The following is a 56,887-nucleotide window of genomic DNA, read 5'->3' on the forward strand; positions in this document are numbered from 1 at the left end:
TAATCGCCGGCCAGCGCCACGATCAGCGCCGCGACAGGTTCCGCCAGACGGTGGCCGTAAAGCGGGGCTTCGGCGACCAGCACCTTGGCGACGCCGTCGGCGTGATGGCCGGCAGCGCCTTTACACCATCGGTGATGACGCAGCTTGCCGCGTGGTGGCCGATCTTCATCGTGCTGCTGGTGTTCTTCCTTGCGGTTTCGGCGATCGGCTATCTGTTCTTTCGCCGGCAAGGATTTGATCGCCCCACGGCTTTTCTGTCGGCAAGCCCGGGTGGGCTGGGCGAAATGGCTTTGCTGGGCCAGCAATTCTCGGCGGATGTGCGCAAGTTGGTGCTGGTGCATTCGGTCCGCATCGTGCTGGTCGTCACGTTTGTGCCCTTCATGCTGCGCCAGATGCTGGGTCTGGGGCAGGGTGCGATCTCGGGCCCGCCGGGTCACGGTGCGGGCGGGCCGCTGGATTGGCTGGCCCTGTCGGCCTGTGTGGTGCTGGGATACGTTTTGGGCAACAGGCTGCGCAGTTATGGCGGGCTGATGCTGGTCCCTATGTTTCTGAGCGCGGGGCTGCATGGCAGCGGCGTCACCTCGGCCGAAATCCCCTATGCCATCGTGGCGGCAATGCAGGTGGTCATCGGCTGCATCACCGGCGCGCGGTTTGCTGGCATCCGCTTCAACGAAGTCTGGCGCACGCTGCTGATCGGGCTGGTCTGGACGCTGGTGTTGATCGCCATGTCAGTCGCGCTGGCCCTGATCCTTGGGAAGATCGTGGACATCCCTGCCGCCGCGCTATTTCTGGCGCTGGCCCCCGGAGGCTTTGCTGAGATGAGCGTGATCGCCTATGCTGCCGAGGTCGAAGTGGCTTTCGTGGTGACATGCCACGCATTTCGCACGATCTATATCATGCTTGTTTCGCCGATCCTCTGCCGTCGGCTTTTACGGTGACAAAGGACGATGCTGAAACGATGACACATCATGACAAGCACGCGGGGAAATCCGAACCTGCCGAGCCGTCAGGAACGCTTGCCGAACGGCTGTTCGAGCAATTGACCGAGGCGATCCTGCAAGGCGAGATCCCGCTTGGCTCAAAGCTCAGCGAACCGCTGCTGGCGCGGAAGTACAACGTCAGTCGCGGGCCCTTGCGCGAGGCGTTGCACCGCCTTCAGGAACGGCGTCTGATCACCCGTTCTGCCAATCAGGGCGCGCGCGTGATCGAAGCCACGCCAGAACGCCTGAGCGAGCTTTTCGAGGTGCGCGAGATGCTGGAGGGGCTTGCGGCCCGATCTGCGGCCGTCAACATGTCGGACGAAGACCGCGATGCGCTGCGCCAGATCATCGAAAATCACGAAGCCCAGTTGGAGGGACTGAAGCCCGAGGTTCATTCGGCGCTTGGCACGACCGACCGGGATTTCCATTTCCGCATCGCACAGGCCAGTCGCAACCCCTTGCTGATCGGTCTGCTTTGCGCCGAACTTTATCCGTTGCTGCGGCTGTATCGCAGTCGGAATGATAATCCTGCACTGCGCAGGCGAAGTGCGGTTGAACATCGCCGCATCTACGACGCGATCATCGATCACGACGCAGAAATGGCCGAGCTGATGATGCGCCGCCACATTGCCAGCGCACGGGTGCGCCGGATCGAGGCGCTGCTTTAGCCGCCCGCATGCCGTCATGTCACCGCTCGGCTTGGAACGCATCCAGAATGGAACGGATATTGCTGGCCACGCTGTCCATTTCCGCAAGCCCGTCGACCGAATGCAGATTGCCAAGCGCGTGATAATAACCCAGCAACGGCGAGGTCTTTTTGTAATATTCCAGCAGTCTCGTGTTTAGGCTGTTGGGATTGTCGTCCGGGCGCCGCCGCAGATCGGCGGTGTTGCACAGATCGCAGGTATCTTGCAGCTTCGGTGGCTTGGTCTGATCGTGATACACCTCGCCGCAGGTGCCGCAGGTCATCCTGCCGGATATTCTGGATACCAATGCCTGATCATCGACGCACAATTCGATGACCGCGTCGATCTGCGTCCCGCTGGTCGCAACAAGCTGCTGAAGCGCATCGGCCTGCGCCAAGGTGCGGGGAAACCCGTCGAAGATGAACCCCTTGCCGCCTTGCGCGAATTTTTCACCGATCAACTCGATGACGATGTCATCGGTGACCAATTCGCCGCGATCCATCACGTCAGACACGCGCCTGCCCATATCCGTGTCGGACCGGCGCGCTTCGCGAAGCATGTCCCCGGTCGATAGCTGGACCAGTCCGCGTTCCTCGATCAGGCGCCGTGCCTGCGTTCCCTTTCCCGCCCCAGGTGCGCCAAGAAGGATGATATTGATGGTCATGTCATGGTCCTTGTCGCTGGTGAGGCTGGGTGTTGAAAGCGGCGTGTCGTCCCGCCGCTTTCGAAAGGTTTTCGCTCAGTCGTAAAGCCCGCCGAACTGATCGCGCAGCAGGTTCTTCTGGACCTTTCCCATGGTGTTGCGGGGCAGGACGTCCATGAACAGCACGCGCTTGGGCAGCTTGAATTTCGCCAGCCGCCCTTCAAGTGCGGACAGAACCTCGGCCTCGGACGGGGGGGCGGGGCCGACGATCACCGCGGTCACGCCTTCGCCGAAATCACGATGCGGCAGGCCGATCACTGCGGATTCGGTGACACCGGGCAGGGCGTCGATCTCGGTCTCGATTTCCTTGGGATAGACGTTGTAGCCGCCGGTGATGATCAGATCCTTGCCGCGCCCGACGATGTGCAGATAGCCCACATCGTCGATGCGCCCCAGATCGCCGGTGATGAAGAAGCCGTTTTCGCGCAGCTCGGCGGCGGTCTTTTCGGGCATCTGCCAATAGCCCTTGAAGACGTTCGGGCCGCGCACCTCGATCATGCCGATCTCGCCTTGGGGCAGTTCGGCGCCGGTTTCCGGGTCGGTCACGATGATCTCGACGCCGGGCAGGGGCATGCCCACCGTCCCCGCCACCCGGTCGCCGTGATAGGGGTTCGAGGCGTTCATGTTGGTTTCCGTCATGCCGTAACGCTCAAGGATCGCGTGGCCCGTCCGCGCCCGCCATTCGCGATGCGTATCGGCCAGCAGCGGCGCCGAGCCCGAGATGAACAGCCGCATCCGCGCCGTGGTTTCGGCGTTCAGCATGTCGTCCTGCAAAAGCCGCGTATAGAAGGTCGGCACGCCCATCAGCACGGTCGCGCGGCTCATGTCTTCGAAGATGCGATCCACGTCGAACTTGGGCAGGAAGATCATCGACGCGCCGGAAAACAGCGTGACATTGGTGGCGACGAACAGCCCGTGGGTGTGAAAGATCGGCAACGCGTGGATCAGCACGTCGCGGGCGGTATATTCCCACGCCTGGATCAGCGCGCGGGTGTTCGACACCAGATTGCCATGCGTCAGCATCGCGCCTTTGGAGCGCCCCGTCGTCCCCGAGGTATATAGCAGCGCCGCCAGATCATCCGCGCCGCGCGGCACGGTCGCGAAATCCTGCGGCTGGTCTTTGGCCGCATCGGTCAGGCTGCCCGAGCCATCCGCGCCCAGCGTCAGCAGCCGCGCCGTGCCCGACGCCTCAGCCAGCGCCTCGGCCCGCCTCGGATCGCAGACAAACATCGCCGGGGTGGCGTCGCCGATGAAATAGGCGATCTCGGTGGGCGTATAGCCGGTGTTCAGCGGCAGGAAGACCGCGCCCGCCCGCACCGTCGCCAGATACAGGATGATCGCCTCGACGGATTTTTCCACCTGCACCGCCACGCGGTCACCGGGCTGCACGCCAAGCGCCACCAGCGCATTCGCCATGCGTCCCGTGCGGGCAGTCAGGTCGGCATAGGTGATGCGCTCGGCGGAAAGCGTCTCGATGGCGGTGGCGGCGGGGTCCGTGATGCCGCGCGCAAGGATGTCGAAAAGATTGTCGCTCATCATGGGTCCTTTCAGGTCGTCGGCAGGGCGCGCGCGACGACGGATGCTGCGGCAACGGTGCCGCGTTCGGCGAATGCTTCGTGGTTCACTTCGATCCGGTCGAGGTCGTAGAGATAGTTGACCATCAACCCATGCGCCTGTTTCAGCCCGTTGGCCGAAACATCGCCAAGATGGTTCATGCGTTCAAGCTGTGCGCCATTGCCCAGATGGAACCGCGCTACGGGGTCGGGAACGCGCCCCTTGCCGTCGCGGGCGCGCAGGAAATAGGTGGCGGCAGCGGCCAGCAGGGGCGCGCGCAGGGCCTCGGCTTTGGTTGCGTCCTTGTGCCAGCCGGGTTCGTCCAGCAACGCAAAGGCGATGCGCTGATCGGCGTCGATCAGGTCTGATGCTTCGTCCTTGCGCGCCGCCGCAAGCCATGCGGCAAAGCCCGGCACGGGGGACAGGGTGACGAAGGTGCGGATATTGGGCAGCTCGGCCTTCAGCTCCTCGACCACCTGCTTGATCAGGAAATTGCCGAAGGACACCCCCGCCAGCCCGCGCTGCGTGTTCGAGATCGAATAGAAGACGGCGGTGGTCGCCTCCTCGGCCTCAATCGGTTTGCGCTTGAGGTCCAGCAGACCACCCACCGCATCGGGAATGGCGCGGGTCAGCGCCACCTCGACAAAGATCAGCGGCTCATCGACCATCTGCGGATGGAAGAAACCATAGCAGCGCCGGTCCGTCGGTTGCAGGCGGTTGCGCAGGTCGTCCCAGTTCTGGATGGCGTGGACCGCCTCATAGCGGATGATCTTTTCAAGGATCGCGGCGGGGGTGTTCCAGTCGATATGGCGCAGAACCAGAAAGCCCCGGTTGAACCATGACCCGAACAGATGCGCGAAATCGTCGTCCACGCGGCGCAGCGACGGATCGCTGCGCAGATGGGACAGCAGCTCCTCGCGCATATGGACCAGCGCGGCGGTGCCGCCGGGCGCAAGGTTCAGGCGGCGCAGCAGTTCCTGCCGGCGCGGTTCGGCTGCGGAATGCAGATCCTCCAGCGCGTCAGGGTCGTGTTCGATGGCGGCAAGGGCTGCCTTGACCGCCGCCGGATCAGGGCCGAAACGTTCGGCCAGAACGCGCAGGAAACCCAGCCGCGCGTCCGGTCCGGCGTGATCGAAAGCCGCAAGCAGCCCCCGCGCCAGCGCCACGCCCGAGGCCTCGCCCCGGCGCGACAGCAGCGCCTGGGCCAGTTCGGATAGTTCGGGCGGCTGGGGGGCATCGCCCGCATCGCGACGCCACAGCAGGCGGCGACCGCGTTCGGTCAGGGTCTCGAACAGCTCACCCAGAAATGCGGGGCGGCTTTGGCGCGAGGCTTCGGCTTTTGTCACGACATTCTCCTTTGCATGGGGGAGGCGGCCGGGATCACCCCGGCAGCACGACAAAGATCAGCCACAGAACCACCGGCGCGATCAGCGTGACCAGCGCGCCATAATTCAGCAGCTTGCGGAAGAAGACCTGCTTGTCCACGCCCTGCGCATTTGCCAGAACCAGCGCGCCATTGGTGGAAAACGGGCTGACATCCACGATGGTCGAGGCAACGGCCATTCCGGCGATGAAGCCGATGGCGCCAACACCCGTATCGCCTTGCAGGAAGGGCACGGCCAGCGGGATCAGCGACCCCAGCACCGCGGTCGAGGATGCGAATGCCGACACCACCGCCCCGATAAAGAACAACATCAGCGCTGCCAGCAGGGGCGAGGCCATGCCCGCCACGCTATGGCCCACGAAATCGATGGTGCCCATGGATTCCAGCACGGCGACATAGGTAGAGACGCCGGTGATCAGCATGATTTCCGGCCATGCCACCTGCGCCATGGCGCGTTTCTGCATGGTCGGTGCCCATAGCGCCAGCACCAGACCGATGGTCAGCGCGACAAAGCCGATATCCAGCTTGAAGGCCAGAACCAGCACCGCCAGCAGCGCCAGACCTGCCAATGTCGCGATCTGGTAGGGGTTGCCGTCGGGGTGGTTGCCCTCTTCGACCTCATTGACAAGCTTGTTGGAATGACCGCCGCCTTCGCGTCCGATGCGGGGGCTGATCGCCTCGGCCTCGCTGTCGCCGAAGATCTGCGGGCCGGTGGCGGCGCGGGCGATTTCGACATGCGGCACGGTCACCGGCTCGATGTCCTGACGCATCTGCATCAGCGCACGACCGCCCAGCACCAGAAACAGGATCAGCGCCACGGCGGCGTTGACGGTGAAGCTGGCGGCGAATGTGGTCATCGGGCTAAGCGGCAGGCCCGCCTTTTCCACGACGCCATTGGTGATGCCGCCATAGATGCTGATGGGCGAAAAGCCCCCGGCCTGCGCGCCATGCACCACCATCAGACCCATCAACAAGGGCGAGATATGGTAACGGAACGCGAAACCCAGCGCGATGGGGGCCACGATGGCGACCGCGCCGGGGCTGACCGCACCCACCGCAGTCAGCATCGCGGAAATGCCGAACATGATCCACGGAATCGCCGCGATCCGTCCCTTGACCGCGCGCACGGCCATGCGCACCAGCCAGTCGATGGTGCCGTTGTTCTGCGCGATGGCGAACAGCCATGTGATGCCCACCAGCGTCAGGAACAGCCCGCCCGGAAAGCCGCCAATGATGTCGTTGGTGCTTTGCCCGGCCAGCAGCGTGCCGACCAGAAACGCGCCGACGAAGGCCAGCACGCCCATGTTGATCGGCCAGATCGTTGCAACCACGAACATCGCGACAAGCGCGTATATCGATAGAAAATGCGGGGTCATGCGCGGCTCCTCCTCCTTGCAATCTTCCTTGGAAACGCGGTTGGCCGCGAATCCCCTCCCGCATTTGTTATACGTTTGTCACGCGATGATGTATATAACATAAGATCGGATGGATAAATGCGTTGACGCAGGATACGCTGTGTGCATGAGCATGAGGCCCGCGATGACGAACATCCCGAACACGCTGCGCATCCGTAACGCGCTGGAAAATGCTATCGTGCAAGGCGTCTACGCCCCCGGTGCCCGTCTGGACCCCGAGGCGTTGGAGCGCGAGTTTGACGTCTCGCGCACCCCCATCCGCGAGGCGCTGCACCAGCTGGAAGCGTCGGGGCTAGTCCGGGTCGTACCCAAGCGCGGCACCTTCGTCACGGAATGGAGCCCCGAGGAACTGGCCGAACGCTTTGAGGTCATGGCCGAGATCGAGGCGACCTGCGGGCGTCTGGCCGCGCGCCGCATTCTGGACAGCGAGATGACGGCGCTGGAGGCCGCGCATGACGCCTGCCGCCAACGCGCCGAGGCGGGCGATGTCGAGGGGTATTACACCCGCAACTCGGAATTCCATCATTGCATCTATCGCGCCACGCATAACGCGTTTCTGGAACGCGAGGCATCGCGGCTGCACGCGATGTTGCAGCCTTACCGACGGATGCAGTTGCAGGTCAGGAACCGCATGGGGCGATCCTATGCCGAACATGATGCGGTGGTCATGGCCATCAGCGCGGGTGATGCCGATGCGGCGGCCCGGGCGCTTCGGGATCATGTCATCGTGCAGGGCGACCGCTTCCACGACCTGATCGCCGCGCTGCGTCAGGTTTAACGGCGTCAATTTAAGAACAGCACCGTCGACAATGGTAGCAAGGCTGGCTAGCTAGGCGTTGACGAAACTCAGAACAGCAGTCGATAATTGCATGGTAAAGCAACCAGAAGCTAGCCCTGGACTTACGAGTCCGGAACCCGATCACCGGCTTTATGTGCAGGCGATCGAGCGCAGCATGACGGTCTTGAATGCCTTCAATGGTGGTAGAGAGCAACTGACGCTGTCCGAATTGGCCGAACGGTGTGATATCGGGCGCAGTGCAATCCAGCGTATCGTCTACACTTTGGCTTATCTCGGATACCTCGACCGGGCACAGGATGATCAAAGCTATCGGTTGACGGCTCGAATGTTTCAGTTGTGCGATGCACTTGTGGGCCAGCAAAATGCTGGCCCGCGTATCGCGGCGGCGCTAAAGCGCCTTGCAGAGGAAACCGGTGAATCTGTCGCTTGGGTTGGCCGGGACGGAGATGAGATTGTCATCCTGCAATCCGTGCGCAGCCAGCACTACAGCCATGTCAGCTTGCCGGTCGGGCAGCGGTTCAATGTTCTGACAGCGGCATCCGGTCAGGTTTTTCTGGCACATCTCGATCGACAGGAAGCAGAAACGATCTTTCTGCGGGCTGACGATGCGGCGCGCCGAAGGATGGGCACGTCTGATTTCGAAACCTATGCAGATGTTCTTCAGGACATCCGTGATCAAGGCTATGCGCTGACAGAGAAAAGCGAAGATCTGTACAGCGTGTCGATGTCAGTGCCAGTTTTCAGCACGTCGGGGCCTCCGCTGGGCATGATCAACGTATCGGCACTTCAAAGTCGTCTACCCAAATCGGACGCTGTCGCACGACTGTTGGCACCGATGCGAGAGGCGGCAGAGGCCGTCACGCGGGCAATCGGGTTCTGAGCCTATTCTCTTAACCGAACGCGATCTGGCTGGCTTCTCTGCTTACCTCAACCAGTGCCGGAATTATCCGCTCTCGCGCTTCCTGCGCTGTCATTCGGTCACGCAGGATGGATACATTTATGACCGCGATGACGTTGCCGCGAACGTCCTTAACCGGAGCTGCAGCCGTCAGGCTGCCGTGATCAAGATCCGCTTCGGTGATTGCCCAACCTTGCGCAATTGAGTCTGCACCGAGACCGTCGACTGAGTTTCGAAGAAACAGGCCGGCGCATGAACTGGCCAGCTCGAGCCGTGTCCCGACGGGAAGAATGATGGCCGTTCTATGCGGACTTGGCACTGTTCCGATGACCACAGCCGCATCGCCATCTTTCTCCAGCCAGGACACGGTTTCGCCGATCCGCTCGGCAAGCCGTGACAGAAGATGGAAAGATTGTTCCAAGGCCGAATTGGTCGAAAGAATGCTTCGCACGAACAGGAAGGCACGATTGGAGAGACTGTATTTCAGCGTCTTCGGATCACGCCGCAGATAGCCAAGAATTTCGAGCGTGTGCACGAACCGTTGTGTTGCACTGCGCCCAAGCCCCGTGCGCTCTGCCAGGCGCTGCAGGCCCATCGCCGGTTCGGCAGCATCAAACGCCTCCAGAACCAGCATGGCTTTCATCACCGAACGGATAAACAGGCGCGGATCTGCGCCTTCAGGGTCAGTATCAATGGGGGCAGGCGGTAGTGGTTGCCACGTCATCCGGATCTGTCTCGTAACACGCTTGGACTGAGGTCGATCTTCTATCACCCACCGGTAAAACGTGGGAGCCGTTTTTCCGCAAAGGCTTGAAGACCTTCTTGTCTGTCACGGCTGCGTTCTGCTTCCAGAGATAGCTGCTTTATTTGCGACGCGACCTCCGGCAATGTGCCCGTTCTTGTGGCGTTCAAGGCGATTTTCGCGCCATGGACGGACATCGGCGCACTGTGCACGAATTCCGCAGCAAGATCACGCGCGCGATCAATTGCAACCTCCGCATGAATGGCAAGGCCAGCAGAGGCGGCTTGCTCTGCAGGAACACGACCACCGGAGTAAAGCATATATCGCGCCAGCTGATCTCCCGCAGCTTGTGCGAGTAAGGCACTGCTTTGCGCAGGGTAGACCAAGCCCAAGCGCGCTGGGGGAACCGCGAAATAGGCGTTGCGTCCGGCGATCCTGAAATCTGCCCGCAGCGCCAAGGTGCAGCCGCCGCCGATGCAAGGGCCATCAATGGCCGCGATGACAGGAACGGGCAGGGTGCCGACAGCCTCATAACAGGACATGATCGTGTCCCAATACTCCTGCCGGAGTTGGGGATCATTTCCCACCGCCGCAAAGGCCGAAATGTCATCACCTGCGCAAAACGCACCGGGCACACCGGTAAGAATGACGCTGCGCAAAGAGGACTGACCCGACAAGAATGAGAATATCTCGCCCAAGGCTGCCCAGCCTGATCGGTCCAGAGCGTTCCGCTTTGCCGGTCGATCAATCACGACGGTGGCAATTGCGCCACCGTCGTGATCAAGCCGAACGTAGTCGCACGACCCGCTCATGCTTTGACCGGCTTGCGCGAGACCGTCCGGCCCGTCGCTTCCAGATCCCATGAGGATGATACACTGCGCGACAACTCCTTCTTGCGGATGCGCTGCGTCGGGGTCTTCGGAAACTCGCTGATCTCTTCCACGTATCGCGGAACCTGATAATAGGGCATCCGCGCTTCGCAGAACTCGATCAGCGCCATCGGGTCAAGGCTGGCACCTTCGATCAGCCGAATAACGATCTTCAGGTCGTCCTCTCCCAGTTCGCTGGGAACGCCGATCAGGGCGCATTCGGCGACGGCGGCGTGTTTGTTGACGACCTGCTCGACCTCCCAGGCAGAGATATTGATGCCTCTACGACGCAGCATCTCTTTTTTACGTCCTGCGTAGAAAATAAAGCCGTCCTCGTCTCGCCGTGCCAGGTCTCCGGTCAGAAGCCAGCCATCGCGTTGCGTGTCTCGCGTAGTTTCCTCATTTCGGAAATAGCCAAGAAAGCCGGTCTCCGGTTGCTTCGATTTTGCAACAATCTCTCCGACTTCGCCTGCAGCCACCTCCTGTCCATCATCATCGACAACTTTGAGATCGTAGAGCGACAGCGGCACGCCGCAGGACCCGACCCGACGGTCCAGGTTAAGGGTGACGAATGTGATGAGTTCCGAGAGGCCATAGCCTTCCCGCAGGGTAACGCCAAACCGCTCTTCGACGTCGCGCCAAATTTCGGGCGGACATCCCCCACCCCAGGCGATGCGCACCTTATGGTCGCGGTCCTGATCACTCGGCGGCTGCTTGAGCAAGAGAGGAAGAACGCCGCCGAGATAGTGGATATGCGTGACGCCATAACGCCGGACATCGTTCCAGAAGTTCGACACGCTGAAACGTTCCACCATGGCCAAGGTAACCTTCCCAAGCACGGCCGAGATGATCACAGCAACGCCTGCACCATGATGCAGCGGCTCCCAGAGCAGAAAAACGTCTCCGGGTCGGGCATCGGTGATCTTGAGAACCGCCATAGGACCCGCGCGCAAGGTGCGGTCCGATTTGAGAACGCCTTTCGGAGCGCCAGTCGTGCCCGAGCTCGGGGTCAGTGCAAGGATATCGTCGGTATCGAAGCAGACATCGGGTTCGGCGTCGCTGGCCTGCGCAACCAAAGCCTCATAGTTGTCGCCACGACCATCGACGCTGCCGCGCCAAATGATTGCGGGGGCCGCCACCTCGACAAATGCCTCATCAAGCTGGGCGCGGTATTGATCATCCGCAACGAGTGCCGCGAGGTCGTATGCTGTGAAATAGTGCTCAAGCGACGGCCCCTTCGCATGCACGTTCACGGGAACCCGCACCAGTCCTGCCTTCATTGTAGCAAAGATCGCAATGATATGGTCGGGGTGGCTTGGTAACATCAGGCCCACACGGTCCCCTGGCTTCAAACCACTGCCCAACAGCGCGTTTGCGACCCGGTTCGATGCGGCATTGATCTGTCCGATGGTATATGTGTCATCTCCGAAACGGAGAAAGACAGTGTTCGGCTCTTCGATGGCACGCGCTGCAAGCGTGTCCCTGAACAGCGTATGATCGATGGGGTCCATCGCGACGGAGTTCTTCATGGTCAATTCTTTCACGTTCTGAGAGGGCCGAGGATGTAATCGACCAATGGTCGCGGAGTATCCGACGCGAAGAGTTCTTCGCGCCGGGTGGCCTGAAACCTGATTACTTGGTCTCGATTTGGGCCACGAGATTTCGCCACAGATCGAGCTCGGCACTGTAAGCCGCATCGGGATCGGCTTTGACCTCTGCGTTCGGAATGATGCCACGATCCAGCATCATCTTGGCGAACTCTGGCGACTTGGCGATCTCGTCGAGCGAGCCGCGAAGGGTCTCAAGCGCCTGAGCATCGATTTTTGCCGGCGCGAGCAAGCCATAGACCGAGGCGACGTCAAAACCCTCGAGCGAGGCCTCTTTTGCAGTTGGCACCTCTGGCAGGATCTCGACACGCTCGTCGTTTGCGATGACGAGGGCTTTGATATTTCCTGCTTCGATCTGGGGCTGCGCTGTCGGAAGCGTGGCGACCATCAAATCGACACGGCCGGCGGCGACATCCGTCATCGCAGGCGCACCGCCTGTGTAGGGGATGTGCTGCATTTCGATCCCTGCGGCCTGCGCAAAAGCCAACGCCCCAAGATGTTCGGTGGATCCGATCCCGGAGGATGCGAAGGAGATCGGCATCTCCTGTTCCTTCGAGTATTCGATCAGTTCAGCGATCGTATTCGCTGGGATATTCTGGCTTGTGACGAGCACAAGAGGCACACGGCCAACGATACCGACCGGCTGAAGATCAGCCTTGAGATCGTAACCCACTTTGTCGGGTTCCATTGCGGCGGTGATGGCATTGCTGGTGATCGAGGTGAAGAGCAACGTGTATCCGTCAGCCCGAGCGTTCGTCACGAACTGGATGCCAATGCTGGCGGACGCACCAGGGCGGTTCTCGACGACGAAGTTCTGGCCAAGTCCTTTCCCCAGCGCTTCGGCGACAACACGCGCGACGTAATCGACTGCCCCTCCGGCATTATAGGGCACGACGATGCGGGAAGGTTTGGCGGGGTATTCTGCGGCGTGCGCAGAGATAGTTGGGGCCAGCGTTGCGATTGCGATGGCTGCTGCCGCGAGCATTCTGATGGTCATGATTTCCTCACTATTGGTATGCAATTATTGTAATTATTATTTTGATGCTGCGCGAATCGAGTGCTAGTGTCAAGCGAGACGCTGCGCGTGAATGCGTAGATGCAGCGCCCCCAGCCAAATAAAATAATTATTATCCAACAAGGGGATGACGGGAGACATGGCTGATTTGCCAATCAAATTCTTGTCGCGCGACTCGATTGCGGGACTGGGTATCGCCATCGTAGGTGCGGGCTTTTCATTAGCGTCGATGCGCTATGGAGTAGGTTCTCTGACCACGATGGGGGCGGGGTTTTTCCCATTCGCTGTCGGTGTCGTCACAACGTTGATTGGGCTTGCCGTATTCGGAAATGCGTTGCGAGAAACCGGTGAAGCGATTGAACGACCAGAACTGCGGTCCGTGCTATTCGTTGCAGCGAGTGTGGTGATCTTTGCGCTGATGATCGACAAGGCCGGGATGGTTCCGACCATTCTGGTTTGTGGCACGGTCTGCGCGATTGCCGATCGTCAGAACAGCGTCCTTCAAGGTGCGTTGCTGTCTGCTGGCCTAGCGGCGGGTATCTGGCTGGTCTTTGTCAAACTTCTGGGCATGCCGATCCCGGTTTTGGGGGAGCTCTGACACATGGACCTGCTTTCCAATCTTGCGGGCGGTTTTGCCCAAGCCCTGACCCTGACGAACCTGTTTTATTGCTTCATCGGCGTGACAGTCGGGACGTTTGTCGGCGTGCTGCCAGGGATCGGCTCGATGATCGCGATCTCGCTTTTACTGCCGCTGACGTTTTATCTGCCGCCAGACGCCGCCTTGGTAATGTTGGCCGGCATTTATTACGGCGGAGAATACGGTGGATCGATCGCGTCGATCATGATCAACCTTCCCGGCTCGGCCTCAACGGCCGTGACGGCCTTGGACGGATATCAGATGACAAAGAAGGGCAGGGCGGGACAGGCGCTGTTCCTTACGGCCATCGCGTCCTTTATCGGTGGTTCGATGGGGATTGTCCTGCTCTCGATCTTCTCGCCGCTGCTGGCGGATCTTTCGCTGCGATTTGGCCCGGCAGACTATTTCTCTGTCATGGTGCTCGGGTTGATTGCCGCGACCTGCATCACGCAAGGCTCCATCCTGAAAAGCTGCGGCGCCGTCGTTGTGGGCGTATTGCTTGGAACAGTCGGGACCGATGTCAACACGGGCGCACAGCGCTTCACGTTCGGCAACTTCAACCTCTACGACGGCATCAGTATCGTCATCATCGCAATGGGGCTATTTGGCCTGCCCGAGATCATTGCAAATATCGGCAAGCCGCAGCACGGATCGATCAATGGAAAGGTGCGGCTTCGTGATATGAAGCCGACGCGGGATGACGTGCGCGACAGCACTGGCCCGGTCGTTCGCGGCGGGTTGCTCGGATCGCTCTTGGGGGCTCTGCCTGCCACGGGGCCAACAATCGCTGCCTTCTTGTCCTACGCGGTGGAAAAGCGCGTTAGCCGCAGACCTGAGCGCTTCGGGACGGGCACTGTTGAGGGGGTGACCGGGCCTGAGGCAGCCAACAACGCGGCGGCCCAGACGGCTTTCATTCCGACTCTGACGCTGGGCATCCCCGGCAGCGCGACGATGGCGCTCATTTTGGGGGCCCTTATGATCCATGGCATCCCACCGGGGCCCCGCCTGATGACAGAACACGCGGATCTGTTCTGGGCTTTGGTTGCCAGCTTCTGGATTGGTAACCTGCTGTTGCTGGTGCTGAACATTCCAATGGTGGGGATCTGGATCAGACTATTGAACATCCCTTATCGCTTCCTCTTTCCTGCGGTCGTTTGCCTGACCTGTGTGGGCGTCTACAGCCTGAAACTTGCAAGCTTTGATGTCTATCTGGTCCTCGGCGTCTGTTTGCTGGGCTATGCGATGCGTCTTTTGCGCATAGATGCGGCGCCACTTTTGATGGGCGTGATCCTGGGGCCGATGATCGAAGAGTATTTCCGACGAGCCTTGCTGATGTCGCGCGGCGATTTGTCCGTCTTCCTGACAGAGCCGATCAGCGCCGGTGTCATTCTCGCGACGATCCTGATGGTGCTTTGGGCTGCGATCAAGGGGCGGCGCCTTGCCGAAAAGCTTCAGTGAGACAGTTGCCTGCCAGACGACAAGAAAAGAGACAGAAATGAATATGATCGACCACATCCTTGAAAAGATGGAGGGCAGCGTGCTTGTCATCACGCTGAACAAGCCCGCCAAGCTGAACGCCTGGGACAAGCCCATGCGCGACGATCTGGTGACGGCGATCCTGCGCGCCTCGAAAAACCCCGAGGTCGTGGCGGTGGTGCTGACCGGCGCCGGCGACCGTGCGTTCTGCGCCGGGCAAGACCTGAACGAAGGCAAAAGCTTCGACGCCGACCGCGCCGAATTGTGGATCGAGGAATGGCGCACGCTTTACAACGCCATCCGCCGTTTCGAAAAGCCGTTCGTCGCGGCGCTGAACGGCATTGCGGCGGGCTCGGCCTTCCAGGTCTCGTTGCTGGCCGATTTCCGCATCGGTCATGCGGGGTCGCGCATGGGCCAGCCCGAGATCAATCAGGGCATTGCCAGCGCCACCGGCTTCTGGATCCTGCGCGAGATGCTGGGCCTGACCCGCGCCATCGACCTTGTGCAGACCGGCCGCATCCTTGAGGCGGACGAATGCCACCGTCTGGGCCTGATCAACCAGATCGTGCCGCAGGATCAGGTCATGGCGCGCGCGCTGGAATTTGCCCGCGAACTGGCCGCAAAGCCGAAGCTGGCCTATGCCTTCAACAAGCAGCGCATTTGCGCCGCGACGCAGGCGGGCTTTGACGAGACGTTCGAGCTGGCCCGCCAGATCCACCGCAAGGCCTTCGAGATGGGTGAGACGCAGGCCCAGATGCAGAAGTTTCTGGACCGCAAGGCAGGCTGAAACGAAAAAGGCGCCGGAAACCCCGGCGCCTTTTTGCTTCGGGTTTCTTGCTTGTGCGGCGGCCACCGGAGCGGGCGAGGATATAGGATTCGCATAAATCTGCGCAAAATAAGTTTACATAATTGCAATTATCGCAACAATCCGACGGCTCGCGCGCTGCTCCGGCCCCGCTTGATTATTCATCGTATATTCTTGGTTAAAGCTGCGTCAGCGCAGCTGCGCCTTCTGTCTGGCCCCGCGCTCGGTTAAACACCTTCGAAGATTCAGGAGGAACCCATGAGCGACGACAACACCCCCCGCAAATCCCGCGTGACCGCCGAAGAGGCGCTGGCCTATCACATGGAGCCGCGACCGGGGAAATATGACATCGTCGCCTCGACCCCCATGGCCACGCAGCGCGACCTGTCGCTGGCCTATTCACCGGGTGTCGCGGTCCCGGTCGAAGCGATCGCGGCGCGGCCCGAGACTGCCTATGACTATACCGTCAAAGGCAATATGGTCGCCGTCATCTCGAATGGTACGGCGATCCTGGGCTTGGGCAATCTGGGTGCTCTTGCCTCGAAACCCGTGATGGAGGGCAAGGCGGTGCTGTTCAAGCGCTTTGCCGACGTCAACGCCATCGACATCGAACTGGACACCGAAGACCCCGAACAGATCATCAATGCGGTGAAACTGATGGGGCCAACATTCGGCGGCATCAACCTTGAAGACATCAAGGCGCCGGAATGTTTCATTATCGAACAGCGTCTTAAGGAGATCATGGACATTCCCGTGTTCCATGACGACCAGCACGGCACAGCGGTCATCTGCGCGGCGGGCCTACTGAACGCGCTAGAGCTTTCGGGCAAGCGGATCGAGGACGTCAAGATCGTCCTGAACGGCGCGGGCGCTGCCGGGATCGCCTGTCTGGAGCTGCTGAAATCCATGGGCGCGCGGCATGAAAACTGCATCATGTGCGACACCAAGGGCGTGATCTATCAGGGCCGCATTGAGGGTATGAATCAGTGGAAATCGGCCCATGCGGTCAAAACCGACGCACGCTCGCTTGAGGATGCGATGCGCGGTTGCGATGTGTTTCTGGGCGTGTCGGCCAAGGGCGCGGTGACGCAGGCCATGGTGCAAAGCATGGCGGAAAACCCGGTCATCTTCGCCATGGCGAACCCGGACCCGGAAATCACCCCCGAGGAAGCGCATGCCGTCCGCCCCGACGCAATCGTCGCCACGGGCCGCAGCGATTACCCCAATCAGGTCAATAACGTATTGGGCTTCCCCTATCTGTTCCGGGGCGCGCTGGACATTCACGCCCGTGCCATCAACGACGAAATGAAGATCGCCTGCGCCCATGCTCTGGCCGCGCTGGCCCGCGAAGACGTGCCCGATGAGGTTGCGGTGGCCTATGGTCGCAAGCTGCAATTCGGGCGCGACTATATCATCCCGACGCCCTTCGACCCGCGCCTGATTCATGTCGTCCCGCCCGCCGTCGCCAAGGCCGGAATGGATACGGGCGTCGCGCGCCGCCCCATCGCGGACATGGAACATTACACCCAGTCGCTCAAGGCGCGGATGGACCCTACGGCGTCGATCCTGCAAGGCATCCATGCCCGTGCGCGTCAGGCGCAGGCCCGCATGATCTTTGCCGAAGGCGACGATCCGCGTGTGCTGCGCGCCGCTGTGGCGTGGCAGCGGGGCGGCATGGGCCAGTCGCTGGTCGTGGGCCGGGAAAACGATGTGCGCGAAAAGCTGGAGGCAGCCGGTCTTGGCGATGCCGCGCGTGAAATCAGCGTCATCAACGCCGCGAACTCCCGCCATCTGGAACAATATCACGACACGCTTTACGCGCGGCTGCAACGCAAGGGCGTGGACCGCGAGGATGCCTATAAGCTGGCGAACCGCGACCGGCACGTCTTTGCTGCGCTGATGCTGGCGCATGGGCATGGCGACGGGTTGGTGACCGGCGCGACGCGCAAAAGCGCGCATGTGCTGGCCCAGATCGGCCGCGTCTTTGACGTGACGCCCGCCGATGGTGCCGTGGGCATCACGACCGTCCTGCACAATGGCCGGGTCATCCTGATCGGCGACACGTTGGTCCATGAATGGCCCGAGGCCGAGGATCTGGCCGATATCGCCAGCCGTGGCGCGCATGTTGCCCGCGGATTGGGACTAGAGCCGCGCGTGGCCTTTCTGTCGTTTTCGAACTTCGGCTATCCGATCAGCGAACGCGCGGTAAAGATGGCCCGCGCGACCGAGGTGCTGGATGCGCGCAAGGTGGATTTCGAATACGAAGGCGAAATGACCGTTGACGTTGCGCTGAACCAAACGCAGGCGGCGAAATATCCCTTCTCGCGGCTGACTGGCCCGGCAAACGTGCTGGTGGTTCCTGCACGGCATTCGGCCTCGATTTCGGTCAAGCTGTTGCAGGAACTGGCCGGGGCAACCGTTGTCGGCCCGATACTGACGGGTGTGCCCGCCCCGATCCAGATTTGTTCGACCACCTCGACCGTGAACGACATATTGAATATGGCGGCAATCGCCGCGGGGCGTGTCGGGCAGATCAAGTAACGACCATCGACATGGAAAGCCGGGTGGGGCCAAGTTCAGCACCACCCGGCAGTTTCTGCCGCAAGGCCGCGACGGATGATCATATCGATCAATTCTGCCCTGCCCCTGCCCCAAAGGCCATGTTTCAGCTTGCAACTTTGACTTGTTTTTGACTTGATCGCACACGTATAGCAGTGACGTGGCAGAGTAATGGCGTATTCGCACCGCCTTTTAAAGAAATTCGGCAAGTTTTCGGTATTCAAGCAAACCTGCCTGATCGTGCTGGCTGCCGTTATCGGTGCAGAAACGCTGACGCTGATCTTTTACAGCATCTTTTTCGCGGATCGGCTGCTGCTTGATTTGCTGCTGACCTCGGTGATCGTGATCATCGTCGGCTTCCCGCTTGCCTATTTCTTTATTGGCCAGCAGATGAAGCTGGCCGCGATGGCGACCAAGCTTGAATACGCCGCCCGCACGGACGGGCTGACCGGCCTAACCAATCGCAAAACCTTCTTTGACGATGCTGCTGCCGTCATTGCCGGGGGAAAACATTCCGCCGATACGCTGTTGTTCATCGATGTCGATCACTTCAAATCGATCAACGATACCTACGGCCACGCGGTCGGTGATGCGGTGCTGCGCGAACTTGCATCCGCCCTTCGCGCATCGATCAGGGAACGCGATCTGGCCGCACGCCTGGGCGGAGAGGAATTCGCCGTCTTTCTGCTGGATGCCGACCGTGAGGAAGCCCTGCAGGTGGCCGAGCGTATCAGGTCAGGCGTGCGAAACGTCTTGCGCGTGGTGGGCATCATGGACCGCGCAATCACGGTCAGCGTCGGCGTCTGCGTTCGCGAACCCGGACAAAACCTGGACGAGATCTTGCTGAAGGCGGACCATAATCTTTACGCAGCCAAGAACCGGGGACGTGATCTGGTCGTCGTGGATGGCCCGTCGCTTTCCGTGGATCGAACCTGCCGCGCCGGGGCGGCCTGAGCTGCCAGACACCCTTTGGCGCGACGTTTCATCTATTTTTACAACGCACTATCTGATTTTCCGCGCCAGCGTCCCCAGCAATGTCAGATTGACCCGTTTTTCACGCCAGACCAGCAAAGTCAGCACGCCGTAAAATCCGGTCCATGCCAAGGTCGCGCCAATCGCCGCGCCCGCCAGACCAAAGGCATAGCCGCCAATCACCACCAACGCAGCCAGAACGGCCAACATGACGATTCCAACGATCATCAGGCGGCGTTGCTGGCCGGTCAGCGACAGGACGTTGGCCGCCGGGCCAAATATCGCCAGACATAGCGGATCGGCCATCAGCAAAAGCAAAAGCCACCAGGATTTCTCAAACCCTGCATTGTAAAGCCGCAGCAATTGATGGCCGAACAGGCCGAACAGCAGCAGGCCACCGATCACGGGCACCATCTTCATCAGGGTCGAGCGGTCAACGATCTGCAGCAGCCGATTGTCGTCCCCCGCCGCGATGCTGCGCGATAGGTTCGGCGTGATGCTTTGATTGACCGCCACCACGCCGAAGCGCACGAAACCGACAAAGGACAGCGCGACAGACAGGCTTGCCACATCCGCAGGCGTCAGGCTGAAGGACGAAAACAGCACGGTGACTTCCTTGCTGTATTCGATGAACAGCATCGTCGCGCCCATCTGCAGGCCATAGGCGATCCAGCCGCGACGCTCGCTCATGTCGCGGCGGATGCCCGACAAGGAACGATAGTTCCCCATCAGCAGACCCTGCTGCAGCGCCAGATTGACCGCCGCCGACAGCAGGAAGCAGATCAGCACGACCGTTGCCGACGGCATCTCGGACCAGATCAGCAGGTAGATGCCAAAGAACATCAGCAGCATCAGCGGGCGCAGGAACGTGCCCGGCAAAGTTGCGACGATCACCCGCGAAAAGCCCATCGCGTGGGCGGATCCGATGCGCAGCATCCCCATCAGGGCGGCGCTGGCCACCGCGATCAGGAATGCCGTGCGACCATCCTCGGGCGAGATGCGCAGACACAACAGCGCGCCCACGACGATCACGACCGGCACACAAATCGCGGCGACCTGCCACGTCATGCGGATGAACCCTGCCGCACGTGCATTCTCGTTGCGATAAAGCGCCTGCGTCAGAAAACGCGATGCCCCGATTTCGCAACTGCCCGAAGCAAAGATTGGCAGGATCATCGCCAGTGACATGGCCGTCAGCGCACGGCCCATTTCATGCGGCCCCATGACGCGGGCCATCACAAGACTAAGGACCAGCCCCAGAACCGCGCCGAATACCCGTGCGAACAGGATCGTCAGCGGAACCAATGTCTCGGCGCTGCCAAGCACGCGCAAAAAGGCCGGGCGCCCCCGCGGCGCCGTGACGTGCTGACCCGACATGTCAGGCCCGCATTCTGGTAAAGCCGGGCCACTCGGCCGGCTGGCGGCCAAGCAGCTGGAACAGCGATTCCATCTCTCCCTGCAGTTCCTGCGTCAGCTTTTGCCGGGTCTCGGGCAGCATCTTGGGCACTTCGGCCCGCACGTCGATGCGGTTCGCGGCCAGCATCTGGCGGAACGGCGGCAGCTTCTTCATGTTCATCAACTGCTCTTCCAGACCCATGCGGCGCATCCGGTCACCTTGCGCGCGCAGCACGTTGCGCAGCCACGGCATCCGGGCACGGTCGCTTTCATTGCGCCGCTCGGACAAAAGGCCGGTAGTGAAATCGGGGGCCATGCCAAGGAATTCATAGACGCGGCGGGCCTGCTGGCCCGGATCGCGTTTGATGTCTTCGGCAAACAACACCAGCATCTGTTCGCGCGGAAAGACCTGCATCCAGCGGCCCAGATGCGTCCCGTAACGGGACTGATCCAGATAAGACGGGTTGTTCGCCAGCCCTTCCTCAAAGCTGATGCCGTTGGGGATATGGCCCTTGATGACTTCGTGCAGGTGGTTGGAATAGGCCCGCTCGACCGGGTCGCGCAGCAAAAGCAGAACTTTCATCGCCGGGTCATAGGCGTGGACCCGTTCCGGCGCGCGCGGATCGTGGAAATAGCTGGGCGAGTTTTCGAAATAGACCTTGGCGGTGCTTTTCACGTCGAACAGCGATTCATACCAGCGATAACCGCGGTCATAGTAATAGCTGAAGAAATCCAGTTCCTTTTCGCGCGCAACCGCGCCTTCGGGATGTGCGGCAAGCACGGCATGGATCCAGGACGAGGCGCATTTTTGCGCGCCGATCCCGATGGCGGTGGGCTTGGGCATGATCGTCATCCTATCCGAATTGGCGCCGTGCAGCGTCATAGATTGCCATGTCGGCGGCGCAGGCTTGCTCCAACCGGCTGCGTTGCGCTGCATTCAGGCTGATGGTCGGCCATGCCGCCTGATTATAGCGATGGACCTGTGGCTTGACGCCGAACTCATCCGCGAACCGGTCCAGATATTTTGGCATGTCGTTCAGAAAACCCAGCACGGCGATGTTCTTCAACCGCTCCAGCGCCAGTTCCAGCACGGCAGGTTCTTCTTCGGCCGTGACGACGTTCTTGCCGCCCAGATAGCGCAGGAACACTGTTGCGTGGCTGCGACCGACGGGACCGTCAAGCCATGCGTCCACATCGGACGAGACATAGCCATTCCCTGCCATCATCGAAAAGTTCGAGATCGCACGCGACACCGGATCGCGCATCACCGACGTGATGCGGTAACGCGCGCCGAAATGCCGTTCCATTGCGGCAGAATAAAGCACGTGCCCGTGGATCAGCTGCGCGCCTGCCGCCATATGCGTCAACATCAGCTGTTCGCGCAGATTGAATGTGATGTCGCCATGTTCCAGATCGTCGTGGCAAAGCGCTTCTTCGTCGCGGTCAAAGGTCTGGATGGCAGCCGCGCGGCGGGTCGAGATCGCGTCCAGCACCGCCACTGTCTTGTGCAGCGGCACGGTTCCATACAGCGCCTCGGACAGCGATGTGCCGCCGCATTTTGGCATGTGCAGGAACAGGCAGGGATGTTTCAGCCCGCGCGCGACAGCACGTGCGCGCCCGGAATAGATGCGCAACCGCCGAACGGTGCGAGGGTGCAGCAGACCGCGCGGGGAGGCCGCGGTATCTGCCGGAGGGGTAACGGTTTCACTGGTCATATATAGCCTGATGTCGTGACAAGAAATGGGGAGGATTGTCGCGCTTCGGCGCAGTCAGGTCGCTTGGACAAGCCCGCCGGTCAAGCGGGCTTGCCTTTCAGAATGGGGTCGTGACGGCGCAGACGGCTTTGACGCACATCGGTCAGGAATACGCCCGACAGCCTGCGGCCAATGCCTTCGTTCCGGTCCAGGATCTGCTCCAGGGCGTGAAGCGAAACCTTGCCAAAGGGCAGCGCCAGCAGCACTTTGCCGACCTTGGCCTCGGCGATGATTTCATCGACTGCGCCCGACAGCGGCGGGCCGTCGATGATCACGATTTCATGCTGATCCTGACGGCTGGCCAGCAGCGCAGCGATCGCGGCCGAATAGTTCGACGGATCGACCGAACGGCCGATATTCGGCATGGCGACCGTCAGCCGTTCGGACGGGTTGGCAAGATCCAGCGTCGTGTTGACGGGGGTGACGTTTTTCAACTGTGGCCGCAGCACGCTGGATAGGCGACGATTGCTGATGTCGCCTTCGACCAGCAGAACCTTTTCGCCCTGACTGGTCAGGAAGGCGGCAAGACTGCTGGACAGCATCGCACGGCTGGAGCTTTGACCCAGCGAACTGACCAGCGTCGTGCCCCGGTCGCGGCGCAAAACCACGGCCGCGCGGCGCAGGCTGTCGTAAAGCTGGCCGCTATCGACCGATTTCCCCTGCGCCAGCAGGCCGGGATTCATCAGGGCTGCAGGCGCAAACGGACGCGGCGGAACCGAGCCCATGTAGGACAGGCCCAGACGGTCGCGCAAAGGCTGCGGCCCACGGATGCGATCATCAAGCTGGCCGCGCATGAATATCCATGCCAGCGACAACAGGAAGCCGCCGATCAGGCCGGTGGCCAGCACCAGAACCAGCGGCGGGTTTGCCGGATTGGCCGGGGGCACGGCATCGTCGATCACCCGCGTGTCGCTGACGATATACAGGTCCTGGCTTTGGCTGCGCTGCAACTGGCCCATGACGCTGCGCTGCTGTTCCTTGACCGCCTCGGATTCGCGCTGAAGGTTGCCCAGTTCGATCTGCGTGGCAGCGATCTGCGACAGTTCGGCCTGCAATTCGGAATGGCGCGCCTCAAGCTTGGCAAGGTTCGCCTCGGTCACTTCCTTAACCGCCTCGGACGCTTCGCGCATGGTGGTCAGCTCATTCATGATCTGACCGGCCATGCGGGCCAGAATGGCGGTATTGCCGCCATCGCTGCGCTGCGCGTCCTTGTATTGCTGCATCAGGCGGCTCAGCGAAACGTTGTCGGATTTCAGCGACAACAGATCGCCCACCACACGTTCGTTCTGCAGGCGGCGAATGTCGGTGTCGATTTCGGCGGTGAACAGGGTCTGGCTGCGCAGAACGCGCTGCTGATCCACGATCTCGGCCTCGACATCGGTCATGGTCGCACCGGCAAGTCCGGTTTCGCCATCCTTGGGCACGTCATTTTCCACAAGGAATTTCTGGACCGCAGCCTCGGCCTGACGCGCCTCGATGGAAAGGCGGGTCATCTCGGCGGAAAGCCATGCGGATTCCTGCTGGACGCGGTTGCGGCTGTCATCTTGTTGGAACAGCACATATTCCTGTGCCACGGCATTGGCGACATCGGCAGCCAGCCTTGGATCTTCGGCAGTGAACCCGATCAGGATGACGAAGGTATTGCCCTGACGCTCAACCGTCAGGTTGTCGCCGACCCAAGCCACCTGCGCCTCCTGGATTTCCTCGGCGGTGGGGGGCGGGGCCACTTCTTCTTCGGGCTGACCCAGCATCTGGCGCAGACGGGCGATCGGGCCGGGCGAGGCTTCCTCGGCTTCCTGAGGGGCGCCATTGCTCATGGCGGCGACGATCTGGGGTTGCAGCTTTTGGACCACGCGCCGCAGCAGGCGGTCCGAACGCAGCACCTCGATTTCGGAATCGACGACCAGCGCGTCGGCCAGATAGATCGTCGGGGCCGCTGCCGCATCGCCGCTGCCGCCCAAGCGGGGGTCGATCATGATGGCCGACGTGCCGTAATAGTAATCGGGCCGGGTCAACGCCAATCCGGTGGCAAGCGCCCCGGCCAAGGCACTGCCAAGGATCAGGACAGGCAGATTGCGTCGGATGCCACCCAGCGTTCGGCGCACAAGCAGGGCGAAATCCGGCACGTCATTGCGCCAGACCGACGGTGCATGAGGAAGATCGTGGTTCATGACATGCCTTTGAATTCAGGGAACGTAGGGAAGGAGTTGTCCCATGGGTTGGAAGAAGGCCGCATCCTGGACGCGGTGCGAGGAGCCAGCGGCGAAGGGAAGGCAGCGGCAAGGATCAGGACCAGCATGATGACGATGGAATGGCCCTGAAAATATTGCGCCCCCAGCATGGACATTCCAAAGATCGCAAGGATCAGCGTAAAAGCCCATGCAGCATAAGCATTTGCACGATACCGCGCGTGCCAGAATGTGCGGAAAAGTGCCGTCAGCGTCATGGCGCAATGGGCGACGACCCCCATCGGACCCAGCGTGACCAGAAGCTCGATGATCAGGTTGTGAAAGCCGACCACGCCTTCGCCGTAACGGCTGCGCAGCGCGATGATGTCGGATGCAAAATGCGGGTTGTCCCAGAAGCCTGCCGCACCATAGCCCAGCCACGGATGCGCCAGATAATGCTCCCACCCGAAATCCCACAGGATCGTGCGCCCGGTCAGTGTCGCATCGCGCCCGACCAGCCCCAACAGGAAGGACAGCGGGTCCAGCCGCGTGAACAGGCTGGCAATCAGGAACAGGCCCAGGGCTGCCATTGCCGCCGCTGCCAGAAAGGCCCATGCGCTGCGCCAACGCAGCAGGAACCACAGCGCCATACCCGCCCCCGATGCCGCGACCGAAAACAGGATGCCCGTGGCCGAACCCGCCACCATCAGCACGACGGTCACGCATAGCAGACCCATCACGCAGGCCAGCCGAAAACGCGGTCGCAAGTTCGGCAGGATCAGAATGCCGAAGGCACATGTCACGGCAAACAGCACAGCCCTGTGGCCCAGCGAGTTCTTGGAGTTGAAGATGCCCTGAAACAGATCGCGCGCATCGTAAGCAGGCGTGATGGCGCTGGTCAGGTTCATCACCGACACGATCATGGTAAAGAACATGACCATGAAAAACGTCCGGTAAATCTGCTGGATACTGAAGCGTGAGCCAAGAAAGATCGCGATCAGCGCCGTCACGCCAAGCTGCAGCGAAAAGCGCAGCGTTTCGCTGGGCAGGTCCGACCACAGCACCGAACTTGCCGACAGGGCCGGATACAGCAGCAATACCCAGTTCCGCTCCAGCGCCTCGGCGACTTGCGACAGGCTCATGGCCATGCGCAGGAAGATATAGGCGTAACACAGCAGCCAGATGATCGAATTCAGCCCAAGGAACATGAAGGCATCGGCCGAGAACAGGACCACCACGGCGAAAAACGCGGAATCCAGCCAATCCATGAAGCTGGTCTTGTCGCGTTTGTCGGCAGTCCGGCTGCGCCGTATCGGCTGCATCGGGCGCCCTGCCGGCATGGTGATCGGGGCCACGCTCATGCCATGGCCTTTGCGCGTTTCAGGGCGGGACGTTCGAACCATGTCAGACTAAGCCACGCGACTGCCGCCGTGACCAGACCGACCCCCGCGATGACGGCCAGACGCGCACCAAGCGAAGGGGACGCGGCCAGCGGCTCGGCCCATTTCAGGAAAATCGCGTGCAGCAGGTAGAAACCGTATGAGATTTCGCCCAGAAACAGCAGCGGTCCCGTGGCCAGCCAGCGGAACGGTCCGGCACCCACAAGGCTGCAAACGAAGACCAGCACCATCGCCGCCCAGATCAGCGGATCGGCCCAGATCGGCACCGCCAGCGCCGTGCCCTGCCGGAAGTTCGGATTGACCGCGACAAAGGCCAGCACCGCCAGCACGGCGATGGCAGTCAGCGCCCATCCGGGCATTTGGGTGGCATGGTCCATGATGCGTTTGCGGGCTAGGGCGATCAACATGCCGCTCAGGAAATAGGGCGTGTAATAAAATACCGTGACAAAGGTCATCCAGTCTGTGTGATAGGCCAGCACCTGCGCCACAAAGGCCACGCCCAGCACCCCAAAGACCAGCGCCAGATGCGTCAGCGAAAGCCTGCCCTGCCGTTGGCAAAACAGCCAGGTCAACACGAATATGGCATAGAACTGGATTTCGACCGGCACGGCCCAAAGCTCGCGCGTGCCGTTCAGCAGGAACAGATGCTGCGCCAGCATCGGCGCATCCGTGATCGGAAACGGCCAGACCACTCCGGCCATTGTCGCGATCACCGACACCGCGACGACCAGATAGAACAATGGCAGCACCCGACCCAACCGCGCCGTGACATAGCGGCGCAGGGCCAGCGCATCGGGACGCTGTTCCAGATACAGCATCCCCATCAGGAAACCGCTGAGGATGAAGAACAGCATCACGCCAAGCTGCCCGACCCCATTGCCGATGAAACGCGGCAGAAAGCCAGCATTTGCCGCATGAGAGACAAAGACCACGACCACGGCAAAGCCGCGCAGCCCCGTCAGCGTTTCCAGCTTGGCCGAGCCGCGCGTGCTGGGCTGCGCCTTGACCGCCCGGTCGGGCATGACGCCTTCATAGACCGTCGCGGTGGATGGCCGGGTCATCGGCAGTCTCCGCATCTGTTATGGGTATTGTCAGCCACTGACGCCTCCGAAGCCGGTTGCGGAAACAGCCGCCGCCTCGTTCGGCAAAGGCTCGCGCCGGCGCGGCACGCTTGCGACATTCTCGGCCGCCACTTCGTCATAAAGCCCGTCCCAGTAATCCGAGGCCGCGTGGGAATCGAACTTGGCGATGGCGCTTGCCTTAGCGGCGCGGCGCATCCCCCTAAGCCGGTCGCCATCCCCGACCAGCGGTGCCAGACGCTGCAAGGCGGCTTCGGCAATGCGGTCCACTTCGGAGCGGAAATAGGCTTCATAAGCGGGGCTGGCCCGCGAAAGATCCTGCGGACGCAGCCACATCCCCAGCCGATCCACCGGCATGTCGATCAGGATGCCGTTCACGCCGTCGTCGATCACCTCGGGCAGCGCACAGACGCGCGTGCCCAGAACCGGGGTGTGTTCCGCCATCGCCTCGATCGCGGAAAAACCAAAGGAATCCGCGAAGGTGGTCAGCACGCCGAAATGCGACCGGCCCAGCATCTCGCGCATTTGCGCGTAGGGCAGGCCGGGGAAATGCCGGACGTTATCCAGATTCAACAGCGCCTTGTATTCATCGTAAAAGCCGGGACGGGACGGGTCGGTCCAGACCGTTTCGCCCATCACCAGCGGCGAGATGATGTTGACCCGCAGCGGCACACCCGCAGCCAGCGCCTTTTCCGCGATCTTGACCGCGACGCAACCGCCCTTGCGGGCAAAATGCGCGCCGACAAAGGTCAGCACCAGCGTCTTGCCATCATCATCCTGCAGCAGATCGGGCGTGTCGCCGATGACGATATTGGGATAGCGCACCGCCAATTTGGCCTGCAACGCAGGCAGAGCCGGATTGTTGCGATGCTGATCCAGAAAGCGGTTGCGCGCGAAATTCGACATGGCGATCAGCCGACGGCACCGATGGCTGGCAATCGCTGCGTCCATGTAGCGCGTCAGCGCGTTGTCGGCTTCAAAGCCGAAACGCCGCGGCGCGCTGTCTTCGAACGACAGGATGAACTTGTGCGCACCCAGCGGAATGCGGTTTTCGCTGTGCACCAGATCCGTGCGGCGCCCCGGTGCAAGAAGTGTGAACCCCTCAAGTCTGGGCGAGATCATGGTGAAGGGAACGAAACGGCGCCAATCCAGAATATGCTTCGAATGTCGGGCCGTCATGTACTGCATTGGATACCGATCCTTGAGGACGGCGACCCGTAGCAAGTGCATAGACATAACGCTGGACCTCATTAACAAGACCGACCAAGCGGACAGTGACTAATCAACAACTCGCCCAGCCAAAGCAGGACGAACAAAGCAAATAAGCAATAGGCCGAGCGAAAAACACACGGCAGCGGCCCATGCCGGGATTATGTGCACCGCGGTCATCCGCCGCCGCTTTCCCAGCCTGATCCGCAATAGGCGGAATACATGTCTACAGGTGCATTTCTACCTGCGAGAGTCCCGTTATTCAATCGCGTTACAGGGATGATCGCCAGCAGGCGCTTATACTTTTCGGTAGGTTTGCGCCTGTTCGCCTGATCACCGCCACCGCATTGCAATCCGACCGACGCGACAGACCCAATCGTCATTTTATTGGCCGGTCGGAGAATCATATTCTCACACGCGATGCGGGCGGAACGGCGGGCGACATATCCTGTTGAGATATGTCGCCCACCCAAACTTCCGTCACGCCATTCGCCGCGACCGTGATTCAGGCGAAAGCCATGATATGCACCGAATTCGTGTTGCATGGCCTGAACCTTGATCACGCGATTAATGACAGGGATCCGCAACGACGCGAATGATCTTGTCCTGCGCCACCCGATCAAGGTCGGGATATAGCGGCAGACACAATATGCGTTCAGCCGAGCGGCGCGCGATGGGCAATCCGGCGGGCGCCGCCGAAGGCAGCATCTGATACATCGGCATGTCCGAGATCAGCGGATAGAAATATCGCCGGGCATAGATGTTGTGTTCGCGCAGCCGGTGATACAGCGCATCGCGCGGCATCGGATATTCCGGCCCTACAAGAATTGGAAATGCGTAGGAATTGTGGCCTTTCTGGCCCGGCGGACACAGGCAGCGCAGCCCCTGCACCTGCGATAGCCCCGACCAGTAGCGACCCGCGACCTGATCGCGCGCCTCGATGATCTCATCGACCTTGGGCAGCATTGCCAGCCCCATGGCGGCGTGCAGCTCGCTCATTTTCGTATTCAGGCCGGTCGAGCTGACGGTCACCTCATCCTCGATGCCGAAATTCGCCAGCCGATCCAGCCGCAGCTTCATTTCGCGGGTAGGAGAGATGATCGCCCCGCCTTCAAACGAATGGAACACCTTGGTCGCGTGGAAGCTAAGGATGGACAGATCGCCCTCGGCCACCAAGGGCTTGCCCGCCTTGCGCACGCCAAAGGCATGGGCGGCATCATAGATCAGCCGCAGCCCGTGCTTGCGGGCAATTTCGGCCAAGCCCTCGGTATCGCAGGGGGCGCCGTAGCAATGCACCGCCATGATGGCCTGCGTCTTGGGTGTGATCCGCGCCTCGACCGAGGCCGGGTCCAGATTCAGCGTCAGGGGATCTATATCGGCAAAGACCGGCTCGGCCCCTGCCCAGCGGATCGCATGGCTGGTCGCCACGAATGAAAAAGGCGAGGTGATGACCTCGCCCGTGATTCCGAATTCTCTGAGCGCCAGCACCAATCCCAACGATGCGTTGGAGACGATTGTGATATGCTCGACATTCAGATAGCGCGACAGCGCCGCTTCGAAGCGTTGCAGCATGACGCCGCCATTCGTCAGGATGCGGCTTTGCCAGATTTCCTCAAGCAAGGGCATCACTTCCGCAAGCGGCGGAAGGACGGGTCGCGATACGTATACGGGGGCAGTCCCAAGTTCAGCCGATCTCTTGTCCAAAACACACCCATAGCCCCTTCGAAAAGAAGGGATCAAAATCACCAAAAACTGAGATGCTTAACCCGAAGGCCAAGCGCACGGCACTACTCGATATTTATCATCTTCCGGGGTAGATGGGCCAGCCGTTGCTGTCAATAAGCACGTCTGCGCATCCAAACTGCAGCAATTGCCTGTCATTCAACAGAAGTGTCCGTGCCTAAAGGGCTTCTGCATTAGGATTTGCTATCTTTTTCAAGGACCACCAATCGCGCCAATGTAGTCGTGATCTGCAGTGACAAATCTTGTGGTTGAGTAATCTGCCTTGAAATCTGCCGGAAAAGATAGGCGGTCATTCACGAAAATTCGATAAGGAATTTCTATGCGACACATGCATGACAAAAGCCGCCGTCCATCGACGGCGGCCCGTTGTAAAGCGCGCAATCAGAAGACCGCGACCTTGGTGCCGACCTCGGCCATGCCGTAAAGTTCGGTGATGTGTTCGTTGAACAGACCATAGCAGCCGCTGGACGAACGACGCCCGATCTTGCGCGTGTCATGCGTGCCATGGATCAGATAGGCGGGCCAAGCCAGATACAGGCCATACGGTCCCAGCGGGTTGTCGGGCGATCCGCCCTCGACGCGCACTGGCAGGTCGGGGTTGCGACGGCGCATGTCGGCGGTGGGCGTCCATGAGGGCGCTTGCGCCTTGCGGACCACCTCGGTCTTGCCCCGCTTGGTCAATTCCTCGGATACCGGGATCGAACAGGGATAGACGCGATACACCGACTGATCGCCTGACCAGTAGTGCAGGGCCTTGGAATTCACATCGGCAAGGATGACGCCCACGCCCAGATCGGGGAAAAACTCGCTCCAATGCCGCGACCGGAACGACGACAGGTTGCGGCGCTGATCGGCATTGGGATCGACCTGATAGGTGCCCACATCGGGGGCGCGGCCCGCCTCGGCCGCGCCAAAGACCTGCTGGCCGGTGCTGGGGTCGAACTGCTGCCCGTAAGAACGGGTCGCGGCCAAGGTCATGCCCATGCCCGCCGCGCCGTATAGGAAGAACCGCCGGTCCATGATCTTCGGCGGGTGGGGATTCTTGGTCACTGCTCAATCTCCGTGATGCATTTGTGATTGGGGGTCATGGCGATTGGGTCGCCCTGCCCCGGAAAATGTCAGGCGTGGATCATCACCGGCACGCCCATCGAAAGCATGGCGTAGATGTCCTCCATCTCTGCGTCGGTGACGGCGATGCAGCCAGCGGTCCAGTCAGTGCGTTGCTGGACCAGCTTGCGACCTTCGGGTCCAAGGCCGTGAAACATGATGTCGCCGCCTGCCGACAGCCCGTATTGCGCGGCGAATGCCCGATCATGGGCATTGGGATATGAGATTCCGACCGACAGATGATAGCGGCTGCGCGGGTTGAAGCGATCGACGAAATACATGCCCTCGGGGGTCTTGTTGTCGCCTTCGAACTGCTTGTGGCCCAAGGGCTGCCCGCCCAGCCCGAACCCATAGGATTTCAGGACGCGGTTGCCGCTCAGCAGATACATCTGGCGGCGGCCCTTATAGACCACCACCTGCGTTACTGGTGGCCCGTTATAGGATTTGAAGACCGGACCGCGCGGCTGGGGCGCCCCGCCGCAAGCCGCCACGGTAGCAGGCAGCAGCAGCGCGAAATGTCTGCGAGTGATTGACGTCATCGTATTTCCCGACAGGGCGACCAAATAGCAGGTCCAGCCCGAACCAGACGTGAAGCATCGGATCAGGCGGCGACGCTTGGATCACGCGCACTGAACCACGACATGGGATGCGGGCCCGAAAACCGTCCCGCCGCAGGTATCACGCCCTTGGGGGTCGCTTGCAGCAGGGCGGCGCGGCGCTTTCGGCGCGGTGGCTGTCGGGCATTGCCACGGCCATACGGAACGGCCGGTCCCGCAGAGATGCCGTGGGCAGAACGCCCGGATGCTGATGGTCGTGATCGGCAATATCGGGGGATGCGGGTTCCGCCGCAGGCTCGGGCAAGGCCAGATCGACCAGGCTATCGGCGGCAGCTTCGGCGATCGGGCTTGCGGGCAGCAGATGGCTGACCGGTGCAAGAACCAGCACCAGCCACATCACCAACATCAAAAAAACGGCTGCCGATCTTTGATCCTGCATGCACTGTCCCGATTTCCCGCCGATCTTCTTTGGACCGGACCACCTGAAGGTGCAGCATTTATGCCGGAATCGCGCCCTGCGTTCAACCGGATGGCGCAGAATGCCCGATAACATTGGCATGATGGGACGGGCGCGTCACACCTGCCGGGTCAAATATCGGCATTGATCTGATCGCCTGCTCGACAAAATCGGAAAACAGCGTCAGCCGCGCCGGAATTCGGTCCGGCGGCGGGTAATAAGGCGTCAGCCAAAGTTCCGGCGCGTCCCAGTTCGGCAGCACGATTTTCAGCCGCCCCGCCCGTAAGTCGTCCGAGATGATAATGCGGGGCAGCGGCACGATCCCCTGCCCGTTCCGCGCCAGTCCCTCCGCACCCGCAGCTTGGAACTGCCGCTGGAAAGCTCCCACGTCTCGGTCGCGGCCAGACGGTCATGGGCGATGCGCATGATCCATTCCCGATCTTCACAGGTTTATTGCATATTCCGCAATTGTGAATGAAAAATTATTCCCATTATAGGTCTTAGTTGCTTCTGCCATCCTGATCCCAACAAAAGGAGCGATGCCATGACCCTTCCCATCACCGGATTGCATCACGTTACCTCGCTGGCTTCGGACGCACAGGCCAACAGCGATTTCTTTACCAAGTCGCTGGGCCTGCGCCGGGTCAAAAAGACCGTCAACTTTGACGCGCCGGACGTCTACCACCTGTATTATGGCGACGAAAAAGGCACACCGGGCAGCGTGATGACGTATTTCCCGTTTCCTCATATCGCCAAAGGTCGCCCCGGCGCCGGCGAAGTGGGCGAGACAGTTTTTGCCATCCCCAAAGGCAGCCTTGGCTTCTGGCAGAACCGCCTGGACGCGCAGCCCGACAACACGTTTGGAGAGGCGCGGCTGCGTTTCACCGGACCTGACGGCGATGTCTTTGCGCTGGTCGAAACAGATGAGGCCCGTCAGGGCTGGACGGGTCACGTTGATGCCGACCATGCCCTGCGCGGTTTCCGTGGCGCGACCTTACGGTTGCGCGATAGCGGTGCGACGGCAGAACTGCTGCGTTTCATGGGCTATCAGCCCGAGGCGTCGGACGGCAACCTGACCCGCTGGCGCATCGCGAAAGGCAATGGCGCAGATGTCATCGACGTGGAAACCTTGCCCGGTGCGGATAATGCGCGGCAGGGCGGCGGTTCTGTCCACCATATCGCATTTTCCGTGCCCGACCGTGCGGCGCAGGATCAGGTCCGCAAGGCGCTGCTGGACACCGGCTGGCAGGTCACGCCGCCCATCGACCGGGATTATTTCTGGGCAATCTATTTCCGAACCCCCGGCGGCGTGCTGTTCGAGGTGGCGACAGCCGAACCGGGCTTTGACCGCGACGAAGACACCGCCCATCTGGGCGAGGCGCTGAAGCTGCCCCAGCAGCACGAACGCCTGCGCGCCCGACTGGAGACAAGCCTGCAGCCTATCACGGATTAGGTGCACCACCGCGATGCAAAGCCCGGCGACACATCGCCGGGCTTATGCGGTTAGTGCAAGACCAAGATGATGCGCGCCATATAGCTTGCTCATCTGTTGTCGGTTGCTGATCTTTGTCTGGGTGCTAGGTCAAGCCCTGAGGTCGGCAGCTTGCCCATCGCCAGTCAAGGCCGGGACACGGGCATGGGCGTTCACGCCGTGTTGCCAGTTCCTTGTTCTTCGTCAATGCTGGCAACAATGCGATCGAACGCGGCTTCGACCTCATCATCGCTTAGTTCAGAAACCGGCAGCTTATCGGCACGGGCATCCTGCCCGGTCAGGGCATCGTCACGCGGGTTTTCCACTGGAAACCCTCCATCACACCTGTTCGATGATTCGGACGGGATAAGTTCACCTTACAGGTTGGTGGGCAAAATAGCGAACACCTTGGTTCAGTTTAACTTAGATTAACATTTCAAGCTTTCTCATAAGTTTCTTTAAAGCTGTTGTTTTCTTGTGAATTTTCTTCGTCACGCCGCAATCCGGCCTGCTTCATAAGCGGCAGGATGCGTTCGCCGAAATAGGCAAGGTCCGGCGCAAAGTCATAAAAAGAAAGCTGGAACCCATCCACACCTGCAGCTTTCAGCCGAACCAGATGATCGACAATCTGTTCTGGCGTGCCGATCAGATAGATATTGCCGCCAACTTTGGCATAGGGATCGGATTTCGCCATATGCCCCTTCCATGCCTGCGCATCGCTGTCAAAGCGACCCGCGCCCATGGGTTTTCTTCCGCCATGCTGCGCGACGATGCGGTCCGCATAGGCCCATGCTTCGGCCTCGGTATCTCGGGCAATGATCAGCGGATTCAGCAAGGTCCGTATATCGCGCCCTTGCGCGCGGGCGCGGGCTTTGGCCTTTGCGGTATGTGCGGGCAACGTGTCCAATGCCGAGGCGATGTCGGCCCCGCCCGGAGAGGTCACGAAAACGATGTCCGAATAACGCGCAGCCAGATCCAGCCCGGCATCCGACCCGGTGGCATTCACCAGGATCGGGCGCCCGTAATTCGGCTTGGGTGTCACGAACGCCTCGTTCATCTGCCACCGTTCGCCGATATACGAGAAATTCTCGTCCAGCGCCCACAGCTTGCCCAACACCTCCAGAAACTCGGCGGCCAGTTCATAGCGGCGGTCATGCTCGATCCGGGTCCAGCCGAACATCTCATGTTCCACCGCGCGATGCCCGGTCACGACATTGATGCCCCAGCGTCCGCCGCTGATATGGTCCAGCGTCGCGCCGAATTTAGCCAGATGCAGAGGATGCCAAGGGCCATAAAGCACGTGGATCGTGGAAATCAGCATGATGCGCTGCGTCACAGCCGCAAGCGCCGCCGTGGTGATGAAGCTGTCCAGCGCCTGCCCGTTCAGCACTTCGGTATAGCCGCCCTTGGGCAGCCATTGGCTAAGTGCAAAGACCAGATCGAAGCCCTGCCGCTCTGCCTCGATCACCAGATCGCGGTTATAGTCAAAGCGCCAGTCGGTCGTGCGGGGCAGCGTGGAATCGGTCCAGCCCCCCGCCTGAATCGGCAGGAACAGCCCCAGCAGCGTCGGTTGTCGCAGCGCATGCGACAGCGGGCTGTCGGGGAAATCGGTCGGGCCGGGCAGAAGGGCTGGGCGAAGCGTATCGGGTGTGTGTTGCAGGGTCATGCGGGCCTCAGGCAATGACAAGTTGCGGACGGGCATGTCCGGGAATGGCGCGGCCCTGCTGTTGAAAGGAATCCGGCAGTTCGCCGGTTGCGGCAAATCGCCCGATCAGCCGGTCGTGGAAGATGCGCGGGTTGTGCGACGCCAGCGTGCGGGCATTCCGCCAATGCCGGTCCAGCCCCAGCGACCGCTTGGCCGCAGATGCGCCCAGCGTGTCAAACAACACGGTCGCCGCCTCCAGCACCAGATCGGTGACGACGGTGACGGTCTGGCTGACATGCAGCTCGGCAATGGCGCTTAGTTCATTCAGCTGCACGGCATCCATCAGCCCAAGGCCGCGTTCATGCACGTCCTGCAGCCCGCGCGCCGCCTGCAGCACCGCCGCCCGTGACACATAGGCGACCGAGGCAAGCCGCCCAAGCACCTGTTGGATCTGCGGATCGTCGGCGCTGCGTTCGGCATTCGAACGACCGGGATAGCTGCGGCTGCGGGCAGCGACCAGCTCTGCGGCCTCAGCGGCGATGGTGCGGGCGATCCCGGCCAATGTCGCAATGTGGTAAAGCTGGAAAAAGCCGTGCGCATGGGGAAAACGGTCGGCGCTGGGACGCACCCATTCGCGGCGGATCAGCACGTCTTCCAACAGCGCCGTGCCCGATGCGGTCAGCTGCTGTCCAAAACCGTCCCAGTCGTCCAGAATCGTGACACCCTTGGCGCGTGTCGGCACGATCAGCGTCACGGTATCGCCCTCGGGTGTCAGGGCAAAGGCGTTCATGTAATCGCCGTAAAGCGAGCCGGTGGTGTAAAATTTCCGCCCACTAATGCGATAGTCGCGGCCGTCAGGGCGCAGCACGGTTTCATAGCTGCGGTTCGTGGCGCCGCCGATTTCGGATGCGCCGCTGCCGACAAGCTTGCCTTGGGCGATCTCGGCGGCGACCAGCTGGCTCCATTCATAGCTGGGCCGGGCCAGTGCATCTTCAAGGATACCGGCATTGGCGCGCAAAGCATTGGCAAGGTTCGGGTCTGCCGCACCCAGTTCGATCACCGCGGCAAAGAATTCGACCAGATCAAGGCCCGCTCCGCCTTGCGCCGCGGGCAGGCGAAGGCGGGTCAGGCCCAGACGGGTCGCCTCGGCAATCTCGGGATGCAGCAGGCGGTGGGTCGTCTCACGCTCGACCGCTTCGGCGCGGACCCGTTCAAGAAAGGGACGAAACTTCGTGGCCACGCTTTCATAGCGCGGGCTGACCGGTAGGGCCTGGATGAATTGTGCCATATGCTTTGCTTTCTGAAGTTTCAGGCCAAAGCCCGTTCGGGTTGACGGGCCGTGGCAGAGTATCGGTTCGGGGGGATCGCCAGCCCCAGATGGCCGCGTAGGGTCCGCGCGTCATAGTCCTCGCGCATAAGCCCGCGCCGCCGCAGTTCGGGCACGACCAGCGTGACGAAATCGTCCAGCCCCGTGGGCGATGGCGGCATGACGTTGAAACCGTCGGCGGCGTTTTGGGTAAAATAAGCCTCAAGCTGATCCGCGATGCTTTCCGCCGTGCCGACGATCTGCCAATGCCCCCTTGCGCCAGCGATCTCCAGATACAGGTCGCGAATGGTCAGATTGCGGCTGCGCGCCTTTTGCAGCAGCAGTTGAGGGCGAGAGACATGGCCGCGTTCACCGACTGCGATGTCTGGCACCGGATCATGGTCGGAAAGGCCGGACAGGTCGATCCCGCCCAGATGCAGGGACAGATATTCGCGCCCGACCTCGGGCGTGATCAGGTCTTGCAGGGTGGCGAACTTCTCCTGTGCCTCCGCCTCGGTCTGGCCGACCACGGGAAAGACGCCGGGCATAATGCGGATGCTGTCGGGGTCGCGGCCATAGGAGGTGGCGCGGGCCTTGACGTCAGCATAGAATTCCTGCGCCTGTGCCAGCGAGGGCTGCGCCGTAAAGACCAGCTCGGCCGAGCGCGCCGCCAGATCGCGCCCCGCAGGTGACGATCCGGCCTGCACCAGCACGGGCTGGCCTTGCGGGGAACGCGGCTGCGACAGCGGGCCCTTGACGCGGTAATGTTCGCCCACGTGGTGCAACGCATGGACGCGCGCCTCATTGATATAGCGCCCGGCGGCCCGGTCATCTGGCACGGCGCCGTCTTCGAAACTGTCCCACAGCCCGCGCACCACATCGGCAAACTCGGCGGCCTGACGATAGCGGTTGGCGTGCAGGCGGTAGTCGTCGCCAAGGCCGAAATTCTCACCCTCAAGCGCGGAACCCGAGGTCACGAGGTTCCACCCTGCCCGCCCGCCCGAGATATGGTCCAGCGACGCGATATAGCGCGCCATGTTGTAAGGGCTGTTGAAACTGGTCGAAACCGTCGCCACCAGTCCGATATGCTGCGTGGCGGCAGCCAGCGCCGAGATCAGGGTCAGCGGCTCGAAATAGGTCGCGCGGGTGGTGTGGCTTACATAGTCCAGATTGTCGGACGGCACCGCAATCTGGTCGGCCAGAAAGACCAGATCGAACTTCGCCGCCTCGGCCAGCTGCGCCAGCCGGATATAGTTGCGAATGTTGATCCCGGCATCCGAGGCCGCCTGCGGGTGACGCCACGCCGCGACGTGATGGCCCGAAGGATGCAGGAATGCGCCAAGCGCGATTTTGCGGGTCATGATGCGCCCCCTTATGCGGCGGATTGCGGGAATGCGGGCAGGTCCGGGCGCGGCAGACCCAGATGGTCGCGCAAGGTGGCGCCGGTATATTCATCGCGAAACAGCCCGCGCCTGCGCAGTTCCGGCAGCAGAAATTCCGTGATCGGCCCAAGCGAGCGTGGCAGCGCGGGCGGCATGACATTGAACCCATCCGCCGCACCATTCCTGAAATAATGCTCCAGCTCATCGGCGATGTCGGATGCGGTGCCGACCAGTTGCCAATGGCCGCGCGCGCCCGCGATATGCAGGTAAAGCTGACGGATCGTCAGGTTTTCGCGCCGGGCAAGATCGACCAGCAGCTTTTGCCGCCCGATGGCATTGGCTGTCGGCGGCAGATCGGGCAGCGGGCCATCGGGGTCGTAATCGCGCAGATCCAGCCCGCCGGTGAAAGGCTGCAACATCTTCAGCCCCACCTCATGCGTGACCAGCGCCTGCAATTCGTCGAACGCCGCCCGTGCCTGATCGCGCGTGCGCCCGATGAACGGGGATATGCCGGGCAGGATGCGCAGGCTGTCGGGCGCGCGGCCATAGCGGGCCATGCGGGTTTTCACGTCCTGATAGAATGCAAACGCATCGTCGAAATTCTGATGCGCGGCAAAGATCACCTCGGCCGAGCGTGCCGCGATCTCGCGCCCCGCATCTGACGCACCCGCCTGCACGATCACCGGATGCCCCTGCGCGGATGGCGGCACGCCCAAGGGGCCGCGCACGTCGAAATGCGCGCCGCGATGTTTCAGGGGATGCAGGCGGTCGGGGTTGAACAGCCGCCCGCCCGCCTTGTCGATGGGGAATGCGTCATCGCCCTGCCAGCTGTGCCAAAGACCGCGCACCACAGCTTCGAACTCCTCGGCGCGGGCATAGCGTTCGGCATGGTGCGGATGTTCGGCCAGCGAATAATTCGGCCCGTCTTCGGCGTTCGAGGTGGTGACAAGGTTCCAGCCCGCACGCCCGTTGCTCAGCAGGTCCAGCGAAGCGAAGCGCCGCGCCAGATTGAACGGCTCGTTATAGGTGGTCGAGGCGGTGCCCACCAAGCCAATGCGATCCGTCGCGGCGCTGAGTGCCGATAGCAGCGTCAGCGGCTCCAGCCGCACGGCGCGTTCGTCCCCGCCGATCGCGGAATGGCCGAATTCGCGGATCGAGGCGCTGTCGGCAAAAAAGATCATGTCAAACTTGGCGGCTTCCGCGATCTGCGCGATCTGGCGAAAATGCCGGAACGAGGTCGCGGCACCATGCGGCGCGTCCGGCAGGCGCCATGCCGCGATATGATGACCCGCCCCCATCAGGAACAGGCCCAAGGACATCTGGCTGGCACTGGAAACGATGCGGGTCATCCTGGGCATCCCTTAATAATATATACCAATTCTATGGATGATTTTGGCGACGTCGAGGGATGCGGCTTTGCGTTTTTGACCCAGGAACAGCGCCAAAGCATTCCCCAGAGGCGCCGCCATAGAATGCCGGAAGCACCGGTGGGGGATTGCGGCGATATGGTCAAGCCTTGGCGATCCATGTCCGGGCCGCGTTCCCTCCCAGACCCGCGGCGCCGGGCGCATATTCATGCACGCGCAGGCTGCTGACGACGGGCTGAACGGGGACGGCCAGATTGATGACCGGCAGGTCTTGCGCGATGATCTTCTGGAAGTCCTTGAAAAGCTGCGCCCGCTTTTCCACGTCCGGCTCGATCGCGGCGGCTTCCAGCAGGCGGTCCACCTCGGGGTTCGCGTAATGGCTGGCGTTTGAAAACGGCAGGCCCAGCTTGAAGTTCTTGCTCCAATATACCCGCTGGACGCCGACGGTCGGATCGAAGGTCGTGGACAGCGATTCCACCGACAGATCCCATGCGCGGTCCGTGTAGATCGTCTTGACATAGGTGGCGAAATCGAAGCGCTGGATTTCCGCGGCGATGCCGACGGCGATCAGGGATTGCGCGATGAAATCGGAATAGGTCGGGGCGTTGAACGGGTTCGTAGTCACCCGCAGCTTGAACCGCGTGCCGTCGCCCTGACGCGGAAAGCCCGCCTCATCCAGCAGCTTTTCGGCCAGCGCGGTGTCGAACTTCGCAAACCCGATGTCAGGGTCGTGGAATGCCTTAAAGCTGGGCGGGATCGGCGTCGGCGAGGGGATGGCATAGCCGTGTAGCACGACATTGATCAGCGCCTGCACGTCGATGGCATGGGCAATCGCCTGACGCACCTTCAGGTTTTGCAGCTGGGATGTGTCAAGGTTCAGCACAAGCTGGTTCAGCAGGCCAGCATAGACATAGACGCGATCGTCAACGCGCAGATTCTGCACGGCACGAAAGCGTTCCACATCCGCCAGCGCGACCGGGTTTTCGCCGATATCCACCTCTCCGGTTTCCAGCGCGGCGGCGCGGGCACCCGCATCGCCGATCAGACGAATGATGACCTGATCCAGATGCGGCTGGCCCTTGGCCCAGTAATCCGCGTTGCGTTCCAGCCGGATATGGCTGCCGGGCACCCATTCCTTCAGGACAAAGGGGCCGCTGCCGAGCAACTGCTCGCGCGTTGGGTTCTGCGCGGGGTCCAGCGCCTCATAGATATGTTTCGGCACGATGGGCGATTCCGATGCGGCCAATGCCGACAGAAGCGCTGGCGCAGGCTTGTCCAGCCTGATGCGGACGACATGCGGATCGGCGCTGTCCACACCAGCGACATGCGCGAAAGTGATGCGGCCACGCGGATGCGCGTCTTTCAGACGCAGAATCGAAAAGGCCACATCAGCCGAGGTCAACGGCTGACCGTCATGAAATTTCGCGCCGTGCTCCAGTTGGAACACATATTCCAGCCCATCGGGCGAAACGCTCCATTCCCGCGCCAGACTGGGGCGCGGCGTCAGGTCGTAATCATATGTCAGCAGCCCGTCGAACAGCTTGGAGCCGACGAATTGCGCACCGCCCGCGCTGGTATTGATGGCGACCAGCTGCGACGGCTCGGGGAAATAGGCGATCTTCAACGTGCCGCCGCTGACAGGCTGGGTCGTCGCGGCATAGCCTCCACCGGGAAGTGCGACAAAGGCACCGGCAGCAAGGATGATCTGGTGAAACTGGCGTCGGGTCACGGTCATGGATTTTCTCTGCGGATATAATAGGAGGTGCAGGCGCGTCGCGGACCGGATGCGGTCGGGACACTTGGCGCGGAAATGATCCGCCGTCCTGCAAGGGTCAGATTATCGACGATCTGAAAGATGGTCTTTGTCTTGTTTCCAAGGCCGAAAGCATGGCACTTCCGGCCAAGGGCTTGCAGTTGGATGGGCTTGTCTGTCTGGCCTGTTTACCGGCCTTGCACCCCATTCCAGCGGCGAATCTCCGGCGTGTCTGCGTGTTGATTTTACGCAGGGAATGGTGACCCAAACTTTGCCCGGCCTGCACAAGTCTGACCTATGACGCGGGGGCATTTCAGATCAGAACCTTCGTTCGGCTGGCTTTCTGGCGGATGCCCGGCAACGCCCTGCCCAAAGCCAAATTGATCGTCCATTATTACTGTGTATGTTTTTTGGAAGCCGGATCATCGGCACAGCCGCAGAAACGCATTCGAGGCCACCTATGGCGCACAGCAAATCCGTCCCGCGCCAGATATGGCGCATCGTCATTCACGCCATTCCCACCGTTCTGGGCATCGTGGTGCTGAACTTTCTGCTGCTGAAGTTGGCCCCCGGCGATGCGGCAGACGTCATCGCCGCCGAGGCGGGGTCTGCCACCGAAGAAACCATGGCCGCCCTGCGCCGCAGCATGGGGCTGGACCTGTCGGTGCTGGAGCAGCTGAAAACCTACCTGCTGAACCTGGTGCAGCTGGATCTGGGCCATTCACCGCGCTACGCCATGCCGGTTCTTGACCTGATCATGCAGCGCCTGCCCGGCACGTTGCTGCTGATGGGCACGGCCCTTGGGGTGGCGATCCTGCTGGGCATCGCACTTGGCGCGATCATGTCCAGCTTTGCCGGCCGCATCCCCGACCGCGTGCTGTCCATCCTGTCGCTGCTATTCTATTCCATCCCCGGCTTCTGGATCGGACTGATGCTGATCTTGCTATTTTCGGTCAAGCTGGGCTGGCTGCCTTCGGGCGGGTCGGGGACCATCGGCAGCAGCCTGACGGGTTGGGACGCGCTGATCGACAAGGCGCGCTACATGATCCTGCCTGCGCTGTCATTGGCGCTGTTCTATGTCGCGATCTATGCCCGCCTGACCCGCGCCGCGATGCTGGAGATCCGCAATCAGGATTACGTCCGCACCGCCCGCGCCAAGGGGCTGTCGCCCCTGCGCATCACGCTGTCGCATATCCTGCGCAATGCGCTGATCCCGGTCACCACCATGGCCGGGATGCATTTCGGGAACATGCTGGGCGGCGCCGTGGTGGTCGAGACCGTCTTTAGCTGGCCCGGACTTGGCCGACTGGCTTTTGAGGCGGTGATGGCCCGAGATTTCAACGTATTGCTGGGAATCCTGCTGCTGTCATCGCTGGTCGTGATCGTTGTGAACGGGCTGATCGACCTGCTGCAAGCCCGCCTTGACCCTCGGATAGGAGCGAAGTGATGCCCAGTGACAGCACGCTGCACAAGGCGCTGGCCAAGCCCGCCGTGCGCACGCAAACGGCGCAGCCCACCCCCCGCCCGGAATGGCGCCATATCCACGCCCCCGACGCCCGCAGCGCGACCACCGCGCATCTGCCACGGCGGCAGGGTTTCCGTGAACTGAAACTGTTCCTGCGCAATCCGAATGCGATCTTCGGCATGGTCGTCCTGCTGACCATGGCGCTTTGCGCCCTGACCGCGCCGCTGATCTTTCCGCGCGATCCGCTGGCCATGGTCAGCCGCCCGTTCCTTTGGCCCGGACAAGATCCGGCCTTCCCGCTGGGCACGGATTCCATGGGCCGCGACGTGCTGGCGGGGCTGGTGCATGGCGCGCGGATTTCGCTGTACGTCGGGCTGGCTGCGACCGCGCTGGGGCTGGGCGTCGGCATCATCGTCGGCGCGCTGGCCGGCTACTTCGGCGGACTGACCGACCGCATCCTGTCCCGCCTGATCGAGATTTTCCAGACCCTGCCCAGCTTTGTTCTGGTCGTGGTGCTGGTGGCGATCATCGGGCCAAATGCCACGACCATCACCGTATCCATCGCCATCGTAACATGGCCCACCGTCGCCCGCCTGACGCGGGCCGAGTTCCGCAGCCTGCGCGAAAACGACTTCGTCATCGCCGCCCGCAGCCTTGGCTTCGGCCATGCCCATATCATCTTCCGCGAGATACTGCCCAACGCCCTGCCCCCGATCATCGTCACCAGTTCCGTCATGGTCGCAGGCGCGATCCTGATGGAATCGGCGCTGTCCTTCATGGGCTTGGGCGATCCCAACGTGGTGTCCTGGGGGTCGATGATCGGCGGCGGGCGCGAGATGATCCGCACCGCCTGGTATCTGACCGCCCTGCCCGGCCTTGCCATTGTCGTCACCGTTCTGGCGCTGAACCTGATCGGCGACGGGCTGAACGATGCCCTGAATCCGCGCTTTTCCGAGGATCGCCTATGACCGCCGTCCTGTCCGTCGAAGACCTGTCCGTCCATTTCGGCCCGGCCCGCCCGGTGGATCGCGTCAGCTTTCACGTCAACCCGCGTGAAACCTTGGCCATCGTTGGCGAATCCGGCTCGGGCAAATCCCTGACCGCGCTGTCGATGATGGGTTTGTTGCCGCGCAACGCCAAGGTTTCGGGGCGTGTGCTGATCCAGACGCCGCAGGGTCCGGCAGACATGCTGGGCCTGCCGGAAAAGCGCCGCCGCCTGCTGCGCGGCAAGCAGATCGCGATGGTGTTTCAGGAACCCATGACCTCGCTGAACCCGGTCCACAGCATCGGCCATCAGATCGAGGAAGTCCTGATCGCGCATGAAAATCTGGACCGCGCCGCCCGCCGCACCCGCGTGCTGGAGCTGATGAATCTGGTCCGCATCCCCGACGCCGCGCGCCGCATCGACGACTATCCGCATCAATTATCGGGTGGCATGCGCCAGCGCGTGATGATCGCCATGGCCGTCGCCTGCCGCCCGCGCATCCTGATCGCGGATGAGGCGACGACCGCGCTGGACGTGACGATTCAGGCGCAGATCCTGCAGCTTCTGGACAATCTGCGGCGCGAATTGGACGTAGCTGTCGTGCTCATCACCCATGACCTTGGCGTGGTGTCGCAATGGGCCGACCGCGTTGTGGTGATGTATGCGGGCCTGCATGTCGAACAGGCGACGCCCGCCCAGCTTTTCGGCGATCCGCTGCATCCCTATAGCTATGGCTTGCTGCGTGCCTCGCCCCGCAGCGATGCCGGGCTGACCTATCGCGATGCGCCGCTGGCGGAAATTCCCGGCTCGATCGCCTCGGCCCGAGGCGAGGTGGGCTGTCCGTTCCGCCCGCGCTGCCCCGCCGCGCGCGAGGTTTGCGGCACGGTCCAGCCGCCGCCCATCCAGCATCGGGGCGACCGTCTGGTCGCCTGCCATTTCCCCGGCATCCTGACGCAAGAGGAACGCCATGTCGCTGCTTACGCTTGAAAACGTCGCCACCGCCTATGACACCCCGCAAGGCCGCTTCCGCGCGCTAGAGGGCGTCAGCTTTTCCGTCGCAAAAGGCGAAACCGTGGGGCTGGTCGGTGAATCCGGTTGCGGTAAATCCACGCTGGGCAAGACGCTGATGCGGCTCGTTCCCTCGGACGAAGGCAGCATCAGACTGGACGGGGCCGAGATCAGCCAGGCGCAGGGCCGCGCGCTGATGCCGGTGCGGCGCAAGTTGCAGATGATCTTTCAGGATCCCTTCGCCTCGCTGAACCCGCGCCACCGCATCCGCCGCATCCTGACCGGCCCCCTGAAGATCCACGGCGTCGCCAGCCGCGCCGAGCGCAACCGCATCGCCGAGGAGATCGTGCAGCGTGTCGGCCTGCCCGGTGATGCGCTGGACCGCTATCCGCATGAATTCAGCGGAGGCCAGCGCCAGCGTATCGGTATCGCCCGCGCCCTGATCCTGCGCCCGCAGATGATCGTCTGTGATGAGCCGGTCTCGGCGCTGGATCTGTCGATTCAGGCGCAGATCATCAATCTGCTGGCGCAACTAAAGGCCGAATACGGGCTGTCTTACCTGTTCATCAGCCATGATCTGTCGGTGGTGCGCTATTTCACCGACCGCGTGCTGGTGATGTATCTGGGCCGCATCGTTGAAAGCGGCCCGACGCGTGATGTATGGAACAACCCCCGCCACCCCTATACCCGCGCGCTAATCGACGCCTTGCCCGAAGCGGATCGCCCGCGCGAGGCAGCGCCCTTGGCGGGCGATCTGCCGGGCGTCCAGAACCTGCCCGGCGGCTGCCGTTTCCACCCGCGCTGCCCCTATGCGACGGACCTTTGCTGTCGGTCGGAACCCCTGATCGACGCGAAAGGCGGCACCCACGGCTTTGCATGCCACAATCCCCTTCCGCTGAAGGCCTGAACCCGGATGCCCGCTTTCGCAATGTCCACCGGCATGGTAGAGCATCCGGCATTCTGCGTTATTCGGGCGATCCATGCTGACGATGAAGGGAAAATACGGAATCAAGGCGCTGATCCATCTGGCACGCCTTGAACCCGGTCAGGTTCAGCAATCGACGGCCATCGCCGCCGCCAATGGCATCCCCAAGAAATTTCTGGACACGATCCTTGCTGATCTGCGACAGGCCGGGCTGATCGACACACGCAAGGGGCGCTCGGGCGGTTATCAGCTGGCACGGCCCGCCGACACGATCAGCGTGGCGCAGATCCTGCGTGTCATCGACGGCCCCATCGCGCCGATTTCATGCGTCAGCAAAACGGCTTACCGCAAATGCCATGATTGCCCGACGCAGGATGCCTGCAAAATCCGGCTGCTGATGCTGGATGTGCGCGATGCGATGCTGGCCATTCTGGAGCATCGCACGCTTCGCGATCTTTGCGCCTCGGTCGTGCTGACCCGTCAGGTGACGGGCGAAGATCAGGCCGCCAAAGCCTGATCCCAACCCCGGCGATCGGCCCATTCCGAAATGCTGAAATCTGCTGCAAGAAATCCATGTAATAGCAGGAAATTCTTGTAACTTTCGACCGCAGCCAAGGCATCTTCGTCCAAAGAAAGGCCAAAGCTGCTTGCAAAGCGCGGGCCATGGGCCACGGCAATCTGCTCCTCGCTGACGCCGGTTTCGCGAGCGGCAAAACGGGCGGTGTCTTCGGGGTGGTGCGCCGCCCAATCGCCCGCCTGCCGGATCGTGCCGATCAGCGTGGCGACCAGATCGGGGCGTTCGTCCAGCAGCGTCGCATCGACCGTCAGCAGACGCGGCGTGCCGGAATTGATGCGGATCGCGGGATCGTCGTGAAAGCCAAAGGACACCACCTCATGCGCGGCGATCAGGTTGGCTGCAGCGATGCCCGCCGCGCCCTTGATATAAATCGCATCGACCTGACCGCGAAACAGTGCCGCAATCTCGGGGCCATAAGGGATGCGGCGGGCAAGACCAAAGCGGTCCGCCTCATGGCTGTCCAGCACGCTTTCGGTGAAGTCGATGTCGACCAGTTGCACCTCGCTCTGCGCAAGTCCGGCAATGGTCAGCGCGGCGTCGAACGCCTTCAACGCGCTGGCCCGCCAGAAATCGACGACGAAAATCTCGCCCTCGGGCTGTTTCGGCACCCCCAACCGACGGCCTGCCAGATCGGCGGCCTTGCGGATGCCGCTGTCCGGCAGGGCGATGATCGCCTGATATTCATCGGTCCAGCTGACTCCGATCAGCCGCGTGTCCCGGCCTTCCGACCGGGCGCGGATCGGGGGCACGTTACCGCCCAGCCGGAACGACCATTTCAGGGTGTGGTTGAAATGGCTTTGCCGGATATTGCGGTCCTTGCTGTCGATGACCGAGGCAAGTTCGACCCCTTTTTCCGCAAAAGCCCGATCCAGCAGACCCAGCTGCGCGGCCAGTCCAACCGGCGTCGGAACGGGGCATCGCGTATACCAAAGCGTGTCCATGGAACCCTCCTTTATGCGACGAAATGCAGATCGGCGGCATTGCCGAACAGGCCGGTGCCATCGGGCGTGTGACCCGCCAGCTTGCGGCTGAAAACGGTGTGTTCGGGGCTGGTGACGGTATAGATCGAGGGCACATCTTCATGCAGGATTTCCTGCACGCGGCGCCATTCCTGCCGCCGCGCCTCATGGTCGTTCTGCACGGCAGATGCCTCCAGCAGTTTGTCCACTTCGGGGTTCTGGTAATGTGCGCCGTTGCTGAAAGGCACGCCCGGCTTGAAATTCTTGGACCAGTAAAGTCGTTGCACGCCCACCTGCGGATCGAACAGGTTCGACATGCCGTTATACAGGAAATCCCAGTCCCGGTCGGTATAGACGCGCTTGGTATAGGTCGCGAAATCCTGCGCACGGATCTGTGCATCCACGCCGATCTGCTGCAGCGCCTGCCGAATATATTCCGCACCGCGCCGCGTGCCCTCGCTGCCCGGCACATAGTCCAGCGCCACGCTGAAGCGGATGCCGCCATCTGCGCGCGCATGGCCTGCCTCATCCAGCAGAGCCTCGGCCTTGTCGGCGCTGATTTCGTGCAAGGGCAGGTCGGCAAAGTGATAGTCCTTCAGCGCCGGATGGATCGGACCGTTCAGCACCGCGCCATAGCCATAATTCGTGACGTTCAGCAGCACATGCGGGTCGATCACATGGGCGAACGCCTTGCGCACGCGGCGGTCCTGAAAGATCGGGCGGTCCAGGTTGAATTCGACCCGGCGCACGCCATTGGCATATTGATAGCCATTCCATTCCAGCCCCAGTTCCGGGTTTTGCTCGATCCGCGCCAGATCGGCCAGCGGGATTGGCTCTCCGGGGGCGACGTGGACCTCGCCCGATTCAATCGCGGCGGTGCGGGCGGCGGCATCGGGCAGGAAGCGGATCACCAGCTGGTCGATGGCGGGCTTGGGTGCGTCCCAGTAATCCGGGTTGCGATCATAGACGATATGGCTGCCGCGCACCCATTCGCGGAACAGATAGGGGCCGGTGCCGATGGGCGCGTTCTGCGCCGGATTTTCCAGCGGATTGCCGGTCGCATAGACATGGGCCGCGACGATCGGCGTCTCGGCTGCCGCCAGCGCGCGGATCAGATAGGGTGCGGGGGCGCGCAGGATCAGGCTGACGTGGTGATCATCGGACGTCTCGATCCGGTCCAGATTGGCGAAGGTGTTGCGCCCGCGCGGATGCACCTCGCGGATGGTATTGATCGAAAACGCCACGTCCTTGGCCGTGAAGGGCTGGCCGTCATGCCATTTGACGCCCTGCCGCAGCGTGAAGTCATAGCGCAGACCGTCATCGCTGATCGTCCATTCCGTTGCGAGCTGCGGCTTTGGGTTCAGGTCGAAATCATAGGTCAGAAGCCCTTCATTCGTCTTGGCCGAGACAAAGACCGTGTAATAGGCCGTGTGCCCCAGCGCCGAAATCACCGGCGGCTCGGCGCTTAACGCGATGACGGCTGTGCCGCCGGATTGGGCCTTTTGGGCCAGAACTTTTCCAGCGGGCAAAGCAAGACCGGCAGCCAAGGCCGCAGTCCCCATCAGCACGCCGCGACGAGAGATTTTATCATTATGTTCCATGATCTTACCGCCGATATTTCAGATTTCGATGCAGCATCAGGAACGGCATCGCCTGCCCGCATTTATTGACAATATACACAAAGTTAGTCAACAAATAGCCGCGCCCAAACGGGTGTTCTGGCAGCCTTTGGACAAGAAAGCCGGAAACATTCTATCCGGGTCATCGCGAAGGAAACGAAGTGGTGGCCGACCTCCCCTCTCGCAGCAGATTCGCTTTCAGGGAATCGCCACGGGAATACGAAGCAAGGCCCGAGGACAGGGCCAAGGACAGGAGACCATCATGGTCGAATATCGCTATCTGGGTCGCAGTGCCCTGAAAGTTTCCCCCATCACGCTTGGCTCGATGATGTTTGGCGGACCGACCCCGGGTGACGTGGCCTTTCGCATCATCGACAAGGCCCGCGATCAGGGCATCAACTTCATCGACACCGCTGACGTCTATCACGATGGCGCATCCGAAATCACCGTGGGCAAGGGCATTGCCCAGCATCGCGACCATTGGGTCGTGGCGACCAAGTTCACCAATTCCAAGGCTGTCGGCCCCAATCTTGGCGGGCAGTCGCGCAAATGGATCATCCAGAACGTCGAAGGCCAGTTGAAGCGGCTGAACACCGATTACATCGACTTGCTGTATTTCCATCGCGCGATCTTTGATGCTCCGCTGGAAGAACCGCTGCGCGCCATCGGCGATCTGATTCAGGCGGGCAAACTGCGCTATTTCGGTGTGTCCAACTTCCGCGCCTGGCGCATCGCCGAGGTGGCCCATCTGGCCGACAAGCTGGGCATCGACCGCCCCATCGCCAGCCAGCCGCTATACAACATCGTCACCCGCGCGGCGGAACGCGAAGAACTGCCAGCCGCGAATTATTTCGGGCTGGGTGCCGTGACCTATTCGCCGCTGGCGCGCGGCGTGCTGACCGGGAAATACGTGCCGGGCGAAGCGCCGGGCGCAGATACCCGCGTGGGGCGCGGCGACAAGCGGATTCTGGAAACCGAATGGCGCCCGGAATCGGTCGAAATCGCGCATAAGGTGGCAGAACATGCCCGCGCGCGCGGCCTGACGCCGACGCAGTTCGCGCTGGCATGGGTGCTGGAAAACCGGCTTGTCACCTCGACCATCGCCGGCCCGCGCACCGAAGATCACTGGGACGGGTATATTCAGGCGCTTGGAACCAAGCTGACCGATCAGGACGAGGCGCTGGTCGATGAATTGGTCACACCCGGCCACGCCTCGACCCACGGCTTCAACGATCCCAGCCACCCGATCGAAGGGCGCATCAGCCGTGCCTCGGGTCAGGAACCGGCATTCCTGCGCGCACGCGGCTGAATAAGGAAGGCGGCCCGCGCGATCGCGGGCCGCCTTTTTTCAGAAGACCTTACCTTCAAGCAGATGCGTCGTGGTGCCGTTCAGCATGTAATCCCCGATCACCCGCGCCTTATGGTTCAGGGGGTTATGGTTCAGAACCGTGCGGATGTTGCGCCAATGCCGGTCCAGATTGAACCGCCGCGACGTAGCCGATCCGCCGCCCAGTTCGAAAATCTTGCCCGCCGCCTCAAGCGCAAGTTGCCCCGAAACGAGCTGCGCCCGCGCGCCATTGATGGACGCCTGCACCAGCAAATGCTCGATCTGGTCATCGGGGAGGCGCGACAGGATCGCATCTGCCACAGCCTCTTGTTCCCGCGCCGCTTCACGAATGGCGGCATCCACGCCGTATGACAGCGCCGCAATGTCCCCCAACACTTTCTGCACGAAGAAATCGTCGCGGGCGAAATCCGCATGGCTGTGCGTCGCGGCGCGGCCATGTTGCAGAACATAGTCCCGCCCGTCTTGCAGCGCCGCCGCCACCGCCCCCGCAGCCGAGGCCGCCAGATGCAGTTGCCGCATCGTCGAGGTATGCCGGCCGACGAAGCTGTTGATGTCGCGCTGGCCGATCTCCTCGGGCTCGACCCGCACATTGCGCAGGATGATTCCGCCCGAGGCGGTCAGGCGCTGACCCATCCCGTCCCAGTCGTCCAGAATTTCGACCCCGTCGCGGTCGGTGGGGATCATGGCGAATGCCAGTTCGCCATTTTCATCCGTGGCGCTGATCGACGCGAAATCGGCGAATGCCGTGCCGGTCGCGTAATGCTTGCGCCCGTTCAGGCGGTAGTGGTCCCCCTGCCGCGTCAGGGCGGTGCCTATATCGCCGGGATGCCGCGTCAGGTTTTCGGTATGCGCCCCGCCAAAGATCGCGCCTGACAACAACCGCTGAAACGCCAGATCGTCGGGCTGATCGACCGAACGCAGCACGATGGCCTGTGCAAAGTTGAAATGGCTGCGCAGAGCGTGGGCCACGTTGCTGTCGCCGGCACCCAACTGTCGGATCACCTCGATATAATCGCTGATCTTGCCGCCCGGCCCGCCGCGATCCCTAGGCACCAGCAAAGTGCCGATGCCCGCTTGTCGCAACCAGTCGAATGCCTGATACGGCAGGATACGCTCGCTGTCTCTTTGCGCGGCACCTGCCCGGATACGTTCGACCAGTTCCGGCAATGCGGCCAGTATCCGGATCAGCTGCGGCGATTTGGATTCAAGCCGCAATCCGGCATCGGCAAGGTCATTCATCGTCATTCCGTCGGTTTAATGCACTATAGAGATATACATTAAAGACGCACCGCAGGATCGGATAGCGGCTTTCGCTTCTGCGCCAGCTCGATCAGGAAATCGGGCAATTCCTTCTGTCCAGCCAGTGTCTGGAGAAAGCTCCGCACTGCCTCGGCGCGATCTGTAAAATAGACCTATCTACAGCATCACGATAGATTTTTATAAATTTAACGAGACGACGATGCGCCACCGCCTCACGCCCGATTTGACAGACGTTGCGCATGTGCTGCTGACGGGCGACAGGATCGTAGCCCCGGCGGACCATGGCATCGACCCCGCGCATCCCCGCGCAGAACCCCTGCGACGGCTGCTGGAGGCCCTGCCATGGATTACGATCATCGCAAGGGACCGCTGGATTGCCTTGCTGCTGGAACTGACGACGCGCCATCTGGAACTTTGCGTCAACGGTGCCGTGCTGATCGACCCCAATGCCAGCCACAGGCTGCCCCGTCGACCGCTGCCCTATCCCACCGTCATCCTGACCGACGCACACGCCGCGGTTGCAGGCCATGCCCGCGTTTGGAGCAGTCAGATCCTTCGACGCGATCCGGCACTGTCTGAGGCGCAAAATCTGCGTCTTGCGCTGCGAATGCTGCAGATGACGCCCTGCCATGCCTGACGAAATTCACCCAAGGACATCACGATGACCAGCCGCCCACGCGAAATGCACCTGAATATCGGCCTGAACACGACGGGCTATCTGGAAAGCGCGTGGCCGTATGGATCGGCGCGAATGCGCGACATCAACGACCCGGATTTCTATCTGAAAATCGCGCGACTGGCCCATCGAGGTCGCTTCGATGCGCTGTTTCTGTCGGATCACCCGGCTTTGCGGACCGGCGCAGGCACCCGCCCCTTTCACACGATCGAGCCGCTGATCCTGTTGACACATCTGGCCGCGCAGGTGCCCGATATAGGCTTGGTCGCAACATTGTCCACGACCTACAACTCTCCGTTCAATCTTGCGCGCAGCAGTCAAAGTGTGGACGTGTTGACCCAAGGGCGGCTGATCGTGAACATGGTCAGCTCCTTCAACCCGGATGTGGCCGCGAATTACGGCAGCGAGCCTTTGCCGCCACGCAAAATCCGCTATGATCGTGCGCAGGAATTCCTGGATCTGGTGAAACAGCTTTGGCAAAGCTGGCGCCCCGGCGGCGCATCCCGAGGCCCCGGCGATTTCTGGGCGGGATGGCAGGCCGAGCCTGTCAAATTTGCGGGTCGGCATTTCACAGTGGACGGCCCGTTGAACGTGCCTGTCAGTCCGCAAACCCACCCCGTGATCGCACAGGCCGGCGGCTCGGACAGCGGCATTGAATTTGCCGCACGCCACGGCGAGATCATCTATGCCAATATTCTGTCGCGTCAGGCAGGCGTCGCTTTCCGCCAAAAGCTGGCGGCCAAGGCGCGCGAATACGGGCGCGACCCGGCCGGCATAAAACTGGTGCCCGGTGTCGTGCCCTTCGTGGCCGAAACCCGCGAGGCCGCCCTGCGCCTGCATGAACGGCTAAGCGGGGCGCGCAACGAAGACGAGCTTGTGGCGTCCTTTCTGCGGCAATTTGGACTGGACCCGGTACGCGTCGATTTCGACCGCGTGCTGCGGGTCGAAGACGTGATGCCCGATCCCGAACAGGGCGGTGCATTGGGGTTCCTGCTGGGCATGGTCGAGCTTTTGCGCCACGAGCCGCTGACACCCCGACAGGCGGCGCGCCGCTCGGCGGGGCACCATCGCATCGTGCTGGGCAGCCCGGCCGAGGTCGCAGATCAACTGATCCAGCTTTGGGCGGACGGAACCGTGGACGGCTATACCGTTCAACCGCCGCGCAGCCCCGAAGACACGCAGATCTTCGTCGATCAGGTGGTCCCCATCCTGCAGGAACGCGGTGTTTATCGTCGCTTTTATCGCCCGAATGAAACGATCCGCGATCGCTACGATCTGAAACTCAGGTCCGAACTGCGCCTTGAGCCAAGCTAAGCTAAGCGGGAGTCAGACCCGCCGGTCAAAGCTTTCGCGCGCGGATTCGACCGCCTGTATATTCTCGCAGGTCCAGCGATACAGCGCGCCAAAGGGTTCCAGCAGCGTCAGTCCCAACGGACTGATCGAATATTCCACAGCCACCGGCGCGGTCTGCAGCACCTGTCGCTGGATCAGGCCATTCCGCTCAAGCCGGCGCAGGGTCATGCTGAGCGACTTTTGCGAAACGCCTTCAAGTCTTCGTTTCAACTCATTGAATCTGGTAGGTTTCTCATTAAGAACCGTCAGGATCATGATCGACCACTTGTCGGCGATTTGTTCGAAAAGCAACCGGCTTGGACAATCGACATGAAAATGCGTTTTGTCGTCCATAGGTTTCCTTGGGGTAACGTAGTGGCGTAGTGGTATCTTATTGAAACTTGGTTTACGATATATACTTTCTGGCCGCGACCAACAATAAGGATGACTTCATGTCCACCGATACGCTGTTCCGGCCCTTTACCCTGAAAGGCCTGACGCTTGCCAACCGCATCGTGATGGCGCCGATGACCCGCGCGATGGCGCAGGACGGCATTCCGGGCGAGGCGCAAGCCACTTACTACCGCCGCCGGGCCGAAGGTGAGGTTGGCCTGATCCTGACCGAGGGCACCGTGATCGACCGCCCCGCTTCGCGCAATCTGCCGGGCATTCCATTCTTTCATGGCGACGCGGCATCGGCGGGATGGGCCGGGGTCGTCAAGCAGGTCCACGCTGCGGGCGGCAAGATCGGCCCGCAGATATGGCATACCGGTTCGACACGCGCGGGGGCGTGGGAACCTTCGGCGCCGGTCGAAAGCCCCTCGGGTATCGTTGGGCCGGACGATCCGCGCGGCCAGACCATGACCGAAGAAGACATCGCCGATACTGTCACGGCCTTTGCGCGCGCCGCCGCCAATGCCAAGGCGCTGGGTTTCGATGTGGTCGAACTCCACGGCGCGCATGGCTATCTGATCGATCAGTTTTTCTGGGGTGGCACGAACCTGCGCGATGACGCATTCGGCGGCGCCTCGATCCGCGAGCGTTCGCGCTTTGCCGCCGAGGCAGTCCGTGCCGTTCGCGCCGCCGTTGGACCGGATTTCCCGCTGCTGCTGCGCGTCAGCCAGTGGAAACAGCAAGATTACAGCGCCCGCCTTGCCACGACCCCCGACCAGATGACCGAATGGCTGCTGCCGCTGGTCGAGGCGGGCGTGGACATCCTGCATTGCTCGCAGCGTCGCTTCTGGGAACCGGAGTTCCCCGATCTGGATGCGGGTCTGAACTTTGCGGGCTGGGCAAAGAAACTGACCGGGGCTGCGACGATCAGCGTCGGTTCCGTCGGCCTCAGCTCAGATTTTCTTGCTGCCTTTACCGGCGAAAGCTCAACCCGGTCGTCACTGGACGATCTTGTCGCCCGTATGGAGCGCGAGGAATTCGACCTGATCGCCGTGGGCCGCGCGCTGATTTCCGATCCGAGCTGGGTGCAGAAAGTGCGCCTTGGGGGCGAAGTCGAAGGCTTCAATGCCGCTGATCTGGCCGAACTCGTCTGACCATGTCTTTGCGCCGCATCTTGGGTGCGGCGCATATTTTCAAGTGTTTACGATAATAAGCTATAATTCTTCGACCCCTTAGACGATCTCGGGTATGCGCAACTCGATCGGCATCATATTCACAGGTGCAATCTCATCGCCCCGCCCCTCGGCCTCAAGGGCAATCTGACGCTCAAGCACATCCGCAATCTGGCCCAGCGGCTCGCAGATCGTCATGGTGACGATGCCCCGCGCCAGGCCCAACCGCGTGTCTTGCGTCAGTGATGGCAGGATCAGGGTCGGCCGCTGATCCTGCGGCAGTGCCGCCAGCGCCTCGATCGCGCCCGCCTTGCCACCACCGGTCATGTAGACACCGGCAAGCTGGCCCTCGGCTTCCAGCAGCTCGGCCATCAGCGCACGGGTGCGGGCGTCGTCTTCGCCATTGATCCGGGTCTCCAACAGGTTGAAAGCGGGCGCGTTTTCCCGAAACCAGCCGCGAAATGCCATCTCGGCCAGTTCATGCCCGCGATAGCCCGGATCGCCGACGATCACGACGACTTTACCCGGCCGAAGCGCGCAGCGATGGATCATCCATGCCGCCGCCCGCCCCGCCTTGCGGCTGTCGATGCCGATATAGCCACTGCGCTGCATGGGCGCACAATCCGACAGCAGTGCAAAGGCCAGCTTGCCTGCCTGACGCAGCCGCGCCACGGCATCTTCGACCAGCGGATGATTGGGACTGACAAAGGCAATCGCATCATATCGCGCGGCCATGCGGTCCAGTTCGGCTGCGATACGGCCGGGGTCATGGCCAGTCCAGCAATGCGTGCGGACAGAGGCGCGAAAGCTGCGCGACCCCTCAAGCGTGCTGCGCAGCGCGGCCTCCAGCGCGGCATAGAACTGGTCACTGGTATCCTGCAGCAGCAGCCCGATGCGCCGTTCGGGCAGGTTCGCGCGCAGGCGGTTCTCGATCGTGCCGATGCCGTGAAAGCCGATCTCTCGTGCCGCCTCAAGGATCCGGCGTGCCGTAGGTTCGCGCACCGGCAGCCGACCGTTGATCACCCGATCCACCGTCGCGACCGAGGTGCCCGAGGCTTTGGCAAGGTCGGTAATCGTCGGACGTCGGGTCATCGAACGCATCCCTTTGCAGCTTTCTGATATTTTATGATAGAATATCGCGCGGAAAATGCGATTTCTTTTTGTGACGGATCACCCTTCTGCCATCCCTGAAAACAGGGAGAACAGCCATGATCAAACGCGATTACCGCCTTTTGGGCGAAGATGCGCGTCGCGCGGTCGAAATCGGCCTGAACGCGGCGCAATGGTATCACACCGAAGTTCCGCGCAAGGATATGAAGGCCATGATGGGCCGCAGCGATCAGCCCGCGATACGCGATACGCTGATCCTGTTCGGCGCGATGGTGCTGTTTGCCGGGCTGGGCATCTGGCTTTGGCCGTCATGGTGGTCGGCGCCGTTCTGGCTGGCTTACGGCGTGCTTTACGGCTCGGCCATGGACAGCCGCTGGCATGAATGCGGCCACGGCACGGCGTTCCGGACCGCATGGATGAACAAGGCGGTCTATGAGATTGCGTCGTTCATGATGATGCGCAACTCGGCCACGTGGCGCTGGACCCATGCGCGCCACCATACCGACACCTATATCGTGGGGCTTGACCCCGAGATCAACATCATGCGCCCGCCTGCGCTGGCCAAGATTGTCCTGAACCTTGTGGGCATTCCCGATACCCTGGCCTATTTCCGCAGCGCTTTTCGGAATGCCTTGTCGGGCCCCGACGCGGCCGAACGCAGCTTTATCCCGCAAAGCGAATGGCCCAAGGTGACACGCATCGCCCGCATCCATCTGGCGATCTATGTGGCGACCCTTGCCTGCGCCATCGGGTTTGGATCGTGGCTGCCGCTGATGCTGATTGGCCTGCCCCGGCTTTACGGTTGCTGGCACGCGATCCTGACCGGGCTTCTGCAGCATGGCGGTCTTGCGGATAATGTAACCGACCACCGCCTGAATTCGCGCACCGTGCTGATGAACCCGGTGTCGCGCTTCATTTACTGGAACATGAATTACCATGTCGAACATCACATGTTCCCGATGGTCCCTTATCACGCATTGCCCGCGCTGCACCGCGCGATCCGCCACGACCTGCCTGCGCCAAACCGTTCGATGGCCGAGGCGTTTGTTGAGATGTGGCCGATCCTGATGCGGCAGTTGCGGGGCGAGGATGTGGTGCTGGAGCGCCGCCTGCCCCCAACTGCCCGCCCCTATAAGGACGAATATCACGCCGAACTGCCCCGTC

The 56,887-nt window shown here is 61.7% G+C and carries 52 protein-coding genes and 1 pseudogene (1 of these 53 cut by a window edge); 20 read left to right on the forward strand and 33 right to left on the reverse strand.

Annotated features, from left to right (window positions below; translation table 11 throughout):
• Window positions 1-98: pseudogene (locus FN835_RS21630) on the reverse strand (electron transfer flavoprotein subunit alpha/FixB family protein); the annotation flags it as partial.
• A 36-nt stretch (window positions 99-134) separates the two neighbouring features.
• Here FN835_RS21630 and FN835_RS14600 point away from each other — a divergent pair.
• Window positions 135-938, forward strand: coding sequence for an AbrB family transcriptional regulator (locus FN835_RS14600; RefSeq protein ID WP_246098755.1), 804 nt, complete (start codon window positions 135-137; stop codon window positions 936-938).
• Between the two features lie 20 nt (window positions 939-958).
• Window positions 959-1,648 (forward strand): GntR family transcriptional regulator, encoded by a 690-nt coding sequence (locus FN835_RS14605; RefSeq protein WP_185958693.1) that lies wholly within the window; start codon window positions 959-961, stop codon window positions 1,646-1,648.
• A 19-nt stretch (window positions 1,649-1,667) separates the two neighbouring features.
• Here FN835_RS14605 and FN835_RS14610 read toward each other — a convergent pair whose 3' ends face one another.
• The 4 genes from FN835_RS14610 to FN835_RS14625 all read right to left on the reverse strand — a co-directional run bounded on the left by FN835_RS14610 (window position 1,668) and on the right by FN835_RS14625 (window position 6,683).
• Entirely contained in the window at window positions 1,668-2,330 is a 663-nt protein-coding gene (locus FN835_RS14610) for an adenylate kinase (RefSeq protein ID WP_142663971.1), read from the reverse strand.
• A gap of 75 nt (window positions 2,331-2,405) precedes the next feature.
• A complete protein-coding gene (locus tag FN835_RS14615) occupies window positions 2,406-3,905 on the reverse strand; it encodes a malonate--CoA ligase (protein WP_142663972.1) in 1,500 nt (499 codons plus the stop codon).
• Between the two features lie 11 nt (window positions 3,906-3,916).
• A complete protein-coding gene (locus FN835_RS14620; protein ID WP_142663973.1) occupies window positions 3,917-5,269 on the reverse strand; it encodes a malonyl-CoA decarboxylase in 1,353 nt (450 codons plus the stop codon).
• A gap of 34 nt (window positions 5,270-5,303) precedes the next feature.
• Window positions 5,304-6,683, reverse strand: a complete 1,380-nt coding sequence (locus FN835_RS14625; protein ID WP_142663974.1) for an SLC13 family permease — start codon at window positions 6,681-6,683, stop codon at window positions 5,304-5,306.
• Window positions 6,684-6,828: 145 nt separating this feature from the next.
• Between FN835_RS14625 and FN835_RS14630 the strand changes: the two genes are divergently transcribed.
• Both FN835_RS14630 and FN835_RS14635 read left to right on the forward strand, forming a co-directional pair.
• Window positions 6,829-7,500: a GntR family transcriptional regulator gene (locus FN835_RS14630; RefSeq protein ID WP_425467474.1), complete on the forward strand. Its 672-nt coding sequence runs from the start codon at window positions 6,829-6,831 to the stop codon at window positions 7,498-7,500.
• Between the two features lie 91 nt (window positions 7,501-7,591).
• Complete coding sequence (locus FN835_RS14635; protein ID WP_142663976.1) at window positions 7,592-8,401, forward strand: IclR family transcriptional regulator; 810 nt, start codon at window positions 7,592-7,594, stop codon at window positions 8,399-8,401.
• 10 nt (window positions 8,402-8,411) lie between these two features.
• Here FN835_RS14635 and FN835_RS14640 read toward each other — a convergent pair whose 3' ends face one another.
• From FN835_RS14640 to FN835_RS14655, 4 genes are all read right to left on the reverse strand, one after another.
• The gene (locus FN835_RS14640) at window positions 8,412-9,143 is read right to left on the reverse strand and encodes an IclR family transcriptional regulator (RefSeq protein ID WP_142663977.1); all 732 of its coding nucleotides are present in this window, start codon (window positions 9,141-9,143) and stop codon (window positions 8,412-8,414) included.
• Between the two features lie 44 nt (window positions 9,144-9,187).
• A complete protein-coding gene (locus FN835_RS14645; RefSeq protein ID WP_142663978.1) occupies window positions 9,188-10,024 on the reverse strand; it encodes an enoyl-CoA hydratase-related protein in 837 nt (278 codons plus the stop codon).
• Window positions 9,970-11,559: an AMP-binding protein gene (locus tag FN835_RS14650; RefSeq protein WP_142663979.1), complete on the reverse strand. Its 1,590-nt coding sequence runs from the start codon at window positions 11,557-11,559 to the stop codon at window positions 9,970-9,972. Before FN835_RS14650 ends, FN835_RS14645 begins: the two co-directional genes overlap by 55 nt.
• 103 nt (window positions 11,560-11,662) lie before the next feature.
• Window positions 11,663-12,634: a Bug family tripartite tricarboxylate transporter substrate binding protein gene (locus FN835_RS14655; RefSeq protein ID WP_142663980.1), complete on the reverse strand. Its 972-nt coding sequence runs from the start codon at window positions 12,632-12,634 to the stop codon at window positions 11,663-11,665.
• A 157-nt stretch (window positions 12,635-12,791) separates the two neighbouring features.
• Between FN835_RS14655 and FN835_RS14660 the strand changes: the two genes are divergently transcribed.
• From FN835_RS14660 to FN835_RS14680, 5 genes are all read left to right on the forward strand, one after another.
• Window positions 12,792-13,250, forward strand: a complete 459-nt coding sequence (locus FN835_RS14660) for a tripartite tricarboxylate transporter TctB family protein (RefSeq protein ID WP_185958696.1) — start codon at window positions 12,792-12,794, stop codon at window positions 13,248-13,250.
• 3 nt (window positions 13,251-13,253) lie between these two features.
• A complete protein-coding gene (locus FN835_RS14665) occupies window positions 13,254-14,747 on the forward strand; it encodes a tripartite tricarboxylate transporter permease (RefSeq protein ID WP_142663982.1) in 1,494 nt (497 codons plus the stop codon).
• A gap of 37 nt (window positions 14,748-14,784) precedes the next feature.
• Window positions 14,785-15,552, forward strand: coding sequence for an enoyl-CoA hydratase/isomerase family protein (locus tag FN835_RS14670; protein WP_246098756.1), 768 nt, complete (start codon window positions 14,785-14,787; stop codon window positions 15,550-15,552).
• Window positions 15,553-15,828: 276 nt separating this feature from the next.
• Complete coding sequence (locus tag FN835_RS14675) at window positions 15,829-18,111, forward strand: NADP-dependent malic enzyme (RefSeq protein WP_142663983.1); 2,283 nt, start codon at window positions 15,829-15,831, stop codon at window positions 18,109-18,111.
• 189 nt (window positions 18,112-18,300) lie between these two features.
• Window positions 18,301-19,083 (forward strand): GGDEF domain-containing protein, encoded by a 783-nt coding sequence (locus tag FN835_RS14680; protein WP_142663984.1) that lies wholly within the window; start codon window positions 18,301-18,303, stop codon window positions 19,081-19,083.
• Between the two features lie 48 nt (window positions 19,084-19,131).
• Here FN835_RS14680 and FN835_RS14685 read toward each other — a convergent pair whose 3' ends face one another.
• From FN835_RS14685 to FN835_RS14745, 13 genes are all read right to left on the reverse strand, one after another.
• Window positions 19,132-20,478, reverse strand: a complete 1,347-nt coding sequence (locus FN835_RS14685) for a lipopolysaccharide biosynthesis protein (protein ID WP_142663985.1) — start codon at window positions 20,476-20,478, stop codon at window positions 19,132-19,134.
• Between the two features lies 1 nt (window position 20,479).
• The gene (locus FN835_RS14690) at window positions 20,480-21,340 is read right to left on the reverse strand and encodes a sulfotransferase domain-containing protein (RefSeq protein WP_142663986.1); all 861 of its coding nucleotides are present in this window, start codon (window positions 21,338-21,340) and stop codon (window positions 20,480-20,482) included.
• Between the two features lie 10 nt (window positions 21,341-21,350).
• Entirely contained in the window at window positions 21,351-22,211 is an 861-nt protein-coding gene (locus FN835_RS14695; protein WP_142663987.1) for a hypothetical protein, read from the reverse strand.
• A gap of 80 nt (window positions 22,212-22,291) precedes the next feature.
• Entirely contained in the window at window positions 22,292-24,421 is a 2,130-nt protein-coding gene (locus FN835_RS14700) for a GumC family protein (protein WP_142663988.1), read from the reverse strand.
• Window positions 24,418-25,779, reverse strand: a complete 1,362-nt coding sequence (locus FN835_RS14705) for an O-antigen ligase family protein (RefSeq protein WP_185958697.1) — start codon at window positions 25,777-25,779, stop codon at window positions 24,418-24,420. The genes FN835_RS14700 and FN835_RS14705 overlap by 4 nt, the downstream gene beginning before the upstream one ends.
• Window positions 25,776-26,879 (reverse strand): acyltransferase family protein, encoded by a 1,104-nt coding sequence (locus tag FN835_RS14710; RefSeq protein ID WP_185958698.1) that lies wholly within the window; start codon window positions 26,877-26,879, stop codon window positions 25,776-25,778. The genes FN835_RS14705 and FN835_RS14710 overlap by 4 nt, the downstream gene beginning before the upstream one ends.
• Before the next feature lie 30 nt (window positions 26,880-26,909).
• On the reverse strand, window positions 26,910-28,085 hold the full coding sequence (locus tag FN835_RS14715) for a glycosyltransferase family 4 protein (RefSeq protein WP_185958699.1): 1,176 nt from the start codon (window positions 28,083-28,085) through the stop codon (window positions 26,910-26,912).
• A gap of 197 nt (window positions 28,086-28,282) precedes the next feature.
• Entirely contained in the window at window positions 28,283-28,651 is a 369-nt protein-coding gene (locus FN835_RS14720) for a hypothetical protein (RefSeq protein ID WP_142663992.1), read from the reverse strand.
• Between the two features lie 22 nt (window positions 28,652-28,673).
• On the reverse strand, window positions 28,674-29,732 hold the full coding sequence (locus FN835_RS14725; protein WP_142663993.1) for a DegT/DnrJ/EryC1/StrS aminotransferase family protein: 1,059 nt from the start codon (window positions 29,730-29,732) through the stop codon (window positions 28,674-28,676).
• Between the two features lie 498 nt (window positions 29,733-30,230).
• On the reverse strand, window positions 30,231-30,869 hold the full coding sequence (locus FN835_RS14730; protein WP_425467475.1) for a L,D-transpeptidase: 639 nt from the start codon (window positions 30,867-30,869) through the stop codon (window positions 30,231-30,233).
• 98 nt (window positions 30,870-30,967) lie between these two features.
• On the reverse strand, window positions 30,968-31,495 hold the full coding sequence (locus FN835_RS14735) for a L,D-transpeptidase family protein (protein ID WP_142663994.1): 528 nt from the start codon (window positions 31,493-31,495) through the stop codon (window positions 30,968-30,970).
• A 139-nt stretch (window positions 31,496-31,634) separates the two neighbouring features.
• A complete protein-coding gene (locus FN835_RS14740) occupies window positions 31,635-31,952 on the reverse strand; it encodes a hypothetical protein (RefSeq protein WP_142663995.1) in 318 nt (105 codons plus the stop codon).
• An 82-nt stretch (window positions 31,953-32,034) separates the two neighbouring features.
• Window positions 32,035-32,358, reverse strand: coding sequence for a LysR substrate-binding domain-containing protein (locus FN835_RS14745; RefSeq protein WP_142663996.1), 324 nt, complete (start codon window positions 32,356-32,358; stop codon window positions 32,035-32,037).
• 156 nt (window positions 32,359-32,514) lie between these two features.
• Here FN835_RS14745 and FN835_RS14750 point away from each other — a divergent pair, with 156 nt between their 5' ends.
• The gene (locus FN835_RS14750; RefSeq protein WP_142663997.1) at window positions 32,515-33,423 is read left to right on the forward strand and encodes a VOC family protein; all 909 of its coding nucleotides are present in this window, start codon (window positions 32,515-32,517) and stop codon (window positions 33,421-33,423) included.
• A 191-nt stretch (window positions 33,424-33,614) separates the two neighbouring features.
• Here FN835_RS14750 and FN835_RS21300 read toward each other — a convergent pair whose 3' ends face one another.
• The 6 genes from FN835_RS21300 to FN835_RS14775 all read right to left on the reverse strand — a co-directional run bounded on the left by FN835_RS21300 (window position 33,615) and on the right by FN835_RS14775 (window position 40,876).
• Window positions 33,615-33,767 (reverse strand): hypothetical protein, encoded by a 153-nt coding sequence (locus FN835_RS21300; RefSeq protein ID WP_185958700.1) that lies wholly within the window; start codon window positions 33,765-33,767, stop codon window positions 33,615-33,617.
• A 110-nt stretch (window positions 33,768-33,877) separates the two neighbouring features.
• A complete protein-coding gene (locus FN835_RS14755) occupies window positions 33,878-35,107 on the reverse strand; it encodes an LLM class flavin-dependent oxidoreductase (RefSeq protein ID WP_142663998.1) in 1,230 nt (409 codons plus the stop codon).
• A 7-nt stretch (window positions 35,108-35,114) separates the two neighbouring features.
• Window positions 35,115-36,374, reverse strand: a complete 1,260-nt coding sequence (locus FN835_RS14760) for an acyl-CoA dehydrogenase family protein (RefSeq protein ID WP_142663999.1) — start codon at window positions 36,372-36,374, stop codon at window positions 35,115-35,117.
• Window positions 36,375-36,394: 20 nt separating this feature from the next.
• Window positions 36,395-37,753, reverse strand: coding sequence for an LLM class flavin-dependent oxidoreductase (locus tag FN835_RS14765; RefSeq protein WP_185958701.1), 1,359 nt, complete (start codon window positions 37,751-37,753; stop codon window positions 36,395-36,397).
• Between the two features lie 11 nt (window positions 37,754-37,764).
• Entirely contained in the window at window positions 37,765-39,123 is a 1,359-nt protein-coding gene (locus tag FN835_RS14770; RefSeq protein WP_221930441.1) for an LLM class flavin-dependent oxidoreductase, read from the reverse strand.
• Between the two features lie 160 nt (window positions 39,124-39,283).
• Window positions 39,284-40,876, reverse strand: a complete 1,593-nt coding sequence (locus FN835_RS14775) for an ABC transporter substrate-binding protein (protein WP_142664001.1) — start codon at window positions 40,874-40,876, stop codon at window positions 39,284-39,286.
• A gap of 478 nt (window positions 40,877-41,354) precedes the next feature.
• On the opposite strand from FN835_RS14775, the gene FN835_RS14780 reads away from it, so the two are divergent.
• The 5 genes from FN835_RS14780 to FN835_RS14800 all read left to right on the forward strand — a co-directional run bounded on the left by FN835_RS14780 (window position 41,355) and on the right by FN835_RS14800 (window position 45,794).
• Complete coding sequence (locus FN835_RS14780) at window positions 41,355-42,341, forward strand: ABC transporter permease (RefSeq protein WP_142664002.1); 987 nt, start codon at window positions 41,355-41,357, stop codon at window positions 42,339-42,341.
• The gene (locus FN835_RS14785) at window positions 42,341-43,327 is read left to right on the forward strand and encodes an ABC transporter permease (protein ID WP_142664003.1); all 987 of its coding nucleotides are present in this window, start codon (window positions 42,341-42,343) and stop codon (window positions 43,325-43,327) included. The genes FN835_RS14780 and FN835_RS14785 overlap by 1 nt, the downstream gene beginning before the upstream one ends.
• Window positions 43,324-44,331, forward strand: coding sequence for an ABC transporter ATP-binding protein (locus tag FN835_RS14790; protein WP_142664004.1), 1,008 nt, complete (start codon window positions 43,324-43,326; stop codon window positions 44,329-44,331). Before FN835_RS14785 ends, FN835_RS14790 begins: the two co-directional genes overlap by 4 nt.
• Window positions 44,312-45,259 (forward strand): ABC transporter ATP-binding protein, encoded by a 948-nt coding sequence (locus FN835_RS14795; protein WP_142664005.1) that lies wholly within the window; start codon window positions 44,312-44,314, stop codon window positions 45,257-45,259. Before FN835_RS14790 ends, FN835_RS14795 begins: the two co-directional genes overlap by 20 nt.
• Window positions 45,260-45,332: 73 nt before the next feature.
• Window positions 45,333-45,794: an RrF2 family transcriptional regulator gene (locus FN835_RS14800; RefSeq protein ID WP_142664006.1), complete on the forward strand. Its 462-nt coding sequence runs from the start codon at window positions 45,333-45,335 to the stop codon at window positions 45,792-45,794.
• Here the strand turns inward: FN835_RS14800 and FN835_RS14805 are convergent.
• Together FN835_RS14805 and FN835_RS14810 are read right to left on the reverse strand one after the other, a co-directional pair.
• Complete coding sequence (locus tag FN835_RS14805; protein ID WP_142664007.1) at window positions 45,776-46,795, reverse strand: ABC transporter substrate-binding protein; 1,020 nt, start codon at window positions 46,793-46,795, stop codon at window positions 45,776-45,778. The two genes, FN835_RS14800 and FN835_RS14805, sit on opposite strands and share 19 nt — an antisense overlap.
• A gap of 11 nt (window positions 46,796-46,806) precedes the next feature.
• Window positions 46,807-48,414: an ABC transporter substrate-binding protein gene (locus tag FN835_RS14810; RefSeq protein ID WP_142664008.1), complete on the reverse strand. Its 1,608-nt coding sequence runs from the start codon at window positions 48,412-48,414 to the stop codon at window positions 46,807-46,809.
• A gap of 280 nt (window positions 48,415-48,694) precedes the next feature.
• On the opposite strand from FN835_RS14810, the gene FN835_RS14815 reads away from it, so the two are divergent.
• Window positions 48,695-49,741, forward strand: a complete 1,047-nt coding sequence (locus FN835_RS14815) for an aldo/keto reductase (protein ID WP_142664009.1) — start codon at window positions 48,695-48,697, stop codon at window positions 49,739-49,741.
• 39 nt (window positions 49,742-49,780) lie between these two features.
• On the opposite strand, the gene FN835_RS14820 is transcribed toward FN835_RS14815, so the two are convergent.
• Window positions 49,781-51,019 (reverse strand): acyl-CoA dehydrogenase family protein, encoded by a 1,239-nt coding sequence (locus FN835_RS14820; protein WP_142664010.1) that lies wholly within the window; start codon window positions 51,017-51,019, stop codon window positions 49,781-49,783.
• Window positions 51,020-51,239: 220 nt separating this feature from the next.
• Here FN835_RS14820 and FN835_RS14825 point away from each other — a divergent pair, with 220 nt between their 5' ends.
• Both FN835_RS14825 and FN835_RS14830 read left to right on the forward strand, forming a co-directional pair.
• Window positions 51,240-51,677: a hypothetical protein gene (locus tag FN835_RS14825; RefSeq protein WP_142664011.1), complete on the forward strand. Its 438-nt coding sequence runs from the start codon at window positions 51,240-51,242 to the stop codon at window positions 51,675-51,677.
• Window positions 51,678-51,701: 24 nt separating this feature from the next.
• Window positions 51,702-53,030 (forward strand): NtaA/DmoA family FMN-dependent monooxygenase, encoded by a 1,329-nt coding sequence (locus tag FN835_RS14830; RefSeq protein ID WP_142664012.1) that lies wholly within the window; start codon window positions 51,702-51,704, stop codon window positions 53,028-53,030.
• A 12-nt stretch (window positions 53,031-53,042) separates the two neighbouring features.
• Here FN835_RS14830 and FN835_RS14835 read toward each other — a convergent pair whose 3' ends face one another.
• Window positions 53,043-53,402, reverse strand: a complete 360-nt coding sequence (locus FN835_RS14835) for a winged helix-turn-helix transcriptional regulator (RefSeq protein ID WP_142664013.1) — start codon at window positions 53,400-53,402, stop codon at window positions 53,043-53,045.
• Between the two features lie 98 nt (window positions 53,403-53,500).
• Between FN835_RS14835 and FN835_RS14840 the strand changes: the two genes are divergently transcribed.
• Window positions 53,501-54,595, forward strand: a complete 1,095-nt coding sequence (locus FN835_RS14840; protein ID WP_142664014.1) for an NADH:flavin oxidoreductase — start codon at window positions 53,501-53,503, stop codon at window positions 54,593-54,595.
• Between the two features lie 78 nt (window positions 54,596-54,673).
• Here the strand turns inward: FN835_RS14840 and FN835_RS14845 are convergent, their stop codons facing one another.
• A complete protein-coding gene (locus FN835_RS14845) occupies window positions 54,674-55,705 on the reverse strand; it encodes a substrate-binding domain-containing protein (protein WP_185958702.1) in 1,032 nt (343 codons plus the stop codon).
• 116 nt (window positions 55,706-55,821) lie between these two features.
• On the opposite strand from FN835_RS14845, the gene FN835_RS14850 reads away from it, so the two are divergent.
• Window positions 55,822-56,887 carry the 5' portion of a fatty acid desaturase family protein gene (locus FN835_RS14850; protein ID WP_142664016.1) on the forward strand. 26 nt of this gene lie beyond the right edge of the window, so only the first 1,066 of its 1,092 coding nucleotides appear in the window; it begins with the start codon at window positions 55,822-55,824; its stop codon lies beyond the right edge, outside the window.

Source organism: Paracoccus laeviglucosivorans, assembly GCF_900182695.1.
Taxonomy (GTDB): domain Bacteria; phylum Pseudomonadota; class Alphaproteobacteria; order Rhodobacterales; family Rhodobacteraceae; genus Paracoccus; species Paracoccus laeviglucosivorans.

Bases quoted from the DNA above. Each gene is read 5' to 3' on its own strand.
- FN835_RS14600 (WP_246098755.1), top strand. From the start codon at position 135: ATGACGCAGCTTGCCGCGTGGTGGCCGATCTTCATCGTGCTGCTGGTG.
- FN835_RS14605 (WP_185958693.1), top strand. From the start codon at position 959: ATGACACATCATGACAAGCACGCGGGGAAATCCGAACCTGCCGAGCCG.
- FN835_RS14610 (WP_142663971.1), bottom strand. From the start codon at position 2,330: ATGACCATCAATATCATCCTTCTTGGCGCACCTGGGGCGGGAAAGGGA.
- FN835_RS14615 (WP_142663972.1), bottom strand. From the start codon at position 3,905: ATGAGCGACAATCTTTTCGACATCCTTGCGCGCGGCATCACGGACCCC.
- FN835_RS14625 (WP_142663974.1), bottom strand. From the start codon at position 6,683: ATGACCCCGCATTTTCTATCGATATACGCGCTTGTCGCGATGTTCGTG.
- FN835_RS14630 (WP_425467474.1), top strand. From the start codon at position 6,829: ATGAGCATGAGGCCCGCGATGACGAACATCCCGAACACGCTGCGCATC.
- FN835_RS14635 (WP_142663976.1), top strand. From the start codon at position 7,592: ATGGTAAAGCAACCAGAAGCTAGCCCTGGACTTACGAGTCCGGAACCC.
- FN835_RS14640 (WP_142663977.1), bottom strand. From the start codon at position 9,143: ATGACGTGGCAACCACTACCGCCTGCCCCCATTGATACTGACCCTGAA.
- FN835_RS14645 (WP_142663978.1), bottom strand. From the start codon at position 10,024: ATGGGATCTGGAAGCGACGGGCCGGACGGTCTCGCGCAAGCCGGTCAA.
- FN835_RS14650 (WP_142663979.1), bottom strand. From the start codon at position 11,559: ATGAAGAACTCCGTCGCGATGGACCCCATCGATCATACGCTGTTCAGG.
- FN835_RS14655 (WP_142663980.1), bottom strand. From the start codon at position 12,634: ATGACCATCAGAATGCTCGCGGCAGCAGCCATCGCAATCGCAACGCTG.
- FN835_RS14660 (WP_185958696.1), top strand. From the start codon at position 12,792: ATGGCTGATTTGCCAATCAAATTCTTGTCGCGCGACTCGATTGCGGGA.
- FN835_RS14665 (WP_142663982.1), top strand. From the start codon at position 13,254: ATGGACCTGCTTTCCAATCTTGCGGGCGGTTTTGCCCAAGCCCTGACC.
- FN835_RS14670 (WP_246098756.1), top strand. From the start codon at position 14,785: ATGAATATGATCGACCACATCCTTGAAAAGATGGAGGGCAGCGTGCTT.
- FN835_RS14675 (WP_142663983.1), top strand. From the start codon at position 15,829: ATGAGCGACGACAACACCCCCCGCAAATCCCGCGTGACCGCCGAAGAG.
- FN835_RS14680 (WP_142663984.1), top strand. From the start codon at position 18,301: ATGGCGTATTCGCACCGCCTTTTAAAGAAATTCGGCAAGTTTTCGGTA.
- FN835_RS14685 (WP_142663985.1), bottom strand. From the start codon at position 20,478: ATGTCGGGTCAGCACGTCACGGCGCCGCGGGGGCGCCCGGCCTTTTTG.
- FN835_RS14690 (WP_142663986.1), bottom strand. From the start codon at position 21,340: ATGCCCAAGCCCACCGCCATCGGGATCGGCGCGCAAAAATGCGCCTCG.
- FN835_RS14695 (WP_142663987.1), bottom strand. From the start codon at position 22,211: ATGACCAGTGAAACCGTTACCCCTCCGGCAGATACCGCGGCCTCCCCG.
- FN835_RS14700 (WP_142663988.1), bottom strand. From the start codon at position 24,421: ATGAACCACGATCTTCCTCATGCACCGTCGGTCTGGCGCAATGACGTG.
- FN835_RS14705 (WP_185958697.1), bottom strand. From the start codon at position 25,779: ATGAGCGTGGCCCCGATCACCATGCCGGCAGGGCGCCCGATGCAGCCG.
- FN835_RS14710 (WP_185958698.1), bottom strand. From the start codon at position 26,879: ATGACCCGGCCATCCACCGCGACGGTCTATGAAGGCGTCATGCCCGAC.
- FN835_RS14715 (WP_185958699.1), bottom strand. From the start codon at position 28,085: ATGCAGTACATGACGGCCCGACATTCGAAGCATATTCTGGATTGGCGC.
- FN835_RS14720 (WP_142663992.1), bottom strand. From the start codon at position 28,651: ATGCAACACGAATTCGGTGCATATCATGGCTTTCGCCTGAATCACGGT.
- FN835_RS14725 (WP_142663993.1), bottom strand. From the start codon at position 29,732: ATGCCCTTGCTTGAGGAAATCTGGCAAAGCCGCATCCTGACGAATGGC.
- FN835_RS14730 (WP_425467475.1), bottom strand. From the start codon at position 30,869: ATGGACCGGCGGTTCTTCCTATACGGCGCGGCGGGCATGGGCATGACC.
- FN835_RS14735 (WP_142663994.1), bottom strand. From the start codon at position 31,495: ATGACGTCAATCACTCGCAGACATTTCGCGCTGCTGCTGCCTGCTACC.
- FN835_RS14740 (WP_142663995.1), bottom strand. From the start codon at position 31,952: ATGCAGGATCAAAGATCGGCAGCCGTTTTTTTGATGTTGGTGATGTGG.
- FN835_RS14750 (WP_142663997.1), top strand. From the start codon at position 32,515: ATGACCCTTCCCATCACCGGATTGCATCACGTTACCTCGCTGGCTTCG.
- FN835_RS14755 (WP_142663998.1), bottom strand. From the start codon at position 35,107: ATGACCCTGCAACACACACCCGATACGCTTCGCCCAGCCCTTCTGCCC.
- FN835_RS14760 (WP_142663999.1), bottom strand. From the start codon at position 36,374: ATGGCACAATTCATCCAGGCCCTACCGGTCAGCCCGCGCTATGAAAGC.
- FN835_RS14765 (WP_185958701.1), bottom strand. From the start codon at position 37,753: ATGACCCGCAAAATCGCGCTTGGCGCATTCCTGCATCCTTCGGGCCAT.
- FN835_RS14770 (WP_221930441.1), bottom strand. From the start codon at position 39,123: ATGACCCGCATCGTTTCCAGTGCCAGCCAGATGTCCTTGGGCCTGTTC.
- FN835_RS14775 (WP_142664001.1), bottom strand. From the start codon at position 40,876: ATGACCGTGACCCGACGCCAGTTTCACCAGATCATCCTTGCTGCCGGT.
- FN835_RS14780 (WP_142664002.1), top strand. From the start codon at position 41,355: ATGGCGCACAGCAAATCCGTCCCGCGCCAGATATGGCGCATCGTCATT.
- FN835_RS14785 (WP_142664003.1), top strand. From the start codon at position 42,341: ATGCCCAGTGACAGCACGCTGCACAAGGCGCTGGCCAAGCCCGCCGTG.
- FN835_RS14790 (WP_142664004.1), top strand. From the start codon at position 43,324: ATGACCGCCGTCCTGTCCGTCGAAGACCTGTCCGTCCATTTCGGCCCG.
- FN835_RS14795 (WP_142664005.1), top strand. From the start codon at position 44,312: ATGTCGCTGCTTACGCTTGAAAACGTCGCCACCGCCTATGACACCCCG.
- FN835_RS14800 (WP_142664006.1), top strand. From the start codon at position 45,333: ATGCTGACGATGAAGGGAAAATACGGAATCAAGGCGCTGATCCATCTG.
- FN835_RS14805 (WP_142664007.1), bottom strand. From the start codon at position 46,795: ATGGACACGCTTTGGTATACGCGATGCCCCGTTCCGACGCCGGTTGGA.
- FN835_RS14810 (WP_142664008.1), bottom strand. From the start codon at position 48,414: ATGGAACATAATGATAAAATCTCTCGTCGCGGCGTGCTGATGGGGACT.
- FN835_RS14815 (WP_142664009.1), top strand. From the start codon at position 48,695: ATGGTCGAATATCGCTATCTGGGTCGCAGTGCCCTGAAAGTTTCCCCC.
- FN835_RS14820 (WP_142664010.1), bottom strand. From the start codon at position 51,019: ATGAATGACCTTGCCGATGCCGGATTGCGGCTTGAATCCAAATCGCCG.
- FN835_RS14825 (WP_142664011.1), top strand. From the start codon at position 51,240: ATGCGCCACCGCCTCACGCCCGATTTGACAGACGTTGCGCATGTGCTG.
- FN835_RS14830 (WP_142664012.1), top strand. From the start codon at position 51,702: ATGACCAGCCGCCCACGCGAAATGCACCTGAATATCGGCCTGAACACG.
- FN835_RS14835 (WP_142664013.1), bottom strand. From the start codon at position 53,402: ATGGACGACAAAACGCATTTTCATGTCGATTGTCCAAGCCGGTTGCTT.
- FN835_RS14840 (WP_142664014.1), top strand. From the start codon at position 53,501: ATGTCCACCGATACGCTGTTCCGGCCCTTTACCCTGAAAGGCCTGACG.
- FN835_RS14845 (WP_185958702.1), bottom strand. From the start codon at position 55,705: ATGACCCGACGTCCGACGATTACCGACCTTGCCAAAGCCTCGGGCACC.